This window comes from Roseivirga seohaensis subsp. aquiponti (genome assembly GCF_001267955.1).
Taxonomy (GTDB): Bacteria; Bacteroidota; Bacteroidia; order Cytophagales; family Cyclobacteriaceae; genus Roseivirga; species Roseivirga seohaensis.
The window spans coordinates 57,672-114,793 of sequence record NZ_JSVA01000007.1 but is presented as its reverse complement, the minus strand read 5'-3'; the positions used below and the strand labels follow the sequence as shown (position 1 = coordinate 114,793).

The 57,122-nt window shown below is 38.3% G+C and carries 60 protein-coding genes and 1 tRNA gene (2 of these 61 cut by a window edge); 36 read left to right on the top strand and 25 right to left on the bottom strand.

Annotated features, from left to right (window positions below; translation table 11 throughout):
• From OB69_RS06165 to OB69_RS18570, 3 genes are all read left to right on the top strand, one after another.
• Positions 1-498, top strand: the 3' end of a protein-coding gene (locus tag OB69_RS06165; RefSeq protein WP_071387054.1) for an efflux RND transporter periplasmic adaptor subunit. Its footprint begins 756 nt before the window's first position; only the last 498 of its 1,254 coding nucleotides appear in the window; its start codon lies beyond the left edge, outside the window; its stop codon occupies positions 496-498.
• Between the two features lie 38 nt (positions 499-536).
• Positions 537-1,250 carry an ABC transporter ATP-binding protein gene (locus tag OB69_RS06160; RefSeq protein ID WP_053222831.1) on the top strand — a complete coding sequence of 238 codons (714 nt, stop codon included), beginning with the start codon at positions 537-539 and terminating at the stop codon, positions 1,248-1,250.
• Between the two features lie 113 nt (positions 1,251-1,363).
• Positions 1,364-2,701, top strand: a complete 1,338-nt coding sequence (locus tag OB69_RS18570) for a TolC family protein (RefSeq protein WP_053222830.1) — start codon at positions 1,364-1,366, stop codon at positions 2,699-2,701.
• Here OB69_RS18570 and OB69_RS06150 read toward each other — a convergent pair.
• The 4 genes from OB69_RS06150 to rsfS all read right to left on the bottom strand — a co-directional run bounded on the left by OB69_RS06150 (position 2,698) and on the right by rsfS (position 6,840).
• Positions 2,698-3,501 (bottom strand): hypothetical protein, encoded by an 804-nt coding sequence (locus OB69_RS06150; protein WP_157608498.1) that lies wholly within the window; start codon positions 3,499-3,501, stop codon positions 2,698-2,700. The genes OB69_RS18570 and OB69_RS06150 overlap by 4 nt on opposite strands.
• Positions 3,491-4,252 carry a UDP-2,3-diacylglucosamine diphosphatase gene (locus OB69_RS06145; protein ID WP_053222828.1) on the bottom strand — a complete coding sequence of 254 codons (762 nt, stop codon included), beginning with the start codon at positions 4,250-4,252 and terminating at the stop codon, positions 3,491-3,493. The genes OB69_RS06150 and OB69_RS06145 overlap by 11 nt, the downstream gene beginning before the upstream one ends.
• Before the next feature lie 94 nt (positions 4,253-4,346).
• Positions 4,347-6,422: an ATP-dependent zinc metalloprotease FtsH gene (gene ftsH, locus OB69_RS06140; protein WP_053222827.1), complete on the bottom strand. Its 2,076-nt coding sequence runs from the start codon at positions 6,420-6,422 to the stop codon at positions 4,347-4,349.
• 70 nt (positions 6,423-6,492) lie between these two features.
• On the bottom strand, positions 6,493-6,840 hold the full coding sequence (gene rsfS, locus OB69_RS06135) for a ribosome silencing factor (RefSeq protein ID WP_053222826.1): 348 nt from the start codon (positions 6,838-6,840) through the stop codon (positions 6,493-6,495).
• Here rsfS and OB69_RS06130 point away from each other — a divergent pair.
• Both OB69_RS06130 and ahcY read left to right on the top strand, forming a co-directional pair.
• Positions 6,725-7,654 (top strand): biotin--[acetyl-CoA-carboxylase] ligase, encoded by a 930-nt coding sequence (locus tag OB69_RS06130; protein ID WP_316931876.1) that lies wholly within the window; start codon positions 6,725-6,727, stop codon positions 7,652-7,654. The two genes, rsfS and OB69_RS06130, sit on opposite strands and share 116 nt — an antisense overlap.
• 64 nt (positions 7,655-7,718) lie before the next feature.
• The gene (ahcY, locus tag OB69_RS06125; protein ID WP_053222976.1) at positions 7,719-9,026 is read left to right on the top strand and encodes an adenosylhomocysteinase; all 1,308 of its coding nucleotides are present in this window, start codon (positions 7,719-7,721) and stop codon (positions 9,024-9,026) included.
• A 152-nt stretch (positions 9,027-9,178) separates the two neighbouring features.
• Here ahcY and OB69_RS06120 read toward each other — a convergent pair whose 3' ends face one another.
• Entirely contained in the window at positions 9,179-10,828 is a 1,650-nt protein-coding gene (locus tag OB69_RS06120; RefSeq protein ID WP_053222824.1) for an ArnT family glycosyltransferase, read from the bottom strand.
• Complete coding sequence (locus OB69_RS06115) at positions 10,825-11,595, bottom strand: glycosyltransferase family 2 protein (RefSeq protein ID WP_053222823.1); 771 nt, start codon at positions 11,593-11,595, stop codon at positions 10,825-10,827. The genes OB69_RS06120 and OB69_RS06115 overlap by 4 nt, the downstream gene beginning before the upstream one ends.
• Before the next feature lie 114 nt (positions 11,596-11,709).
• On the opposite strand from OB69_RS06115, the gene OB69_RS06110 reads away from it, so the two are divergent.
• Together OB69_RS06110 and OB69_RS06105 are read left to right on the top strand one after the other, a co-directional pair.
• Positions 11,710-12,549, top strand: coding sequence for an FkbM family methyltransferase (locus OB69_RS06110; protein ID WP_053222822.1), 840 nt, complete (start codon positions 11,710-11,712; stop codon positions 12,547-12,549).
• Between the two features lies 1 nt (position 12,550).
• A complete protein-coding gene (locus OB69_RS06105; RefSeq protein WP_053222821.1) occupies positions 12,551-13,114 on the top strand; it encodes a DUF3109 family protein in 564 nt (187 codons plus the stop codon).
• A gap of 14 nt (positions 13,115-13,128) precedes the next feature.
• Here OB69_RS06105 and OB69_RS06100 read toward each other — a convergent pair whose 3' ends face one another.
• The 10 genes from OB69_RS06100 to pdxA form a co-directional block, all read right to left on the bottom strand.
• Positions 13,129-13,869 carry a class I SAM-dependent methyltransferase gene (locus OB69_RS06100; RefSeq protein ID WP_053222820.1) on the bottom strand — a complete coding sequence of 247 codons (741 nt, stop codon included), beginning with the start codon at positions 13,867-13,869 and terminating at the stop codon, positions 13,129-13,131.
• Positions 13,870-13,886: 17 nt separating this feature from the next.
• Positions 13,887-14,843, bottom strand: coding sequence for a glycosyltransferase family 2 protein (locus tag OB69_RS06095; protein ID WP_053222819.1), 957 nt, complete (start codon positions 14,841-14,843; stop codon positions 13,887-13,889).
• 4 nt (positions 14,844-14,847) lie between these two features.
• Entirely contained in the window at positions 14,848-16,143 is a 1,296-nt protein-coding gene (locus tag OB69_RS06090) for a glycosyltransferase family 87 protein (RefSeq protein WP_082338097.1), read from the bottom strand.
• A gap of 228 nt (positions 16,144-16,371) precedes the next feature.
• Positions 16,372-17,718 (bottom strand): acetyl-CoA carboxylase biotin carboxylase subunit, encoded by a 1,347-nt coding sequence (accC, locus tag OB69_RS06085; protein ID WP_053222817.1) that lies wholly within the window; start codon positions 17,716-17,718, stop codon positions 16,372-16,374.
• A gap of 65 nt (positions 17,719-17,783) precedes the next feature.
• Positions 17,784-18,254 (bottom strand): acetyl-CoA carboxylase biotin carboxyl carrier protein, encoded by a 471-nt coding sequence (gene accB / locus OB69_RS06080; RefSeq protein WP_053222816.1) that lies wholly within the window; start codon positions 18,252-18,254, stop codon positions 17,784-17,786.
• Positions 18,255-18,284: 30 nt separating this feature from the next.
• Positions 18,285-18,848: an elongation factor P gene (gene efp / locus OB69_RS06075; protein ID WP_053222815.1), complete on the bottom strand. Its 564-nt coding sequence runs from the start codon at positions 18,846-18,848 to the stop codon at positions 18,285-18,287.
• 52 nt (positions 18,849-18,900) lie between these two features.
• Positions 18,901-19,899, bottom strand: coding sequence for a beta-ketoacyl-ACP synthase III (locus OB69_RS06070; RefSeq protein WP_053222814.1), 999 nt, complete (start codon positions 19,897-19,899; stop codon positions 18,901-18,903).
• 187 nt (positions 19,900-20,086) lie between these two features.
• On the bottom strand, positions 20,087-20,278 hold the full coding sequence (gene rpmF, locus OB69_RS06065) for a 50S ribosomal protein L32 (RefSeq protein ID WP_053222813.1): 192 nt from the start codon (positions 20,276-20,278) through the stop codon (positions 20,087-20,089).
• Positions 20,279-20,302: 24 nt separating this feature from the next.
• A complete protein-coding gene (locus OB69_RS06060) occupies positions 20,303-20,857 on the bottom strand; it encodes a YceD family protein (RefSeq protein ID WP_053222812.1) in 555 nt (184 codons plus the stop codon).
• A gap of 152 nt (positions 20,858-21,009) precedes the next feature.
• Positions 21,010-22,041: a 4-hydroxythreonine-4-phosphate dehydrogenase PdxA gene (pdxA, locus tag OB69_RS06055; protein ID WP_053222811.1), complete on the bottom strand. Its 1,032-nt coding sequence runs from the start codon at positions 22,039-22,041 to the stop codon at positions 21,010-21,012.
• A 146-nt stretch (positions 22,042-22,187) separates the two neighbouring features.
• On the opposite strand from pdxA, the gene rsmA reads away from it, so the two are divergent.
• The 5 genes from rsmA (at position 22,188) to OB69_RS06030 (ending at position 26,395) form a co-directional block, all read left to right on the top strand.
• Entirely contained in the window at positions 22,188-22,967 is a 780-nt protein-coding gene (gene rsmA / locus OB69_RS06050; protein WP_053222810.1) for a 16S rRNA (adenine(1518)-N(6)/adenine(1519)-N(6))-dimethyltransferase RsmA, read from the top strand.
• Entirely contained in the window at positions 22,955-24,313 is a 1,359-nt protein-coding gene (mgtE, locus tag OB69_RS06045; RefSeq protein WP_053222809.1) for a magnesium transporter, read from the top strand. The genes rsmA and mgtE overlap by 13 nt, the downstream gene beginning before the upstream one ends.
• 4 nt (positions 24,314-24,317) lie before the next feature.
• The gene (locus OB69_RS06040; protein ID WP_053222808.1) at positions 24,318-25,277 is read left to right on the top strand and encodes an NAD(P)-dependent oxidoreductase; all 960 of its coding nucleotides are present in this window, start codon (positions 24,318-24,320) and stop codon (positions 25,275-25,277) included.
• 240 nt (positions 25,278-25,517) lie between these two features.
• A complete protein-coding gene (gene greA / locus OB69_RS06035; RefSeq protein ID WP_053222807.1) occupies positions 25,518-25,994 on the top strand; it encodes a transcription elongation factor GreA in 477 nt (158 codons plus the stop codon).
• A 2-nt stretch (positions 25,995-25,996) separates the two neighbouring features.
• Positions 25,997-26,395, top strand: a complete 399-nt coding sequence (locus tag OB69_RS06030; RefSeq protein WP_053222806.1) for an HIT family protein — start codon at positions 25,997-25,999, stop codon at positions 26,393-26,395.
• Here OB69_RS06030 and OB69_RS06025 read toward each other — a convergent pair.
• On the bottom strand, positions 26,392-27,459 hold the full coding sequence (locus OB69_RS06025; RefSeq protein WP_053222805.1) for a PAS domain-containing sensor histidine kinase: 1,068 nt from the start codon (positions 27,457-27,459) through the stop codon (positions 26,392-26,394). The two genes, OB69_RS06030 and OB69_RS06025, sit on opposite strands and share 4 nt — an antisense overlap.
• A 141-nt stretch (positions 27,460-27,600) precedes the next feature.
• Positions 27,601-28,164, bottom strand: a complete 564-nt coding sequence (gene ruvC / locus OB69_RS06020; RefSeq protein ID WP_053222804.1) for a crossover junction endodeoxyribonuclease RuvC — start codon at positions 28,162-28,164, stop codon at positions 27,601-27,603.
• Between the two features lie 80 nt (positions 28,165-28,244).
• Here ruvC and OB69_RS06015 point away from each other — a divergent pair, with 80 nt between their 5' ends.
• From OB69_RS06015 to OB69_RS05960, 12 genes are all read left to right on the top strand, one after another.
• Entirely contained in the window at positions 28,245-29,351 is a 1,107-nt protein-coding gene (locus OB69_RS06015) for a glycosyltransferase (RefSeq protein ID WP_053222803.1), read from the top strand.
• Between the two features lie 9 nt (positions 29,352-29,360).
• The gene (locus tag OB69_RS06010) at positions 29,361-29,615 is read left to right on the top strand and encodes a hypothetical protein (RefSeq protein WP_053222802.1); all 255 of its coding nucleotides are present in this window, start codon (positions 29,361-29,363) and stop codon (positions 29,613-29,615) included.
• A gap of 5 nt (positions 29,616-29,620) precedes the next feature.
• Positions 29,621-30,841: a GAF domain-containing SpoIIE family protein phosphatase gene (locus OB69_RS06005; protein WP_053222801.1), complete on the top strand. Its 1,221-nt coding sequence runs from the start codon at positions 29,621-29,623 to the stop codon at positions 30,839-30,841.
• Positions 30,828-31,448, top strand: coding sequence for a polysaccharide deacetylase family protein (locus tag OB69_RS06000; RefSeq protein ID WP_053222800.1), 621 nt, complete (start codon positions 30,828-30,830; stop codon positions 31,446-31,448). Before OB69_RS06005 ends, OB69_RS06000 begins: the two co-directional genes overlap by 14 nt.
• A complete protein-coding gene (locus OB69_RS05995; protein ID WP_053222799.1) occupies positions 31,445-32,557 on the top strand; it encodes a glycosyltransferase in 1,113 nt (370 codons plus the stop codon). Before OB69_RS06000 ends, OB69_RS05995 begins: the two co-directional genes overlap by 4 nt.
• Entirely contained in the window at positions 32,554-33,324 is a 771-nt protein-coding gene (locus OB69_RS05990) for a TatD family hydrolase (RefSeq protein WP_053222798.1), read from the top strand. Before OB69_RS05995 ends, OB69_RS05990 begins: the two co-directional genes overlap by 4 nt.
• A complete protein-coding gene (locus OB69_RS05985; RefSeq protein ID WP_053222797.1) occupies positions 33,321-34,370 on the top strand; it encodes an asparaginase in 1,050 nt (349 codons plus the stop codon). The genes OB69_RS05990 and OB69_RS05985 overlap by 4 nt, the downstream gene beginning before the upstream one ends.
• A 99-nt stretch (positions 34,371-34,469) precedes the next feature.
• A tRNA-Ser gene (locus tag OB69_RS05980) sits at positions 34,470-34,556 on the top strand.
• A gap of 93 nt (positions 34,557-34,649) precedes the next feature.
• Complete coding sequence (locus OB69_RS05975) at positions 34,650-35,447, top strand: MotA/TolQ/ExbB proton channel family protein (RefSeq protein WP_053222796.1); 798 nt, start codon at positions 34,650-34,652, stop codon at positions 35,445-35,447.
• Positions 35,448-35,468: 21 nt separating this feature from the next.
• Positions 35,469-35,831, top strand: a complete 363-nt coding sequence (locus OB69_RS05970; protein ID WP_053222795.1) for a hypothetical protein — start codon at positions 35,469-35,471, stop codon at positions 35,829-35,831.
• 7 nt (positions 35,832-35,838) lie between these two features.
• Positions 35,839-36,507 carry an ExbD/TolR family protein gene (locus OB69_RS05965; RefSeq protein WP_053222794.1) on the top strand — a complete coding sequence of 223 codons (669 nt, stop codon included), beginning with the start codon at positions 35,839-35,841 and terminating at the stop codon, positions 36,505-36,507.
• Between the two features lies 1 nt (position 36,508).
• Positions 36,509-36,973: an ExbD/TolR family protein gene (locus OB69_RS05960; protein ID WP_053222793.1), complete on the top strand. Its 465-nt coding sequence runs from the start codon at positions 36,509-36,511 to the stop codon at positions 36,971-36,973.
• A gap of 271 nt (positions 36,974-37,244) precedes the next feature.
• Here OB69_RS05960 and OB69_RS05955 read toward each other — a convergent pair whose 3' ends face one another.
• Together OB69_RS05955 and OB69_RS05950 are read right to left on the bottom strand one after the other, a co-directional pair.
• A complete protein-coding gene (locus OB69_RS05955; protein ID WP_053222792.1) occupies positions 37,245-38,879 on the bottom strand; it encodes an amidohydrolase in 1,635 nt (544 codons plus the stop codon).
• Positions 38,879-39,652, bottom strand: a complete 774-nt coding sequence (locus OB69_RS05950) for an AMP nucleosidase (RefSeq protein WP_053222791.1) — start codon at positions 39,650-39,652, stop codon at positions 38,879-38,881. The genes OB69_RS05955 and OB69_RS05950 overlap by 1 nt, the downstream gene beginning before the upstream one ends.
• A 32-nt stretch (positions 39,653-39,684) precedes the next feature.
• On the opposite strand from OB69_RS05950, the gene OB69_RS05945 reads away from it, so the two are divergent.
• Both OB69_RS05945 and OB69_RS05940 read left to right on the top strand, forming a co-directional pair.
• Complete coding sequence (locus tag OB69_RS05945; protein WP_053222790.1) at positions 39,685-40,146, top strand: type I restriction enzyme HsdR N-terminal domain-containing protein; 462 nt, start codon at positions 39,685-39,687, stop codon at positions 40,144-40,146.
• 16 nt (positions 40,147-40,162) lie between these two features.
• Positions 40,163-41,254 carry an alkane 1-monooxygenase gene (locus OB69_RS05940; protein ID WP_053222789.1) on the top strand — a complete coding sequence of 364 codons (1,092 nt, stop codon included), beginning with the start codon at positions 40,163-40,165 and terminating at the stop codon, positions 41,252-41,254.
• Here the strand turns inward: OB69_RS05940 and aroQ are convergent.
• A complete protein-coding gene (gene aroQ / locus OB69_RS05935) occupies positions 41,251-41,673 on the bottom strand; it encodes a type II 3-dehydroquinate dehydratase (RefSeq protein ID WP_053222788.1) in 423 nt (140 codons plus the stop codon). The genes OB69_RS05940 and aroQ overlap by 4 nt on opposite strands.
• Between aroQ and xerD the strand changes: the two genes are divergently transcribed.
• Positions 41,657-42,601, top strand: coding sequence for a site-specific tyrosine recombinase XerD (gene xerD / locus OB69_RS05930; RefSeq protein WP_245620786.1), 945 nt, complete (start codon positions 41,657-41,659; stop codon positions 42,599-42,601). The genes aroQ and xerD overlap by 17 nt on opposite strands.
• Before the next feature lie 2 nt (positions 42,602-42,603).
• On the opposite strand, the gene corA is transcribed toward xerD, so the two are convergent.
• From corA to OB69_RS05915, 3 genes are read right to left on the bottom strand one after another with little or no spacing between them, the layout of a single operon-like run.
• The gene (corA, locus tag OB69_RS05925; protein ID WP_053222787.1) at positions 42,604-43,719 is read right to left on the bottom strand and encodes a magnesium/cobalt transporter CorA; all 1,116 of its coding nucleotides are present in this window, start codon (positions 43,717-43,719) and stop codon (positions 42,604-42,606) included.
• Positions 43,706-44,581: a mechanosensitive ion channel family protein gene (locus OB69_RS05920; protein WP_053222786.1), complete on the bottom strand. Its 876-nt coding sequence runs from the start codon at positions 44,579-44,581 to the stop codon at positions 43,706-43,708. The genes corA and OB69_RS05920 overlap by 14 nt, the downstream gene beginning before the upstream one ends.
• On the bottom strand, positions 44,581-45,435 hold the full coding sequence (locus OB69_RS05915) for a universal stress protein (RefSeq protein ID WP_053222785.1): 855 nt from the start codon (positions 45,433-45,435) through the stop codon (positions 44,581-44,583). The genes OB69_RS05920 and OB69_RS05915 overlap by 1 nt, the downstream gene beginning before the upstream one ends.
• Positions 45,436-45,599: 164 nt before the next feature.
• Between OB69_RS05915 and OB69_RS05910 the strand changes: the two genes are divergently transcribed.
• The 8 genes from OB69_RS05910 to OB69_RS05875 all read left to right on the top strand — a co-directional run bounded on the left by OB69_RS05910 (position 45,600) and on the right by OB69_RS05875 (position 54,672).
• The gene (locus OB69_RS05910; protein ID WP_053222974.1) at positions 45,600-46,643 is read left to right on the top strand and encodes a quinone-dependent dihydroorotate dehydrogenase; all 1,044 of its coding nucleotides are present in this window, start codon (positions 45,600-45,602) and stop codon (positions 46,641-46,643) included.
• 79 nt (positions 46,644-46,722) lie between these two features.
• Positions 46,723-49,251: an FtsK/SpoIIIE family DNA translocase gene (locus tag OB69_RS05905; protein ID WP_053222784.1), complete on the top strand. Its 2,529-nt coding sequence runs from the start codon at positions 46,723-46,725 to the stop codon at positions 49,249-49,251.
• Between the two features lie 19 nt (positions 49,252-49,270).
• The gene (locus tag OB69_RS05900) at positions 49,271-49,912 is read left to right on the top strand and encodes a LolA family protein (protein ID WP_053222783.1); all 642 of its coding nucleotides are present in this window, start codon (positions 49,271-49,273) and stop codon (positions 49,910-49,912) included.
• The gene (pyrF, locus tag OB69_RS05895) at positions 49,913-50,728 is read left to right on the top strand and encodes an orotidine-5'-phosphate decarboxylase (RefSeq protein ID WP_053222782.1); all 816 of its coding nucleotides are present in this window, start codon (positions 49,913-49,915) and stop codon (positions 50,726-50,728) included.
• A 24-nt stretch (positions 50,729-50,752) separates the two neighbouring features.
• The gene (locus OB69_RS05890) at positions 50,753-52,048 is read left to right on the top strand and encodes a DUF2851 family protein (RefSeq protein ID WP_071426728.1); all 1,296 of its coding nucleotides are present in this window, start codon (positions 50,753-50,755) and stop codon (positions 52,046-52,048) included.
• 48 nt (positions 52,049-52,096) lie between these two features.
• Positions 52,097-52,729 (top strand): NeuD/PglB/VioB family sugar acetyltransferase, encoded by a 633-nt coding sequence (locus OB69_RS05885; protein WP_053222780.1) that lies wholly within the window; start codon positions 52,097-52,099, stop codon positions 52,727-52,729.
• A gap of 109 nt (positions 52,730-52,838) precedes the next feature.
• Positions 52,839-53,804 carry an oxygen-dependent tRNA uridine(34) hydroxylase TrhO gene (trhO, locus tag OB69_RS05880; RefSeq protein ID WP_053222779.1) on the top strand — a complete coding sequence of 322 codons (966 nt, stop codon included), beginning with the start codon at positions 52,839-52,841 and terminating at the stop codon, positions 53,802-53,804.
• A gap of 1 nt (position 53,805) precedes the next feature.
• Positions 53,806-54,672: a nucleoside phosphorylase gene (locus OB69_RS05875; RefSeq protein ID WP_053222778.1), complete on the top strand. Its 867-nt coding sequence runs from the start codon at positions 53,806-53,808 to the stop codon at positions 54,670-54,672.
• A 5-nt stretch (positions 54,673-54,677) separates the two neighbouring features.
• On the opposite strand, the gene OB69_RS05870 is transcribed toward OB69_RS05875, so the two are convergent.
• Positions 54,678-55,271, bottom strand: coding sequence for a hypothetical protein (locus OB69_RS05870; RefSeq protein WP_053222777.1), 594 nt, complete (start codon positions 55,269-55,271; stop codon positions 54,678-54,680).
• A 495-nt stretch (positions 55,272-55,766) separates the two neighbouring features.
• Here OB69_RS05870 and OB69_RS05865 point away from each other — a divergent pair, with 495 nt between their 5' ends.
• Positions 55,767-57,122: the 5' portion of a M28 family peptidase gene (locus OB69_RS05865; RefSeq protein ID WP_082338096.1), read on the top strand. The gene runs 18 nt beyond the window's last position; only the first 1,356 of its 1,374 coding nucleotides appear in the window; its start codon is at positions 55,767-55,769; its stop codon lies beyond the right edge, outside the window.

Below are 57,122 nucleotides of genomic sequence, written 5' to 3'. Positions count from 1 at the left end.
GTCAGCCCTGGTCAGAATATAGCTCAAATCGATGATTTGGATGGCTTTAAGATTGTAGCTCGCGTAGATCAGCATTATTTAGATAGAGTATACTTGGGGCTTAAAGGTAATTTCGATTTTGGTGGCTCAAATTACGGTTTAGTAATTCGTAAAATTTTCCCCGAAATTAACAGTGGCCAGTTTAACGTAGAAATGATGTTCGAAGGCGAAGTACCTGAAAATATTAGAAGAGGGCAGACAGTGCCTATTAAGCTTCAATTGAGTGAGGAACGCAAAGCAGTTATGATACCTCGTGGAGCATTCTTCCAAACTACTGGTGGCAATTGGATTTTTGTAGTAGATCCGTCAGGAGAGTTTGCTGTTAGAAGAAAAATCAAAATTGGTAATCAGAATTTAAGACAGTACGAGGTGCTTGAGGGATTAGATGTTGGAGAGCGCGTAATTACCTCGTCTTACGATGGTTATGAAGATAAAGACAAGCTGATAATCAAAAAATAGTATAAATTAATTCACAACAACCTTTAACTTTTATTAAAATGGAAAACAGTAAAAATCTTATTACCACTAAAGGTCTAAAAAAATTCTATTACACCGATGAAGTAGAAACTACGGCATTGGGTAATGTAAACCTTGAAATCAAAGAAGGCGAATTCGTAGCCGTAATGGGCCCCTCTGGATGTGGTAAGTCTACACTTTTGAACATCATTGGTTTATTAGATAATCCTTCTGAAGGAGAGTTTTACTTCTATGATGAAGAAGTTTCTAAATACTCAGAGAGACAGAGAGCAGAATTGAGAAAAAGAAACATTGGTTTCGTTTTCCAAAGCTTTAACCTTATCGATGAGCTAACTGTATTTGAAAACGTAGAGCTTCCTTTGATCTACTTAAAATACCCTGCCGCAGATCGTAAAAAGCGCGTTGAAGAAGTGCTTGAACAAATGCAAATCATGCACAGAAAAGATCACTTTCCTCAGCAATTATCAGGTGGTCAGCAACAAAGGGTAGCAGTAGCTAGGGCGGTTGTAGCTAAGCCAAACCTAATTCTTGCGGATGAGCCTACTGGTAACTTGGATTCTACTAACGGTCAGGAAGTAATGACGCTTTTAACAAACCTTAATGAAAACGGAACTACCGTGATAATGGTAACTCACTCTGCAACTGACGCAGAATATGCCCATAGAGTAATTAATCTCTTTGATGGTCAGATTGTTTCTGAGAACATCAATTCGAAAGAAAACTCTCTAGTTTAAAATATAACTCAAAGTGTCTGAAAGGGCTCCGGATTTTTCCGGAGCCTAATTAAAAACACGCTTTAAGGCAGCGTGCATGGTCAATAATGCCTTGTGGATAGAAAACTCGAACAATGAAAAAATTACTTTACACCCTATTTCTGACAGTGTTTCTGATCACTTCGATAAAGGCACAACGTGTACTTACTTTAGATGAATGTATTCAGATTGCGCTAGATAATAACTTAGAGATTAAAAGAGCTCGAAATGAAGCAATAAGTGCTAAGGCAGGTTATACTCAGAGTAAATTTAATTTTTTGCCCGACTTAAGTGCAGGAGCAAGTCATAGGTGGAGCGAGGGTTTATCTTTTGACCAAACTTCCGGAACAAGGGTAAACACCACAACGCTAGGTGGAGGTGCATCCATTGGTGGAGGTGTCACCATTTTTGGGGGATTTAGTAATACGTTGGGTTTGAGCAGAAGTAAACTGTTGTTAGAAGCTAGTGAACAGACTATAGAAAGTAATATTCAAACCATAGAAGGTAATGTTGTAAGTGCTTTTCTTCAGGTTGTATCTACTCAAGAAAACCTAAAAATTGCTAAACAGACTTATGATTTACTGAATGAGCAGTTGGATAGAGAAGAGAAAAGGCAGAAGGCAGGAGTAGGAGATATGGAACGAGTTTATAACTTCCGCTCACAAGTAGCACAACAGAATTTGAGGGTGGTAGAGTTGAATAATCAACTTCAATCTGGGGAATTAGTTTTAATTCAATTGCTTCTATTAGAGCCATCTGAGGAATTCACCTTTCAAGGAATTTCTGCGGAAGATGCTGAGCTGGAAGCCGAGATTGCTAATTTTTCTGAAGTGTCTGAAAAGTCGTTAGAAAATTCACCTGCCATTAAGGCTTCGGAACTTAATCTAGAGGCGACTAAGAAATCTTATAAGATTGCCCAATATGCATGGATGCCGAGACTAACTGCGTCTGCAAGTTATGGCTCTGGTTGGTCTTCTAACTTGAGAAATCAAGATGGAAGTGTAGTAGATTTGTCAACTCAAATGGAGAATAACGTGAATAAAGGAGCGAGCTTAAACTTAAATATTCCTCTATTCACAAATTTCCAAAATAGAACCAGAGTTCAGCAAACTAAAATTCAGGTATTGAACTCTGAAATTGGTGTTCAACAAGCAAAAAATAATTTGATTAACCAGGTGCAAAGAGCATATCTAGATTTGATAAATGCTAAAACTTCATATGCCGCAGCTAAAGAGAGCTTAGTGAATTTACAGTTAGCCTTTGAGTTTGCTAAAAGCCGTTACGAGAATGGTACTATAGATTTTGTCACCTATTTAACTAGCTTGAATGGAAAGAATAACGGAGAACTACAGCTTGTTCAAGCCAAATATACTATTCTATTCCGCCAGTTAATTTTAGATATTTATACTGGTGAGATGAATAATCAGAACTAGTTTAACTCAAAAATATCGAGGGTTTCCTTTTTGAAAAGAAATACTCGCTTGTTTTCCATTAAAACAAAAGTGTAAGAGGGGTCAGGCAAACTGACCTCTTTTTTTTGTTTGGTATAAATATCAAAATAAATCACCTTTCCGTTTTGAATACTTATTAAAGAAGAGTCTTTAAAGCTGAAAAAGCTGATATTGAAGAGAGGAAGCGTTTCTAAATAATTTCCAATATTATCGAAAACTAGAATTCCATTTTTGCTGTCGCTGATAAAGACTAGATTTTGATATTCTCTTATATAAGTGAAATCGTGCGTGTTGTTTTTTAGTATGAGGTTTAAGTTAGTTTCAGAGATTGCCTCATTGCTATTAATGTCTATTTTTTTTAAACTCAGTTGTTGACCGTCTAATGCCCAAATATTATTATCAGTAGCAATTGTAGAAAGACTTAGGTTACTGGTTACTTGCTGATTACCAAAAGTGTATCGTTCAGATTCACCGAGGAATCTATTGAAAAAAGAGTATTCTTGAAAATCCTTATAGAAGGCAAAAACCCTTAGCCCTTGCCAAGCTTCTATGATGCGAGGAGTTGACTTCTTTGTAGGAGAATAGTGCGCTTGAAGCTCTCCGTTTGAGTCGTACTTGTCTATTGCTCCGTTGAGAGATGACACATAAATGTTTCCCTGTCGATCGATAGAGATTTGGTGCGCAGGGTTATTTAGCTTTATAGATTCTAATCTCTTCCAGTCTTGAGCAAATGACGTTAGCTGACAAATGATCAATATGAATAGTGTGAGTCTAAGCTTCAAAAGTATTGAGATAGAAGTTTTGGCCATCAAACTCTCCATATGTGTAGTTGTTGATCCATTCCCCCAAGTTAACATATCTACTGTTTTCTCCCACTTTTAAATCGAGTGGTAAATGTCTATGTCCGAATAGATATAAATCTCTGTGCTTTTGGTTTTCTTTCTTTTTGGCGTATGTCCAAAGCCATTCATCTTCTCCTAAGAACTCTTGCTCTTTTTCATGCCCTTGTGCTCTACTTTTTCGAGACCAATAATTGGCCAGCCCAATCCCGAAATTGGGGTGAAGCCTGTGAAAGCACCATTGAAAGAAGGGGTTAGTAAATATCTTCTTCAGTGATTTATAACCTTTGTCATGAGGGCCGAGTCCATCACCATGCCCAATAAGCATTGAATAGTTGTTGATGATGACATCAATTGGAGCCTTAATGACTTTGGCGTTGAGTTCTTGTTCTAAATAACCAAACATCCATAAATCATGGTTGCCAGTAAAGATAATAAGTTCAATTCCTCTATCACTCAGTTCAGCCAATTTGCCCATAAACCGTGTAAAACCCTTTGGCACCACTGTATTGTATTCGAACCAAAAGTCGAAAAGGTCGCCAACTAAAAATATGGTCTGAGCGTCTTTCGAAACCATATCCAGCCATCTGACAATTTTCCGCTCTCTTTCTAAGCTCTTTTCAAATGAAGGAACCCCTAAGTGGAAATCTGATGCGAAGTAAGCTTTTTTACCTGAGGCTAATTTGATGTTCATGGCTACGTTAGTGCAATGTCAAAATTGCAAAGTATTCACAAATAAAAAAATCAGGCACTATTGGCCTGATTTCAATTTTACTTTTTACGAAGGGTTACTTGTTTTCTTCTGTACTAGAAGTGTCATCTATATTGTCTGAATCAGCATCTACTACATCGCTAGCTTTTTCTGTATCTGGAGCTAGCTTTTCTTTATCCTGACCATTAGGCGAGGTATAGGCAGCGTAAGTTGTTTGCTTTTCAAATGGCCTCTTACCAATTAGTCCTTCCAAATCAGATTGGAATATGATTTCCTTTTCGAGCAATTTCTGAGCTATAATTTCAAGTTTGTCTTTCTTCTCTGTCAATAATTTAATTGCACGCTGATAAGCCTCGTCAATGATCTTCTTAACCTCTTCATCGATTGTCTTCGCGGTAGCGTCAGAATAAGGTTTGTTAAAATTGTATTCTGATTGTTTAGAATCGTAGTAAGAAATATGTCCGATTTTCTCGTTCATTCCATAAACAGTAACAATACTGTATGCTACTTTAGTTACTCGCTCTAAATCGCTTAACGCTCCAGTAGATATTTTTCCGAAAATGATTTCTTCTGCTGCTCTACCGCCTAAAGTCATACACATTTCGTCCATAAGCTGTTCTGTCTGATACAAAAACTGTTCTTTCGGTAGGTATTGGGCATAACCTAATGCGGCAACACCTCTTGGTACAATACTTACTTTAACCAACGGATCGGCATGTTCTAAGAACCAACCAGCCACTGCATGACCCGCTTCGTGGTAAGCCACAATTTTCTTTTCTTCAGGAGAGATGAGCTTATTTTTCTTTTCTAAACCTCCAATCACACGGTCAATCGCATGTTGGAAATCGTCCATATCAACCGCTTTTTTGTCTCTTCGCGCGGCAATTAAAGCGGCTTCGTTACAAACATTAGCTATTTCTGCTCCCGCAAAACCTGGCGTTTGCGCTGCTAATTTTTTAGCATCAATGTCTTTATCCATTTTTATTGGAGCCAAGTGCACCTTAAAGATGGCTTCTCTGCCTACCAAATCTGGCTTATCAATACTGATTTGTCTGTCGAAACGTCCTGGTCTTAAAAGTGCTTGATCGAGCACATCAGGTCGGTTTGTAGCGGCTAGAATAATTACTCCTGAATCGGTAGCAAAACCATCCATTTCAACCAATAGCGAGTTTAATGTATTTTCTCTCTCATCATTAGACCCAGGCATTTGCCCTTTGCCTCTTGAGCGACCAATAGCGTCTATCTCATCAATAAACACAATACAAGGTGCTTTTTCTTTCGCTTGTTTGAAAAGGTCTCTTACTCTAGCAGCTCCAACTCCTACGAACATTTCAACAAAATCAGAACCTGAAAGTGAGAAGAAAGGTACACCGGCTTCACCAGCTACGGCCTTCGCTAACAAAGTTTTACCAGTTCCTGGAGGGCCTACAAGTAGTGCTCCTTTAGGGATTTTACCACCCAGTTTGGTGAATTTTGAAGGGTTTCGAAGGAATTCTACAATTTCTTGCACCTCTTCTTTGGCTTCATCTAAACCGGCAACATTGCCAAAAGTGATTTTCACTTTATTTTCAGCATCAAATAATGCAGCCCTTGATTTGCCGATATTAAATATTTGACCTCCAGGGCCAGAGTTACCTGTCATTCTTCTCATCATTAACCAGAAGAATAATATAATGATGATTAAGAAGCCATAGGAGCCAAGAATCTCAATAAAAGTAGTTTTTTCTTCAAACTGGATTCTAACAATTTCCTCTTCTGGAATTTTCTCTTTTTCAACAAAAGACAAATAATCATCTTTAAAATCTTCTGCAGATAAGATGTTTTGAATGATATAATGAGGGCCTTGATTGCCAAAACTGAAGAAATCTTGGTTCTCTAATTCAGTTTTATACTTAGCATTTTGAAGAGCTTCGTTTTTTAAAGTAACCTCAACCTTTTTTTGATTAGTAATCACTACAACGCTTTGAATGTCATTGCTTTTAACCATATCCTCAAAGCGCTTCATCGTAATGATAACGCCTGTGCTCTGGTTGCTGAAAATAGAGATTGAGAATACAAGAATAATCAAGGAAATGAATATCCATACTTGATTATTGGGCTTTTTGCCTCCTGCTTTTGGAAGGATGTTCTTCTTTCTTGGACTATCTGGCATTTTTATTTTTTATAAAATTTAAATCTTTCTTTAAACGCGGAGTAACACATAAAGTTAAAGAACTTTTGAGTTATCCGATGGAGGTTACCTTGGCATCTCCCCAAAGGTCTTCAAGGGCATAAAAGTCTCTTTTATCACGCTTGAATATATGCACTACATTGCTAACATAATCGAGCAGAATCCACTCTCTGTTGGTAAATCCCTCTTTTCTCCATGGGCGTTCGCCTTGAGCCTCTTTAACCTCTTTTTCAACAGATTCGGCTATGGCTTGTAACTGGGTATCAGAGTTGCCTGAGCAAATAATGAAAAAATCGCTAATCGAACCTTTTACATCACGTAAGTCAAGAACCTTAATGTCCTCTGCCTTACGCTCTTCCATTCCCTTTATAATAATCTGGCTCAGTTCTTCTGAAGTCATTCAGTTTTTTGTGTCTAAATTGTTATTTATTTGTAGTCAAAACTACGAAAATCTGTTGTACAAAATCCTTGCTAAAACTTTATTTCTAGGGAAAGAAGTAATTTACATGCCAAGTTGTCATTCAACGAATGATATTGCCTTGCAAATGCTAAAGAAACCTGACACTCGAGAGGGGCTAGTTATTATTGCTGGTCATCAAACTTCGGGGCGGGGGCAGAGAGGTAATAACTGGAAATCTGACCCAGATTCTAATCTTACATTAAGTGTTATTTTAAAGCCTAATTTCCTTCAAGCCTCAGATCAATTCTATTTGAATATGGTTGCCTCATTAGCTGTGCAGAGGACGATACAAGGCGGTGTAGATGGGCAAGATGTAAAAGTGAAGTGGCCCAATGATGTGCTTCTAAGGGAGAAGAAAGTAGCTGGAATCTTAATAGAAAATACATTGCAAAAGAACTCAATTCAATGGGCAGTTTTGGGCATTGGAGTAAATGTTAATCAAAAGAGTTTTGGCTTAGAAAAAGCAACTTCTATGTCTCAAGCTGTAAATAAGCTGTTTGATTTATCTATTCTTTTTGAAAAACTGATTGAGTCAATAGAATACTATTATTTAAGATTAAAATCGGGAAAACGAGAAGAATTAAGAGAAGAGTATCTGCAACACCTTTTTGGTTTTCAGCAATTCAGAAATTATAGAACGGAGTACGTTTTTAGTGGTAAAATAATAGATGTGGCAGAAACAGGTAAGTTGATTATGGAAACTACAAAGGGTGTGCAGTCCTTTGATTTTAAGGAGGTTGAATTTTTGTATTGAGTACTGGCTTATTTTGAACTTTCTAAATACAAGCAGTATCTTTGCAGCGCAAATAAAAAACGATATGTTAGAAACAGGACTAGATTACAAAGTAAAAGATATTTCCCTGAGTGACTGGGGTAGAAAAGAAATTGGATTAGCCGAGGCCGAAATGCCTGGTTTAATGTCTTTAAGAGAAGAGTTTGGTGCATCACAGCCATTGAAAGGAGCTAGAATCGCAGGTTGTCTTCATATGACAATTCAAACTGCGGTTTTGATTGAAACCTTAACGGCTCTTGGTGCCGAAGTAAGCTGGTCTTCTTGTAATATTTTCTCAACTCAAGATCATGCAGCAGCAGCAATTGCTAAAGCTGGAATTCCTGTTTTTGCTTGGAAAGGTATGAACGATGAAGAATTCGATTGGTGTATCGAACAAACTTTGTTTGCGTTTGAAGGTGGCAAGCCTCTAAATATGATTCTTGACGATGGTGGTGATTTGACCAACATGGTTTTAGATAGATACCCAGAATTGGTAAAAGACATCAAAGGTCTTTCTGAAGAAACAACTACGGGTGTTCACAGGCTTTACGAAAGAATGAAAAAAGGCACATTGCCAATGCCTGCCATTAATGTGAATGACTCTGTTACAAAATCTAAATTCGATAACAAATACGGATGTAAGGAATCATTAGTAGACGCAATCAGACGTGCTACTGATGTAATGCTTGCAGGTAAGGTTGCTGTTGTGGCTGGTTACGGTGACGTAGGAAAAGGTTCTGCTGCTTCTTTGAGTGGCGCTGGCGTTAGAGTAATTGTTACCGAAATTGATCCGATATGTGCTCTTCAAGCAGCAATGGACGGTTATGAAGTTCAAAAAATGGAGAATGCTATTCCTAGAGCTAATATTGTGGTAACAGCAACGGGTAATTATAATATTATTCAAGGCAAGCATTTCGAAGCCATGAAGGATAAAACCATTGTTTGTAACATTGGCCACTTCGATAATGAAATTGATATGGCTTGGTTAAATAAGAACCATGGTAATAGCAAAATAGAGATCAAACCTCAGGTTGACTTGTACAATATCAACGGTAACGATGTAATCGTTTTGGCCGAAGGTCGTTTGGTAAATCTAGGTTGTGCTACTGGTCACCCTTCGTTTGTAATGTCTAATTCATTCACGAACCAAACTTTAGCTCAGTTGGAGCTATGGACTAATTCAGACGCATATGAAAATGCAGTGTATACATTGCCTAAGCATTTAGATGAGAAAGTGGCCAAACTTCACCTTGCTAAAATTGGAGTAGAATTAGAAGAGCTTACTCCAGAACAAGCAGAATATATTGGTGTAACTGTTGAAGGCCCTTACAAGCCAGAGCATTATAGGTATTAATTGATATTTGAATTCATTTGAAAGGCTGTGCAGTATTTGGCTGTGCAGCCTTTTTTATTTGTACTGTGAAGACTTATAAGTGGTTAGTTTTGAACTCACTATAAGGTGATAAGCCCTAAAATGACCTACACCTAATGGTTACAGATGTTTGCTCAACGTTTGTAGATAAGAATGTAGGAGGCGAACTTCTCTTCATTACCATTCAACGCATCATTTACCGCTAAAATATATTTGAAGAACTGAGATTCGGATGCAAAGTTATAAATCAGTCCTTCCCAAATAACCTCGTATTTAAAATCTAATTTGTTCAGGTGTTTTTTTGGAAGGAGGGCCAGAGTTTCTTTATTCTTGGCGTATTCATTAATCATTTCAGGACTATAATCGCGAATTGCTTGTCTTTTAGTGTAATAGGGTAGGTTATGGATGAGCCAGGAATTTAAAAGCAATGGTGTGCTTTGATCAATATTGTACTTGTCAATTACAATATGGCCTATTTGATCATATGGTCTTAACTTTTCCATTCTTGGTAAAAAGGAACTGAATATCAAAACGAAGCCAAGCATACCCCAGAAAGGTAGCAGTTTACTTAACTCTAATATTCCTATTCTCTTAGCTGATATAATTGATAAAACTACTATTAAGAAAGGGGCTAAGAGAGAAAAAAGAGATAGATCGAGTATGAAGATGAGATAAACGGTTCCAACAATTAAAAGCGCAGACATAGTTAAATTGATGGCTTTTAGCCCAATATGCTTGCTCTTTGTATCAAGAAACATAGGCACAATCATAAGTGCCAGAGCTGGGTGCGCTTGGATAATATAGGTGGGTATCTTTCCCTTTGAAATGGTGAAAATGATAAGCATGACGAGCACCCAAGCTATTGGGAATAGCACTTGCCTTAGGCTCTCTCGGTTCTTAATCCAATAGAATATCGAATAGAAAAACGTCAAAGAATAGGGCACAATACTCCAGCTGATGACGCCAATGTAAAAGAATGGCTTCATTCCATTTGACTTCTTCTCTAAAGCCCTGCCAAATGTTTCGCGATAATAGATTTCCCAAAAGTTTTGTCCATCCTTTATGTACATGAAAATAACCCAGCTAAGGCCAATTACAACCACAATCAATAAACCTAAAGGTAATTTGAGAAAGACTACATCTCTCCATAGTTGTTTCCATTTGCCCCAATCTTTGAGTAAGAGATACAAACCAATTATTCCGCCTATAACTATTATGTATGGGAATCCTTTTGTAAGAACAGTTAGCCCTAAGGCGATATAGCTACCCATAAGGTATAAGTTAGAGCGTTTTTCAAAGCCCTTGTAAAACCAATACATAGTTAGGGTGAAGAAGAATGTAAGGGGTATTTCAGGAGAAGCGTATTGTTTTACAGCTAATAACTGTAGGCCAAACGCCATGATAATGAGCGCATAAAACCCACCTTTTTGACCATACATTTCTTTACCAAGCAAGAAAGTTAGCCAAATGGCGCCTAGCGCCATAATAACAATGGGCAACCTAATGCTGAATTCATTTAATCCGAAAATTGAACTGCTTATGGCTATTGCCCAGTAGGTGAGAGGGGGTTTGTTATACCTTGGTTCATAATTATATTTAATATCTAGGAAGTTGCCACTTTCGAACATCTCTCTTACAGATTCAGCGTAAAAGCTTTCATTTGGAGTCCAAATGTCATTTACATAGAAATTGAAAAAATAGAGCATGGAAATCACCACCATCAAGAAAATAACTTGTTGCTTATGATTAGCCTGTAAAGTGTTGAGGTTAGTGAATTTTTTCATTCAATTGATTTACCCTTATGTATGAGTTTTAGGTACATATATTTAAGAAAGGTATAATAGCTTGCTGTTTTGCAAATAATTAAACCTTCAAAGCCGTCTTTAAAACCTCCTCTTAAAATGTAACTGTTAAAGAATCTAAAGGCGGGGCTAAAGATGAGTTTGAAGTTACTTGGCTTTTTACCCAGAGTATGCATGGCAATTGCAGCTTGTTTTGCATATTTGGCCGATCTATTAATATGATCTTCGTAGCTGGTGTAAGAGTAGTGCAGTAAGTCACCCTCAATGTGTCGGGTTCTAGATTCTGAATCCATAAACACAGAAGGGTGGGGGTCAAGCCCTAGCCATTTTCCTTTTCGCCTATCATAAAGCCTAAGTTTTGCATCGGGATACCAGCCAGAATGCCTTATCCATTTGCCGCAATAGTTAGTGAATCGGTTGAAAATGTATCCGTCATAAGCCCAGTTATTTTTAACCAACTGGATTGATTTTTTTAATTCTTCAGACAGCTCTTCATCAGCATCTAATTGCAACACGTAGTCAAAACTTGCTGAATCTTGAGCAAAGTTTTTCTGATCTAAAAAACCTTTCCAAGCGTTTTCTATAAACTTAACCTGATGACTAAGAGCAATATCTTTTGTGCGGTCTGTTGAAAATGAATCAACCACAAGAATTTCATCACAGACTTCTTTTAGGGATTCTATACATCTGCCAATGTTTTCTTCCTCGTTGAATGTAATTATAACCCCACTTAATTTTATCTGTTGCATATTCATTAGAAATGCGAAATTAATGATTTGATGTCGAAAGAACAGGTTCATTCTTTTAGATATGAAAGAGATATTCTTTTATTTCTCGTATTTTCGACATTTAAAACTAAGACTATGTTTGGACTGTTCGGAAAAAGTAAACGAAAGAAGGAAATTAAGTCAACTTTCAAGGAGTACGGTTACGAAATTCAGAAATTCAGGATCGATGGATATGGTGAAATTGATTTTGCTAATTGGCTACATCCTTTTAATAGACCCATACATTTAGGGACTTCTGAAGTTAACTTTTATAAGTCCCTGGCTCCTGAAGGCTCCATGATAATTGATATCGGTACTTATACCGGAGATACTACTGTACCTATGGCTCTGGCAGTAGGTAAAAGCGGAATAGTGTTAGGACTTGAGCCTAATCCCTATGTTTATAAAATACTTGAAAAGAACTCAGAACTGAACCCAGATTACACCAATATAGTTCCTCTTCCTTTTGCTGCTACTGAAGAAGATGGAGAATATGTATTTAACTATTCAGATGCATCTTTTTGCAATGGTGGTTTTCTCTCTCAAATCAAAAATCGAAAGCATAAGCACAATTATGAATTAAAGGTGCAAGGAAGAAATTTCCAGAAATTTTTAAATGAAAATTATGCAGACCGGTTATCTCAACTATCTCTATTAAAAGTGGATGCAGAGGGTTACGATAAGGACATCCTTAATGGATTAAGCGATCTGATATCTACCTACAGACCGAATATTATGGCGGAATGTTATAAAAGATTAACCAAAGAGGAAAGGGAAGATCTGTATGATGCTATGGCAAAACATAATTACACGGTTTACATGAATGACACTCATTATTTGTCCGATGGCTTTGTAGATACTGCAAAAAGAGTGAAGCTAACGAAGGACACCATGAGTATAAAAAAGCATTTTGAAATAATAGCCATTCCAAATTAATATGATCTTAGTAGACAACGCAGTAATTAGTGACGATATAAAAGAACAGCTCTTTGTATGCGACCTTGAAGCTTGCAAGGGAGCCTGTTGTGTGGAAGGTGATTTAGGAGCTCCGCTTGAGGATCATGAGCTTAAAGAGTTGGAAGATGCTCTTGAAACGGTTAAGCCATACCTGAGTGAAGAGGGTTTGAAGGCGATAGAGAAAGAAGGGCCTTATATTATAGATTTTGAAGGAGATTATTCAACAACCACCATTGGCAATAGAGAATGTGCTTTTTCTATTTACGATGAAAAGGGCATTCTGAAATGTGGAATAGAACAGGCTTATCGCGATGGTAAAACCACTTTCAAAAAACCTATATCCTGCGAACTCTACCCCATCAGAATAACCAAATATGATCATTACGAAGCTCTAAATTATGATCGTTGGTCTATTTGCTCTGCGGCCTGTACTTTAGGTGAAAAGCTTGGTGTGCCGGTTTACAAGTTTCTGAAAGACGCACTTATCCGTAAATACGGAGAAGCTTGGTATAATGAACTATGTAATGAGATTGAAGGGAGTTGAGTTATAAGTTCGGATTAACTTTCAAGCTTCTTGGCGATACAGAAAGTACTTACTCCAAATGGAAAGTTTGTTCTTTTCAATAGCTTGTTCTCAAAGTTGATCAATTTGTAAATTGATTCATTGAACATCGAAGGTTGTGATAAGTCACCGTTAGCGTCTTCTGATTTTGATTTTCTCAGCCTGTTTAAAGTTCTGAAAACAAACACAGGTGTAAAAAGTAAGAAATTCCAATAACTGGCTTTTTGAATCTTAAAGCCCGTTTTCTTTAATTTACTTGTTAACTCAGGCTTTGTATAGCGCCTAAAGTGCATGTTAAATACATCGTGTGCGCTCCATAAAGACATAAACGCTGGCACAAAAACTAGTAGTGTGCCGTTGGGTTTTAGTAAGCTATGCCAGTTGATCAAAGCCTTTTTGTCGTCTTTAAGATGCTCCAAACAATCGGAGGCAATAATAACATCAAACTTTTTGTCTAAAGTTATTTCCTGAGCATCCATTACGAAAGAGTTTTGGATGTTATTTCGCTTACAATTTGCAATTGCTTTCTCGCTAATGTCGATCCCGTATAGATTTTGCCTCTCGAAGCCTTTGTCTATTAACTCGTTTAATAGAATGCCAGAAGAACAGCCAATATCCAGAATGCTAGCATCTCTCGAAGTTTTTTCTAACAGTTGTAAAATGTAGCTTCTTCTAGCCTTAAACCAAAAGTGCTCACTTTCTACATCATGATATGTGATTTCGTAGTCAGATTTCATTCGCGGAGTGTTCTAGGTTAAAGTCTGTGGTTTTTTCTTTCCTTGTCTTTTATTGTTTCTTTAATTATAAACAATGGCCTTTGTTTTACTTGAAAGAAAATTCGAAGGACATATTCACCAATTAAACCTAGCGATAATAATTGAATTCCTCCGAATAGAACTAATACGAACAAGAGGCCAGTAAAACCTTCTGGAACGTTTCCGTAGATTAACTTTTTAGCCACTACATATAGAAAATACCCAATAGAAGACACTATAGTAAGGAGGCCAAGGTTGGTGATCAACTTGATTGGTAGTTCACTAAAGTTGAATACGCCATTAAAAGCGAGTTGAAATAGTTTTCTGAGTGTATATTTTGATTCGCCAGATTGGCGCTCTTCTCTGTTATACTCAACTCCAATTTGTTTAAAACCTAACCAACTACGCATGCCCCGCAGAAACCTGCTTTGTTCGGGCATTTCGTTCATTAAATGCGCTACCCGCGCACTTATAAGAGAGAAATCTCCCGTGTCTAAAGGGATGTGGATGTAAGAAATTTTATCCATCAATCTATAGAATGATTTGTAAGCAAATTTCTTTAAGAAGTTTTCCTTTCGGTTTTTTCTAACGGCATATACGACATCGTAGCCTTGTTTATAATATTCATAAAACTCTCCCAGTAGCTCAGGTGGATCTTGGAGGTCGGCATCAATAATAAAAACAGCTTCGGTAGCAGTAATTTGTTGTAAACCAGCGCTCAAAGCAATTTGATGTCCAAAATTTCTAGAAAGAATTACTGACTGAAAACGCTGATCTTCCATTGCTAAATCAGTCATTAACTCAGCAGTTCTATCGCTACTACCATCATCTACCAAAATAACCTCAATAGTCTTTTCAAATGAATCCATTAAGGTGGTCAACCGACTAATCAGTTTGTCAAATACGTCTTCTTCATTATACAGTGGAATAACAATATTGATGGCTGGAACAAGCATAAGGTTACTGATTTTTTTCTGATTGATTGTTGTGGAGCATTGAAGGCTTTACCTGTGTGTAAGCAACAATTAGAGCTATGATTCCAAAGGTAATTACTTTGTAAAACTGTGTCTGATCGTACCAATACTTACCAATAATGTTAGACGATGTTAAAGTAGTAAGAATGAAATACATGCTCATTGGAATCAAGATTTTCAAAGGTATTCCTTTTAAGCCTCCTTCTGATTTATAGCGCGTGACCATATAATAGGCCACGAAGAACAGAGCCGGTAGTATATAATAAAAGGAATACTTATTCTGTGCTGGAAATACCAATGGAAACGCTAGGCAGATGTAACCAAATTCCCAAAAGGCATGCACGCTTGATTTGCATGCTTTAAAAGGAAGGCTCCTTACAAAGTATAGCGTAAAAAGTATTAAAGCCCCTCTAGCAATATTGGTAAGTATTCCTGCAACCTCATATGACAGAGAAAGAATATTTCTGTTGCCAGTAATTTTATCATCAGGCATCTCGGTGAAATAGGAAAAAATGAACGCAGAAAGGTTATAAATGCCTGTTTTAGTTTCTAAAGTATACTCTTTGTTGGCAGGGTTAATAATGTTGTACCATTCATGAATCAAGAAGTTGTTATAATCAAAACCAACAATGAGAGCGGGTAGGTAGACTAGGAGCACTGTGAAGATTATAGTAAAAACAGGTGTTTTGAAATCCTTTCTATAAATAAAATAACCTATCAGTAGCAAGGGCATTATTTTAGTAACAATAGCAAGGGCTAACATTAGACCAGCCAAAACGGGCTTATTTTTTCTAGACAAGTGTAATGCATACACCGATAGAAAAACGAGTAAAATAGTAGTTTGACCCAACTGGAGGTTTTGTCCCCAAAAACGTATCCCAAGAATTAATGTGAGTATTGCCGTTATTCCGAAAAGCTTAGTGTCTGCCTTTAACTCAGAGAAAAACTCTCTAAATAATAGAATTGATTTATATAGTAAGAATACATTGAAAAAGAGCCAAAGGAAGATGTAAACTTGCTTTGGTAGTAAAGAAACTGGATACAATGCTATACCAAAAATAGGAGCATATCTATATTGAGCATGAGGCGTTACTATTCCATCAGGCTCTGTTTCAACCATATCCTCATCCAAAAATGGATTGGCTTTTTCATCAATCATCACCCTTCCTGCAGCAACATAAATGCGGTAGTCTGCGGCTTGCTGTGTAGTAAAGATCAATGAAATCAAAACCATGATTCCATATATCCATATTTTGGTTTTTAAACTTGATTGTAGGGTCATTACTTGCTTAGCCTTGTGGTTAATTGAATAGATTTCTGTTGAAATGTTAAAAACTCTAATTGAGTATTGTGAATAATACAGCGAAATAGTTTAAAATATTCTTTATGAGCAACCTTTATTATTTTTCTAGCCGTTCATTAGTCTACGAATATCTGGCTAGTAAAAAAAAACAAAAAAAAGTCACTTCTGAAAACAAAAGTGACCTTTGATACTTATATAGTGAATTTGTTATTGCATTCCCGTGAAATCGAAGCCTTCTAAGAAGCTTGTAGTAAACTGGCCTGATTTAAACTTAGGATCGTCCATTAGCTTGATATGGAATGGAATAGTGGTTTTAATACCTTCAATTACATATTCTTCTAAAGCTCTCTTCATTCTTACCAATACTTCTTCACGTGATTGAGCTGTTACAATTAACTTGGCAATCATTGAGTCGTAGTTTGGCGGAATAGTGTAACCAGCGTAAATATGGCTGTCAATTCTTACTCCATGTCCACCTGGGGTGTGTAGGTTTGTGATTTTACCAGGGCTTGGTCTAAAACCGTGCGCAGGATCTTCAGCGTTGATTCTACATTCCATAGCATAGAGTTTTGGGAAGTAGTTTTTGCCAGAAATTTTTTCGCCTGCTGCAACCTTAATCTGTTCTTTGATTAAGTCAAAATCGGTTACCTCTTCTGTAATAGGGTGTTCTACCTGAATACGCGTATTCATTTCCATAAAGTAGAAATCACCATGTTTATCTAACAAGAATTCTACGGTTCCAGCGCCTTCATAACCAATAGATTCAGCTGCTTTAACTGCGGCTGCCCCCATTCTTTCTCTTAGGTCCTGGCTAACGGCAGGAGAAGGGGTTTCTTCTACTAGCTTCTGGTGTCTTCTCTGAATAGAGCAGTCTCTTTCAGAAAGATGACAAGCGCGTCCAGTACTGTCACCTACAATCTGAATTTCAACGTGACGAGGCTCTTCAACAAATTTTTCAAGGTAAAGACCGTCATTACCAAATGCTGCCGCAGATTCCATTCTGGCATCGTCCCAAGCTTTTTGGAATTGAGAATCGTTTTTTACAATTCTCATTCCTCTTCCACCACCGCCAGCGGTAGCTTTTAGAATCACTGGGTATTTAACTTCGTTGGCAATTTTAAGTCCTTCTTCTACAGACTTTAATAAGCCATCGGACCCTGGGATAGTTGGAACACCCGCTTTTTTCATGGTGTCTTTGGCGGTGGCTTTGTCACCCATTTTGTCAATCATTTCAGGGCTTGCTCCAATGAATTTGATGCCGTATTCCTGACAAACCCTTGAAAATTCAGCGTTTTCTGAAAGAAAACCATATCCAGGGTGGATCGCATCTGCATTGGTAATTTCTGCAGCAGAGATGATATGAGGTATTTTAAGATAAGACTGATTAGAAGGTGCTGGGCCAATATTCACGGCCTCATCTGCAAACCTAACATGTAGACTGTCTTTATCGGCCGCAGAGTAAACCGCTACGGTTTTAATGCCCATTTCCTTACATGTTCTGATAATACGAAGGGCAATTTCGCCTCTGTTGGCAATTAATATCTTTTTAAACACTACAATAGATATTTTAGGTTGAGAAATAATTGAGGACTTAAAAATTAAGCCCCTTAACCAAATTTTTACGCAGGATCTACCAAGAATAATGGTTGATCATACTCTACTGGTGATGCATTTTCAACCAATACTTTTACGATGGTGCCAGAAATTTCAGATTCAATTTCGTTGAATAACTTCATGGCTTCTACGATACAAACTTTATCGCCAGCTGATATTGTATCTCCAACATTTACAAATGAAGGGTCTTCAGGCTTTGGTGAGCGATAAAAAGTACCAATCATTGGTGATTTAATTTGAACATACTTGCTCGACTCATCATTTGCTGGAGCGGGTTTAGCTGCTTCTTGAGGAGCTGGAGCCGCGGCTACTGGGGCAGCTGCAACGGGTTGAGGCATAGAAGGTGCAGTAGCAATTACCTTTCCTTCGTTATCTCTTTTTACTTTGATTTTGAACTCTTCAGTTTCAATGTTGACTTCTGCTAAACCTGATTTAGCAATGAAGTCGATCATATTCTTGATTTCTTTAGCATTCATAACAATTCGATTATTTCGTTGAGATGGTGGCTATTTTACACGCTCACCGTATGAATTAGTTCTAGTATCTACTTTAATTTTGTCGTCTTGATTGATGAACAATGGCACTTGAATTTCAGCGCCAGTTTCGAGCGTGGCAGGTTTTGTGGCATTCGTGGCCGTGTCTCCTTTAATGCCAGGCTCGGTGTAAGTTACAACAAGTTCTACATATGCCGGTAACTCTACACTCAAAACAGATTCAGTTTCGGCATGAAAAAGAACGTCTACTTCTTGTCCGTCTTTCATGAGCTGAGGTGCGTTAATCAACTCTTCTGGCACTGCAACTTGTTCAAAAGTTTCTGAGTTCATCAGGTTATAACCGTAGTCATCTTTAAAAAGAAACTGATGAGGCCTTTTTTCAATTCTGGCCGTAACCACTTTTACACCAGCAGTGAAAGTATTGTCCAATACTTTTCCTGTTCTAATGCTTTTTAGTTTTGTTCTTACGAATGCAGGTCCTTTTCCAGGCTTAACATGCTGAAATTCGGTGATTGCGTAAAGGTCGTGATTGTATTCAATTACAAGACCGTTTTTAAAATCTGCTGTACTTGCCATGCGTTTATTTCAAACTAAGTTACAAATATTCAATTTTGATCATTTGGAATTTTTATGATGGGTCGTATGCCCATTTTAAATATATAGCTCCCCAAGTGAACCCACCACCGAATGCGGCTAAAATTAGATTATCACCTTTTTTTAGTTGGCTTTCATAATCCCAAAGGCAAAGAGGAATGGTTCCGCTGGTTGTGTTGCCATATTTGTGGATATTCAACATTACCTTTTCTTCACCAATTTCCATGCGCCTTGCTGTAGCGTCTATAATTCTTTTGTTTGCCTGATGAGGAACTAACCAAGTAACATCTTCTCCTTGTAAGTTGTTTTTGGCCATAATCTCGGCAGAAACATCTGCCATATTAGTAACGGCAAACTTAAAAACTGCAGAACCTTCTTGGTAAACGTAATGCTCACGATTGTCTACGGTTTCATGAGAAGCTGGCTTTCGGCTTCCTCCGGCTTTCATGTGCAAATGCTGGGCTCCCGATCCGTCAGATCGAAGAATGGAGTCCATGATTCCCACGTTTTCTTCAGTAGGCTCTAATAAAACAGCTCCACCACCGTCTCCGAAAATAATACAGGTGGTTCTTTCGCTGTAGTCTATGATAGAAGACATTTTGTCTGCTCCAACTACCACTACTTTCTTGTATTTGCCCGTTTCAATAAACTGGCTACCCGTAGTTACAGCGTAAATAAACCCTGAACAAGCTGCTTGTAAATCATAACTGAATGCATTTTTTGCTCCTATAGCATCTGCAATAATATTTGCAGTGGCCGGAAACATCATGTCGGGGGTAGTGGTGGCGCAGATCAGAAGATCAATTTCAGAAGGATCGGTATTGGTTTTTTTTAGTAAGCCTTTTACAGCTTCTATACCCAAAACAGAGGTTCCTTGACCTTCTCCTTTTAATATTCTTCTTTCCTTAATGCCAGTGCGGGAAGTTATCCATTCGTCAGTAGTGTCTACTATGGTTTCTAACTCTTTGTTGGTTAAAACATAGTTTGGCACCCAACCGTTGACGCCTGAGATTTTAGCTCTGATTTTAGTCATTCAATATTTTATAGAACGGAAAGCTCCATTCTTATTTCTAAATAATTCGCCAATATAAGGGTTCATGCTTCAGATTCAAATAATAGATTGAACGAAACCTTATTTTGGTCAAATGAAGTGTCTATAAATAAATATTGCTCCTGAATGTTGATTCAGGAGCAAATATTCAAGAAGCCAAAAGTTAAACTTAGGCTAAAACTTCTTTTTCCATTACTACTTTACCTTTGAAGTAAAGTTTTCCTTCATGCCAGAAAGCTCTGTGAGGCAAATGCATTTCTCCGGTAGTCGGGCAAATAGCTAAAGCCTTGCCATGCAATTTTTTGTGAGTTCTACCTTTGTCTCTTCTGGTTTTCGAGGTTTTTCTCTTAGGATGCGCCATTTTTCTACAATTTTATAGCTTTCGCTATTCTTTATTTTTCAATTTCTTCAAAGAAGCCCATCGTGGGTCTATTGATTCTTCATTTTCCTGATCTTCATTTTTCTCATCATTATCTTCTTCCGAAGAGTATATCATGAGTACTTCATCTTCATTTTCATCTTCTTCATCTTGTTGAAAACGTGGGTGAAGTTTTTTCATGGGGATTTCAAGTCCTATAAATTCAAACATTATGGATGCTACGTTCAGTTGTTGGGTGTCGCGTGGTATTACCACTACTTCATCCGACAGTTCTTCATACTCGTTTCCGAGTTTGTATATAAACGGCCTTTCCAAGTCTATCGGAAAATCAAACAAATCTAGACTTCTATCACACTCCAGTTCTACAGAACCTTTAATGTGAAAAACAGTCTGAATCATTGTTTCGGACTTGTTCAATGAAATGTTAGCAGTAAGTTTTCCTTTTCTAACTAGATCATTGTCAAATAATTCAAAGAACTTATCATCTAACAGAAATTCAAAATCATGCAGCCCAGTATTGAGCTTAAAGATCTGTATTTCATATTTTCTGATTGGCTTCAATTATTCCCTCTCAAAATCAGGACTGCAAAGGTATGAAAATTCAATTGAATCCTAAAATAGTGTTTACTTATTTCATTAATAAATATCGAACAATTATTAGTCAACTACTTGCGGGCGGTTAATGGTTTATTGATAGTTGCCTTAAATCGCTCTTAAATAGCATATTCTCTTCGGTTTCGTATAATGTCAATTGCCATGTAAAGTGCAGCCCTCATACTACTGGGGTCGGCTTCGTTTTTGCCAGCAATGCCAAATGCGGTTCCATGATCGGGAGATGTTCTTACAATCGGAAGACCAGCGGTAAAATTAACGCCATCTTCAAAAGCTATGGTCTTGAAAGGAATTAAACCTTGGTCGTGGTACATGGCCAGTATACCATCAAATTTAGAATTGGTGTTATTGCCAAAGAAACCATCGGCAGGGTAGGGGCCAAAAACCAAATGCCCTTTTTCTTTGAATTCGTTGATTACTGGCTGTATTAGTTCTTTTTCTTCTGAACCCAATAGGCCATCTTCTCCAGCGTGAGGGTTCAGTCCTAAAATAGCGACTTTAGGCTTACTGATACCAAAATCCTTTTTCAATGATTTTAACATCAAATCTATTTTGCTGGTCAGTCTTTCGGTGGTTAATTCTTCTTTAATCTTCATTAAAGGAATATGACCAGTGGCCACGCCAATTCTAAGCCGATCGTTGCAGAGGAACATTAGGCTGTCTTTCGCACCAAAAGTAGTGGTGAAAAACTCAGTGTGACCAGGGAAGTTAAAGTCTCCACTTTGAATATTGTTTTTACTAATAGGGGCTGTGACAACTCCATCAATTATTCCGTTTTGTAAATCTTCCACAGCTTTTTGTAAAGAAGCTAAGGCGTATTTACCTCCTTCGTTATTTTCTTCTCCTGGTTTAATTTCAAAATCTTCTTCCCAGCAATTAATCACATTGGCCTTTTTTTCATGCAGCCTATCGCCACTATTAAATTGATAGAAGGAGAAATTAGTAAGCTCTAGCATTTTCTTATAGTGCGAAAAGGCTTTACCGTGGCCATATAGTATTATGGTTGCATAATCGTAAAGCTTCTGTTCCGAAACGGTTTTTATAATTACTTCGGGACCAATGCCATTAATATCGCCAATGGTGATGCCAATTACGGGTTTGTATGTAGTTTCGTCTTCTGAATGTAGATTCATAATCAAAGAATTTCCTGCTTTTGTAATCTTTAAAGAAAAGTTGAAGTAGGTTTGGATTTGAGAAGAACAATGAAGCCCTGCTCTGAGTAATCTTCAACAGAATTCTCATTTTGCGCAAATTAATGTTTTTTCTATAAGTTACTTCCATGTCATCAGTAAGACCTAAGAAACACCTCGGCCAACATTTTTTAAAAGATTTGAACATTGCCAAAAGTATTGCCGATGGACTTACTGGTCATGGAGGCTATGATATAGTGGTAGAGATTGGTCCAGGAACAGGTGTGCTCACTCAGTTTCTTTTACAAAACAAACAAGAAACCTCAGTAATTGAGATTGACAGAGAGTCTGTGGCTTACCTCAAGCAGCATTACCCTCAGCTTGAAGGAAGAATTATTGAAGGTGATTTTCTGAAGTTGAATATGGAAGAGCTATTCCCAGGTAAATTTGGGGTAGTGGGTAACTTTCCATATAATATTTCATCACAAATATTTTTCAAAATTCTGGACTTGAAGCAGCAGGTGCCCGAAGTAGTTTGTATGATTCAAAAAGAAGTGGCCGATCGCCTTATTTCGCCTCCAGGAAATAAAGCCTATGGAATTTTAAGTGTGTTCTTACAGGCTTATTATGAGTTAGAATATTTATTCACAGTTCCTCCCAATGTTTTTAACCCTCCACCTAAGGTAAATAGCGCGGTAATTAGGTTGAAAAGAAACGAAAGAGCAGCTTTAGATTGCGATGAAGTGCTTTTTAGAAGGGTAGTAAAAGCAGGTTTTCAAATGAGAAGGAAAACATTGCGCAACGCACTAAAACCAATAAATTTGCCAGAGGAACTCAGCGGAGAAAAAGTGCTCGATCAAAGGGCCGAAACACTTTCTGTTGACCAGTATGTGGAACTGACGAATCTTATATCATCGTGTCAGAAGTAAAAACCATTTTTGAACTTTCTAAAGAATACCTTAGTGCGCTAGAAATAGCAATCGAGGAAAAAAATAGTGCCTTTATCCGCGACACGATGGAGGGGGTGAATTCTGCAGATATTTCTGCCTTACTGGATGAGTTGAATGCCGATATGGCCAAATATGTCATAGATATATTGGACAATGAGGTTGGGGCGGAAATTATAGAAGACCTTGAAGAAGACACTAGAACTAAATTCTTAGAAAACTTCACACCAAAAGAAGTAGCCGATTACATTACTGAAATGGATTCTGATGATGCGGTAGATATCATCAATGAACTTCCGGCCAAAACACGTGAAGAAGTAATTTCTGAAATTATTGATCCAGATACCGCTGCCCATATTCATGAGCTAATGCGCTATGATGAGGATTGTGCAGGAGGTTTAATGGCGAAGGAGATGATCATCGCCAATTTGAATTGGAACATTGTTCAGACCATTGAAGAAATTAGAAGACAGCGTGAAAATGTAGATCGTATTTACTCGGTTTATGTAGTTGACGATAAATATAAGCTATTGGGTAAAGTTTCTGTGAAGGATATTTTGCTAGCCAATGATAATACGCACATCAGTGAGATTTATGATGATGATGTCATTTCTGTTGAAACCTATATGGATGAAGAAGAAGTGGCCGACATCATGCGAAAATACGACCTCGATGTGGTGCCCGTAGTCAACCTTCAAGGCAAGCTAGTGGGTAGAATTACCATAGATGATATTGTAGATGTAATTACCGATCAGGCCGAAGAAGACAGACAACTGATGTCGGGTATATCTTCAGATGTAGAGGAAGACGATACCATTTGGGTGATTTTGAAAGCCCGATTGCCGTGGTTGATTATTGGTTTGGTAGGCGGAATTGTTGGTGCATATGTAATTCGAGGTTTCGAAGATCAAATTCAAACCATTACAGGCTTGGCGCTTTTTATACCATTGATTATGGCTACGGGCGGAAATGTAGGGGTGCAGTCTTCAACCCTCGTAGTTCAAAGTTTAGCAACTAAATCAGTATTTACCGATAGCTTAGGAAAACGACTCTTGAAAATGGTAGCAATTGCCATGTTTACCGGATTAGTGTTGGGCTCAATCAGCTTCTTAGTTGTCTATTTATATGGAGAAGTTAAACTCGGTTTAGTGGTAGCTATTGCACTTCAGGCCGTAGTTTTGCTGGCCTCATTTACAGGAACAGCAACACCACTGATATTAGATAAACTCGGAATTAATCCAGCTTTGGCTTCTGGGCCGTTTATTACCACGGCCAACGATATGTTGGGAATTACCGTGTATTTATTGATTGCCAACTTATTACTCTAAGCTTATGCAGAAGAAGTTTTTGATTGTAGATGATATGCATCAGAGCATCTGTGGATTGCTTTCAGAAATTGGAATAGATGCCGATTATCAACCCCAGATTTCCAGAAGTGAATTGCTTAGTATTATTGGTAATTACGAAGGCTTGCTCATTCGTTCGAAAACGGATGTAGATCAAGAGCTGATTGACGCTGCTGTTAAATTAGAAGTGATTGGCCGAGCGGGTGCTGGTTTAGATAAAATTGACGTTCAGTACGTGGAGTCGAGAGGAATTGAGATTCTGAATGCCCCAGAAGGGAATCGAGATGCATTGGCCGAGCACGCCATGGGGCTTTTGCTTTCCATGTTGAACAATATTATAAAATCAGATGCCGAAGTAAGAAATTGGGTCTGGGACAGGGAAGGCAACCGAGGTGACGAACTAAGCGATAAAACCATTGGTATTATTGGCTATGGCTACATGGGGCAAGCTTTTGTACAAAGACTTAGGGCTTTTGATTGCCGTGTATTGGTGTACGACAAGTATAAAAAGGGCTTTGGAACCAAAAACGTAGAGGAAGTGAGCTTGGCAAAATTGTTTGACAAATCTGATATCCTTAGTCTTCATATTCCTTTAAATGAAGAAACTCGAGCTTGGGTGAATAAAGACTTTATTCAGAATTTCAGAAAGGATATTTACCTGTTAAATACCGCCCGAGGAGAGATTTTACCAACAAAAGACCTTTTGGAATTATTGGACTCAGGCAAATTAAAAGGTGCTGCCCTTGATGTTTTAGATAAGGAAAAGTTCGACAATCTGACCGAAGATGAGCGAAATCAGTTTACAGATCTATTTTCAAGGAAAAATATAGTTTTCTCTCCGCATGTAGGCGGCTGGACATTCTCTTCTTACAAAAGAATCAATGAAGTGTTGGTAGGGAAAATTGCCTCTCATTATCATATAATGTCAGAATCAAATAAGTCGTGACTTAGGAGGTGGTTAATTACCATTTTGAGTTATTTGAAAGCTGATAAATATACCTCAAATCTAATTTTAAGCCCTTTTCAATTACCCGAGTAAACTTACTGTTAGTAGGAGAGTATATATATTTTGCTTAAATTTGAAGCATACATCGCCTTAGCGGGCGATTTTTGTATTTAAAGCAACGGTTTCTGTTAGGAGCCGTTCTTTGTTTTTTATAGCATAACAAATTAAACAATTAAAACTATGGCTGGAATTTCATATTACACGGAAGAAGGCTTGCAGAAATTGAAGGATGAGCTTCATCACCTTAAAACCAAAGGGAGAGCGGACATGTCGAAGCAAATTGCTGAGGCACGCGACAAAGGTGATTTGAGTGAAAATGCTGAATATGATGCTGCAAAAGATGCTCAAGGCCTCATGGAAATGAGAATTGCTGAGCTAGAAACGGTTGTTGGTGATGCGAGAATCATGAAAGATGAAAACGTAGACCTCTCTAAAGTTTCAATCCTTTCAACAGCTAAAATCAAAAACGTTAAAAACGGCATGGTAGTAAAATACACTTTGGTATCCGAAAAAGAAGCGGACCTGAAGGCCGGAAAAATATCTTATGAATCACCAATTGGCAAGGGACTCTTGAATAAAAAAATTGGTGAGATTGCAGAAGTAAAAGCGCCTGCTGGCACTATGCAATTCGAAATATTAGACATTACATTAGAATAATTATGCCAAGTATCTTCACTCGAATCATTAACAGAGAAATTCCCGGCCATATAGTGGCAGAAGACGATAATAACATTGCATTTCTGGATGTTAATCCATTGAAAAGAGGTCATGTATTATGCGTTCCTAAAGAGGAGGTGAATTATATTTTTGATATGGGTGAAGATACTTACATAAACCTACACAGCTTTACTAAAAAGGTAGCCAAGGCAGTGGAAGCTGCTGTGCCTTGCAAAAGAATTGGCGTAGCAGTGATTGGCCTTGAAGTGCCCCATGTTCACATTCACTTAATTCCGCTTCAGAATATTTCCGATATCGACTTTAGCAAACCCAAGCTAAGTTTAAGTCAAGAAGAATTGGCCGAAACGGCTGAAAAGATAAAGGCGAAATATCAGGCCTAACCTTTAAAGGAAAGCGTAAACTCTGTTCCTTCATTTATTTTACTTTCTACTGAAATATGACCGCCTAGGTTGGTCATGTGGGTATGAACAAGGTAGAGGCCTATGCCTTTGCTTTCTGGACGGGTGTTGAAGGTTTGACTCAAGCCAAAAATTCTATCTTTTACGGCATCTTTATCAAAGCCAATACCATTGTCGGTAAATATCAGGCGTTTAACTTCTCTCACCATTTTAGCTTTTATGGTTATAATGGGAGTGGTACTTGGTTTGGCATATTTGATTGAATTGGTAATGAGGTTCAGGAAAATACTTTCCAAATAATCCCGGTTAAAACTTATGGTCTGAAAGGCGGTGAAATCAATCTGAAAAACCACTTTTGAATTACTTATTAATGCGCCAATAGAGTCTTGCACGGTTTTTAATACCTCTGCCAATGATACATCTTCAATCTTCACTGAAACTTTGGCGTTTTCACTCAGCTCATTTAGGTGCTTGTTCATTTTGAACTCTAACTTTTCGGCCGTTTTTTTCAGAAGTTCAATCAAATTTAAGGTTTCTGGATTTTTAATTTCAGAGGTATCTAAAAGGTGGAGAATACCGAATAGATTGTTCACAGGTTCTCTCAAATCGTGTGAAGTGGTAAATGATAAGTCTTTCAACTTCTTATTCATCATTGAAAGGTTAGCCAATAAAGCATTTCGCTCTTCTTCTAGCCTTTTTTTATGAGTTATATCTTTAGCAATAGCATAAACCAAGTTATCTTCATTTAAGGGCATTGATGTCCATGATAACCACACTATTTCTCCATTCTTTTTCAAATAGCGGTTTTCATAATTCATAAGAGGCTTGCCTTTTTTAATGCTCTCTCGATATTCAGCGGTAAGATTTCTATCAAGTGGGTGGATAAAGCTGTTTATAGGCCGTGACAGTAGCTCTTCTTCGGAGTAACCTAAAAGGTTTGGAACAGCAGGGTTTATCCTTTTGAAGAATCCATCGAACCCGGCAATGCAAAGTAAGTCTGGCGAAAACTTGAAGAAATAGTCCGAGTTCAATCTGAGTTTATTCATATAAGATTTATCCTTTCAGTAAATGCCCAAAAATCACGAGCGAATTATACATAAAGGACTGTTTTAGGATGTATGCTGATTAGGTAATTATATGTATTATAATTGAATGATGATATAAAATAATAAAGAAATTGGTTACTCTTATTTAACTCGTCCGGGATTGTCCGAGATGAATGACTTCCAACTTTTATTTCCACTTTGTTGGCTTCCACCTTGAAAGTGATGACAGAGTGCTACCGCCAAAGCATCAGTAGCATCGAGTAGTTTTGGGAGGGTTTCAATTTTTAATAACGTTTTCAACATGGCCGCCACCTGTTCTTTAGAAGCATTGCCATTTCCTGTTACCGACTGCTTAACCTTTTTAGGGGCGTATTCAGTAATAGGGATTTCTCTGGCTAATGCGGCCGACATTGCCACGCCCTGGGCTCTTCCTAGCTTTAGCATAGATTGAATGTTCTTCCCGAAGAAGGGAGCTTCCAATGCCATTTCATCTGGCTGAAACTCCTCAATTACAGAAGTAACCCTTTCAAAAATCTTCTTCAGTTTTAATTCGTGGCCGGTGTATTTGCTAAGGTGAATAACACCAAACTGAAGCAGCGTGATTTTTTTGCCAGAAACCAAGATGAGTCCATAGCCCATTATACTGGTACCGGGGTCGATACCGAGAATGATTTTCTCTTTAATGGGGGCTTTGGCTAAAGGCATAAGCGCAAGATAAATAAACCTTCCATTTCTGTAATTCAAAACAAGGTTTTAAATGCAAATGCTTTCCACGTAATTCGCATATGGTTCTATTTGTCGCAGGTGTTGTTTTTAGTTACTTGCTACTTTTATTTTTCCCCATTCTTGCTTGGCAACAGATGCCGTTTGCTAGTGCTGAAAAGTATGAAGGGAAAGTATCGGTGATTATTCCTTTCAGAAATGAAGAGGCAAACCTGAAGCGATTAGTGGAGGCACTGAAGGTTCAAACATACCCATGGTTTGAAGTGCTTTTCGTAAACGACCACTCTACCGATGATTCATTAAACGTGTTAAGGCAGCTGGTTGAGAAAGATATCACATTCTCTTTTAGTATTATTTCTTTAGAAGAAACCCAGGGAAAGAAAGCCGCTATTACGGCAGGTATTGCACAGGCTTCGGGTGAAATTATTGTTACTACAGATGCAGATTGCTGGTTTCATGAAAACTGGCTATTAGTTATGACTTCTGGTTTTAACAACTCCCAAACACAAATGATTACAGGGCCGGTGGTGTTGGAAGGAGGAAGTTTCTTTCAAAAATTGCAACGGATTGAATTTGGTGCAGTGCTGGCTTCTTCCGCAGCATTGATTGGTTTAGGTAAACCCACCATGGCCAATGGAGCCAATTTAGCCTATAGAAAAATGGTATTTACTGAGGTAGAAGGGTTTACGGGCATAGAACAAACACCTTCGGGTGACGATGAGTTGCTGATGATGAAAATAGCCAAAAAGTACCCGAATGGTGTTGTCTTTGCTAAAAATCCCGATTCAGTTGTACATACCCTTGCCCACACAAATTGGGTCGATTTTGTTCAGCAACGTAAACGTTGGGCCAGCAAATGGAAAGTAGGAATGCGGTGGTCTACAATATTATCAGCTTTGTTTGTTTATTCAGTGCAAATAGCCCTTGTGGGCTTAGTGCTATTGTTTCTTATTGGAAAAGTATCATTAGTTTCTTTGGCTGGGCTTTGGCTAATAAAGGTGGTTTTAGAGCTTCAGCTCATTAGAAATTACTTCCGAGATTTAAAACAAGCCTATTCGTTTTTCCACTTCCTTTTGTTACAAACCTTTTATCCTTTTTACGTGCTTTATGTTGGTTTGGCATCTAACTTTGGGCGTTTTCAATGGAAGGAAAGAAGTTTCAAAATCTAGTACAATAATATGACCGACAATGAGTTTGATGTTTTGGATGAGCTTTACTTCGTTCAACCTTTTAATGCCATTTTGGAAGAAACGCAGTTGGCAGAGAGCGAACTTAAAGAAGTACTCTCAGGGCTGTTGAATAAGGGTTGGGTAAAATGCTTTGGCGACCGCCAAGCAGAAATGCCAATTGCATTGAGTGAGTTGGGGAATGATCTCACTTCGTATTTTTATTTGGCCACCAAAGAAGGCTTATTAGTTCACAACGGTCGTTAAGCACTATGCAAGATACACTTCAACGTAAGTTTTATAGAAAGGAAATGGAGGTAAACGCACTCTTGGAAATTACCCAAGCGGTGAACGACAACCTTCCTGAAGATGACCTCTATAAAATTTATGAATTTACCCTTAGGGCCAATCTGCAATTATCTAAAATGGTATTGTATGTGAAAGACCTAGACTGGGAATGTAAGGTGCAATTTGGTGCAAAAAAGGATTTCACTAAAATACCACTCGATACAGGGTGTTTTGATCTGAAGAAGATAGTTGCGGTGACTGACGCAAAACTTTCTATTTCATGTTTTAATGAATTTGATATCATAATTCCTGTTACTCATAAAGAAAAACTGCTCGCTTTTGTATTTATTAAAACTTCAGAAGAAGAAAAAGGAGCCGATACCACTTTTATACAAGCCTTGAGCAATGTGATTCTTGTGGCCATTGAAAATAAGCGATTGGCCAGAAAGCAACTTGAGCAGCAAGCCATTCAGCGCGAAATGGAAATCGCTAGAAACGTTCAGAACTATCTTTTTCCCGATGTTTTGCCCAATTCTGAAAAATTAGAGATAAAGGCATTCTACCAGCCGTGTAAAACTGTGGGTGGAGATTATTACGATTACATTCCTATTCCTAACGAAAATCAATTTCTAGTTTGTATTGCCGATGTATCGGGAAAAGGAATGCCTGCCGCTATATTAATGTCTAATTTTCAGGCAGTATTAAGAACTTTGAGTAGGAATGCTGAAAATCCAGAGCAGGTAATACATGAATTGAATCATCAAACATGGCACAACGCAAAGGGTGAAAACTTTATAACCTTCTTTTTAGCCGTCTACGACTTTGATAAAAAGAACCTTCGATATTTTAACTGTGGTCACAATCATCCGGTTTTGATTACAAAGGATGAGGTAATGATTTTGAACGAAGGAAGTACCGTGTTAGGCGCATTTGATCCGCTTCCGTTTTTGGATAAAGGTGAAATTGAAAATATAGAAGAATTCTCGCTTTTCATGTTTACCGATGGCCTTACCGAAACTTTTAATAGTGCTGGAGAAGAGTTTGGCGAAGAAAGGCTAAGGAAGTTCTTGGTGGATCATAAAAATAAAGACCTTCAAACTACCCACAATGATTTAATGATAGAGTTAGAAGGATTCAAAAAGGAGAATGCCTTTGCCGATGACCTTACTTTCTTATCTTGTAGGGTAAATAATGCTACTCCATAAAACACCCATATTTGCCCGATGGCTTTACCCTAGCTTAGTTTGGAAACAAACAAGTAATGAAAAAGTCATTTATTTAACCTTCGATGACGGCCCAATTCCAGAAGTTACACCTTGGGTATTGAAAACGCTGGGTGAGTTTGATGCAAAGGCTACTTTTTTCTGTGTTGGAGAAAACATACACAAGCATCCCTACATTTTTAAAGAACTGCTCAGTAAAGGCCATTCGGTTGGTAACCACACTTACCATCACGTAAAAGGGTGGGAAACAGACGCTACTGAATACCTTAAAGACTTTTTGAAGTGTGAGGAAGAACTTCATAAGTATGGAGAAGAAGGAAGACTCTTTAGGCCTCCTTATGGTAAAATCACCTTTAAGCAAATCAAGCAATTGTCTTCTCGAAAAATCATTATGTGGGATGTGCTCTCAGGTGATTTCTCGCAAAAACTATCAGCTGAAACCGTTTTAAAAAAGAGCATTCAGTATTCTAAATCAGGAAGTATTATTGTATTCCATGACAGCTTGAAGGCTTTTGATAACCTTCAATATGCATTACCTCGCTATTTAGAGCATTTTCAATCGAAAGGTTTTACTTTTAAACCGTTATGATTGGTGAAGTTTTGCTTGTTACGTTTGCGCTCATCCTAATTTCAGAACTGGTCTTAATCTGGAGATTTAAGCGTTTTTTTATTAAAGCCGTTGAAATTGATTCTATTCAAACTTGGCCTAAAGTAACTATTCTAATTGCTGCTAGAAATGAAGAAGAGAATTTAAAGGCTTGCTTTAATGCAGTTACCAATCTTGATTATCCGCTCGAAAAGCTTCAGGTTTTGGTAGGGAACGACCAGTCAACAGACGGTACTCAAGGTATAATTGACAGTTGGATCAATAAATATCCTCATGTCAAATCCATTTCTATCCTACCTCATTTAAATGGACTTATTGCTAAGTCGAACGTTTTGGCACAATTGGCGACCAAGGCCGAAGGTGATTATTTAATCATTTTAGATGCAGACGTTACTGTTACCCAACATTGGCTGAAAACGATGGTTGCTCAAGCAATTCAAGGCGTTGACCTTGTGAGTGGTTATACCGAAGTAAAAACCGAAGGTTATTTTTCATCCATTCAGAAAATGGATTGGCAAAATAGCATTCATAGCCTAAAGGTTTTTTCAGACCAAGGCAATGCGCTTACAGCCTTGGGTAATAATATGCTGATTTCGAAAAAGGCATATCAAACAATAGGTGGTTTTGAAGCCCTTGGTAAAACTAAAGTAGAGGATCTGAAATTGTTATTGGCCGCTAGAAAAGCAGGCTTGAAAACAGCACAACTTATTGATAAAGGAGCAGGCATTACTTTTCCTATAAAAAGGATTTTAGACTATGTTGATCAGAGAAAACGCTGGCTCAAGGGAATTCTAAGCTATAGAACACTTTCTGGTATCGGGTTTATAGTTTATCGTCTGCTGCTGATTGAAATGTTGGCGGTATCGTTATTTCTAACAAACTCAACAGTGCTCATTGTATTGATTTCCCTAATAGTATTAAAACTGGCGATCGAAAACATTAAACAGTATCAAGTTAAGAGTACGCTAGATCAAGTTGGTGTTAAGTTTAGTCTCTTCAAGCCATTTATTATTGCTCTTTTAGATACATTTGCCCTTGTTGTTTTAATGCTGAACCCTAGAGTCAGCTGGAAGAAAAGAAAGTTTAAATGATGATTGAAACTCATGCCCATATTTATGCCGACCAGTTTGAGAAGGACATAGATGAGGTATTAGAAAGAGGAAGAGAAGAAGGCATTTCTAAAATCTACATGCCCAATATTGATCATACATCAATTGATGGAATGCTGGAGTTGGAAGAAAAATATCCAGATTTGTGTGTGGCTACCATGGGGCTTCACCCGTGTTCTGTAAAAGGCGATTTTCAGAAAGAACTTTATATTGTTGAAGAGTGGCTTGGAAAGCGCGAGTTTGCAGCTATTGGTGAAATGGGTACTGATTTGTACTGGGATAAAACCTTTATCAATCAACAAGTAGAGGCCTTCAAGATTCAAGTAGCTTGGGCAAAACAATATCAAAAACCGATTATAATCCATTGTCGAGAATCACTAGATATGACCATCGACTTGGTAGAAGAACTTAAAGAAGATAACCTTACAGGTGTCTTCCATTGCTTTAATGGTTCTGTAGCGCAAGCAGAACGTATTCATAAACTTGGCTTTCATATTGGTTTAGGTGGGGTGGTTACCTTCAAAAACAGTGGTATGGATGAGGTAATTCCTCAATTAAATATGGATCATGTGGTTTTAGAAACCGATAGCCCTTATTTGGCGCCTGTTCCTTATAGAGGGAAAAGAAATGAGCCTTCCTATTTAAAGTTGGTAGCTCAAAAAATTGCTGATTTAAGGCAAGTTGGGGTAGCAGAAATTGAAGCCATTACCACTAAAAATGCCAATTCATTATTTAAAGTGCAGTCATGATTTCAACCCTAGAATTTTCGCCTAACCCAAAAGCATCTATACTTATAGTATATACTGGTGGTACTTTGGGGATGGACTATGACGAAAACGGTTCGCTAGTACCTTGCGACTTTGAACGCGTAGTAGCCAGAATACCTGTTTTGAAGGAATTAAATATTAACCTGTCGGTAATTTCCTTCGACCCTCCAATTGATTCCTCGAATGTAAAACTCGAGCATTGGGTACAAATTGGTCAAACCATTAAAGATAATTACACCGCTTTCGATGGCTTTATTGTGCTGCATGGAACAGATACTATGGCATATTCTGCTAGTGCTTTAAGCTTTATGCTACAAGGTTTGAACAAGCCAGTTATATTTACGGGGGCTCAATTGCCTATTGCTTCCCCCAGATCAGATGGGCGAGAAAACTTTGTTACAGCATTAGAGATTGCCGCTGACAGCAAAGATGGAGTGCCGGTTGTTTCAGAAGTATGCATCTTTTTTAACCACTTATTGTTGAGAGGAAACCGTTCAAAGAAAGTTGAAAGTCGTCATTTCGATGCTTTTGAATCTGAAAACTACCCTGCATTGGCGGAGGCTGGCATTGTGATAGATTATAATTATGCCGCTTTAAAGGCCTATGACCACAATTCTAAACTTAAATTTTACCCAGAATTAAAGGACGATATTGTTATTTTAAAGCTGTTCCCAGGTATTAATGAACACGTGGTAAGGCACTTATTGAATGCACCTTCTATTAAAGGAATAGTTATGGAGAGCTATGGTTCGGGTAATGTTCCTCATCAGCCTTGGTTCTTAAACTTATTGGAAAGTGCTGTAAACAAGGGAGTTGTTGTGCTGAATGTTTCGCAATGTAATGGGGGAAATGTAATTCAAGGTAAATATGAGGCCAGCAGTGCTTTAAATAGAATAGGCGTTATTAGTGGCGGAGATTTGACAACTGAAGCCGCTACTACGAAAATGATGCACTTATTTGGTAGAAACACTGAATTAGATGAACTTAGAGAAAAATTGACGAGTGCTATTTCGGGCGAAATGAACTGATTTTTATTGATTGACAAAAACATAAATCAATTTGCATAAAGGATATTTTATTGATTTATTTGTCACCTTGCGATAAGCGCATTTGTTGATAAAAGTTGAGGAGAGGTGTCCGAGTGGCTGAAGGAGCACGCTTGGAAAGCGTGTATACTCGAAAGGGTATCGAGGGTTCGAATCCCTCTCTCTCCGCATGATCAACTAAAAACTTAAGTATAATTTCTTTTAACAATAATTATTAATAATTTAGAAACCGTTTTAACCTTTATTAATCAAAACTAGACTATGAAAAAGTTATTCTCACTATTGATGATCTTAGGCGTTCTGTCGATTGGATTCAATGCTTATGCTCAAGACGATGCTCAAGAAGGAGCTACAACCGAGCAAGTAGAAAACACCATACCAGAAAACCCTGACTATTCAGACGAATTGGCGGATATGCCAGAAGAGTCTTTAGATCAAGTCATCAAACAAAAATTTATTGAAGGAGATCCTAAGTTTATGTCTCCAGTATTAATCTGTTTAATTCTTGGACTTGCTATCTCAATCGAAAGAATTATCAGTCTTAATATGGCAACGACTAACACAAACAAGCTTTTGAGCAAAGTAGAAGATGCTCTAGAGTCTGGAGGGGTTGAAGCAGCTAAAGAAGTGACCAAAAACACAAGAGGTCCAGTAGCATCTATCTTTACTCAAGGTCTTATGAGAATGTCAGAAGGAATTGAAATGGTTGAAAAATCAGTGATTGCTTACGGTTCTGTAGAAATGGGTCGTTTAGAAAGAGGTCTAGTTTGGATTTCTCTATTCATCTCATTGGCTCCAATGTTGGGTTTCATGGGTACTGTAATTGGTATGATCGGTGCCTTCGATGCGATTGAAGCAGCTGGTGATATTTCTCCAGGATTGGTTGCTGGAGGTATTAAAGTAGCCCTTTTAACAACAGTTGGTGGTTTGATCGTTGCGATTATCCTTCAATTGTTCTATAACTACTGTGTTTCTAAAATCGATTCAATTGTTAACTCAATGGAAGATGCGTCAATCTCTTTGGTTGACTTGCTAGTGAAGCACAATTTGTCTAAGTAATTAACCTGTAAATAGATTATTATGGATCAGGACCAATTAATTGATTTAGGATTATACGCATCCTACATTCTGCTTGCTGTAGCAACGGTTGCCGCTATTGTGATGAACCTAGTTAACTCTTTGGGTAATCCTAAGAGTTTGGTTAAGAGCGGAATCGGCTTGGTAGTTTTAGGTTTAATATTCTTTATTGGATATTCAATGGCCCCTGCTGAAATCGACCTTGTTAGCCAAAGAGCTTTTGAAGCTACTAACATAGACCCTTCTGCAGCGTCAACGGCAACTGCCTATAAATTGATAGGTGGAGCAATGACCACAACTTTAGTACTACTATTAGTAGCTGTTGTAGGTTTAATATATTCGTCAATCGCAAGAGTAGTTAGATAATTTAATTATGGCAAGAAGTAAGAACAGAGGAAGTCAGGAGGTAAATGCCGGCTCAATGGCCGACATCGCTTTCCTATTATTGATATTCTTTCTGGTAACTACTCAAATTGCCACCAACAAAGGTTTGACCTTGTTACTTCCTCCTAAACAGGATGAAGAAGAACCAGACCAAGTAAAGCAACAAGAGAGAAATATCTTTAAAATTCAGGTAAACTCCCTGAATCAGCTGTTGGTGGAAGATGAGAGACTAGACGATCCATCTTTGATAGGAGATATGGTTTATGACTTTATTTTAAATTTCGGTAAGATGTCTGACGTTGAGAAAGGCCCTACTGGAGAGAAAGTGAGTGATAGACAAACCTATGAGTCTTTACCTGCTACAATGAAAGCATACATCAACAATAAGTTGAGGTCAGGCGAATCGTCTGATGGACCAAACGCTGCTATTGTATCGCTTAAAGCAGATAGAGGAAGTAGTTATGAAATTTTCATTGAAATTCTAGATCAGCTAAACGCTGCTTATAACCGAGTGTATGGTGAAAGGGTAGGTTTAACTGCTGAGGAGTTTAGGAAATTGAATAGAAACGATCCAAGAGATTTGGATTTATATGATAGAGCTCGTTCAGGAATACCTAAGTCGATCTCGATTGCAGAACCAAGTAAAGTAGGAGGTTAATATGTCAAAGTTTAAGAAGAAAAGTGAGTCCAGTCAGGACATCCCAACTGCGGCATTGCCTGATATTATCTTTATGCTTTTGTTTTTCTTCATGGTAACAACTGTGATGAGAGAAACAGAGGTTTTGGTAAAGCAAGATATTCCAAGAGCTGAGCAATTAGTAAAGCTTGAAAAGAAAAAGCTTGTAACCTATCTATACGTAGGTGAACCTAAAGAACCTGAGATTTTTGGTACAGAATCATTAATCCAAGCCAACGATGCATTTATTGCTATTGACGGTATTGTTCAGTGGGTGAACACAGAGAAAGATCAACTTAGCGAAGTTGAGCGTGATCAAATCACAATTTCTCTTAAAGTAGATAAGGAAACCAAAATGGGGATTATTGTTGATATTCAAACTGAATTGAGAGAAGCAAATGCTCGTAAGATCATTTATGCTACACCTCAAAAAACAGATGATAACTAGTTTTGATAAAACTACATAATATAGAAGGCTGCCATTTGGCAGCCTTTTTTTATTCCCGGTTGTCTACTTCTGTATTTAATAATCAGATTACAGCTTAGAGGCCTGTAAGCTGTTTTGAGATAAAATAGAATGCTGCCTTATGAGTATATATGTTTCGAGTATTACCGTAGCATCCGTAAGTCGGAGGTTTTCAAGTAGAACGCTCTAAAACAATAAAGGGGTTCTTATGCGAGAGCCCCTTTATTGTTAATAATTAGAAAAAGGTGTTTTCTTAATACACCTTCTTGCCATTCAAATATGTGGCAGTTACTTTTAAGTTACGAAGCTCTGATTCAGGAGCTTTCATCATATCTTTTTGGGTGAAGATGAAATCGGCAAATTTGCCCACTTCAATACTCCCTTTCTCGTTTTCTTCAAAGTTAGAATAAGCTGCCCAGATGGTCATGCCCCTAAGCGCTTCTTCTCTGCTAAGTTTGTTTTCAGCTTGCCATCCGCCTTCTGGCCAGTTGTCTGCATCCTGACGAGCCACTGCAGCATGAAAACCATACATAGGGTTGATGTCTTCCACTGGGAAGTCGCTACCCAGCGCGATATAACCGTTTTGGTCGAGTAAATCTTTAAAGGCATAAGCCGTTTTTACTCTTTCTTCCCCTAATCTTTCTGCTGCCCAATACATATCTGAAGTAGCATGCGTAGGCTGAACTGATGGGATGATATTATACTTTCCGAATTTTGGAACATCTTCTTTCGAAACTACCTGTGCGTGTTCAATCTTCCATCTTAAGTCATTATCCTCAGGAAGGTATTTGCCATAGATATCAAGAATAACACGATCAGTTCTATCACCTATACAGTGAGTATTCATTTGAAAGCCCATGTCATAAATTACTTTCGCCAGTTCATCGTAAGTCGATTCTTTCTCTAAAAGGAAGCCAGCATTTCCTGGGTCATCAGAATAATCACTTAATAAGTTAGCACCGCGAGAACCTAAGGCGCCATCACCATACACTTTAAACGAGCGAACATTGAGGTAATCTGTTTTGATCTTACCCTTCTTTTTAAAGTAATCAATACTTTCTTCTGAAGGGGCTACCATGGCGTAAAGCCTCATTTTAAGCTCACCTGATTTATTCAATGAATCGATTAACTCAATTGTGCTTACCTCTAAGCCAGCGTCTACAACGCCTGTAAGACCAACTTCAAAGCAATTTTGTTGCGCCATAATAAGTGCTTCAATTTGATCGGCTCTAGTTTGCTCAGGAATGTATTTGCCAATCAAATCCATGGCGTTGTCTACCAATAGCCCCGTTGGTTCTCCATTCTGATCGAAGTAGATTTTACCTCCCGTTACTTCCTTTGTTTTACCGAAAGTCTCGCTTTGACTCATGGCAGCAGAATTTGCCAAAGCTGCATGGCCATCAACCCTTGAAAGGAAGACGGGCACATCAGGGAATAATTTATCTAGTTTTTCTTTGCTCGGAAACTCTTTATTTTCCCAATCATTCTGATCCCAACCGCGGCCAACTATCCATTCATCGTCTGGGTATTTTTCGCGGTGTGCCTGAAGAATTTCAAGAATTTCATCAAAGGATTTTGTGCCAACTAAATCTGCATTTTTCAAACCTAAACCATAACGGTAAAAGTGTGCATGTGCATCAATCAACCCTGGATAAACAGGAGCACCTTCTAAATTAATGGTTTCATCAGATTCAAAGTCTTTGAGAATTTCTTCGTCTGACCCAACGCCAACAAATTTCCCGTCTTTCACAGCGAAAGCCGTTGCAACAGTAAAATCATCGTTTACGGTATATACCGTAGCGTTGTGAATAATCAGGTCAGCTTTCTGCTTTCCCCCACATGACCACAGCAAGAACATTACTGCGGCTATTGATAATAGTTTTTTCATTATTCGAACCTTAAATGTTTTACAGAATCACCAGAGTCTCTGAGTTCTCTTAGTGCGTCAATCCCTATTTCTAAATGGTCGTTAACGAAGTTTGAAGTGACTTTTTTATCACTTTCTTCGGTTTTCACCCCTTCTGCAATCATCGGATTGTCAGAAACCAAAAGGAGTGCACCATGAGGGATTTGATTTACAAAACCCACAGTAAAAAGCGTAGCGGTTTCCATATCAACGGCCATCGCTCTAATTTTACGAAGGTATTTCTTGAAGGCCTTGTCATGTTCCCACACCCTACGGTTAGTAGTGTAGCAGGTGCCAGTCCAGTAATCGCGCTCATGCTTCTTGATCATAGAAGAGACAGACCTTTGCAAACGGAAAGAGGGTAATGCTGGAATTTCAGGCGGCATGTAGTCATCGCTGGTTCCCTCGCCACGAATGGCGGCAATAGGTAGGATCAAATCACCAATGGCAGTTTTCTTTTTCAAACCACCGCATTTGCCTAGGAATAGAACTGCTTTAGGCGAAATGGAAGAAAGTAAATCCATTACCGTAGCAGCCATGGCACTTCCCATTCCAAAATTGATAATGGTAATGTTTTCTGCTGTTGCTGATTGCATGGGGCGGCCTACGCCTTTAATTTCAACCCCAAACTTGTTGGCAAACATTTCTACATAGGTAATAAAATTAGTTAGTAGAATGTACTCTCCGAAGTCTTCATTGGGAACCCCAGTATAGCGGGGAAGCCAGTTTTCAACAATTTCTTGCTTAGTTTTCATGTATAAGTTTTGGGTTCAGTTACATTTGTTCGATGGATTCACTCAACCTGCCGGCCTATGAATATCGCCTCGATAAAAGGGACGGCAAATTAGTTATTTTTGACCCTATACGGAAGAAATTTGTTGTACTTACCCCAGAAGAATGGGTACGTCAGCACTTTATTCATTTTCTCGCTAGTAATTTGGGGTACTCTATGAGCCGAATGAGTGTGGAGACGGGGAATAAATACAATCAATTGCAAAAGCGCTCTGATATTCTGCTTTATGATGAATTCATGAAACCGCTTGTAATTATAGAGTGTAAGGCGCCTTCGGTAAAAATCACCCAAAATGCTTTTGATCAAATTGCGGTGTATAATAAAACACTCAAAGCAAAACTGTTGATTGTTACTAATGGCATGGCGCATTATGCTTGTTGGTTTGATGAAGAAGAACAGAAAGTAAGTTTCTTAGAGAAAATACCCAGCCTTCAGGAGTTGAAAGCCATGATTTGATTTCGTATTTTTCAATATGAGTTGGATCAAACGAATCGGCTTTCTTACTGCTTTTATAATTCCATTGCTTGCCATTTTTGGTTTTTACCTTGGCGGTTGGTGGAATTACCTTACCATTTGCTTTGTGTTCGTATTGATTCCTTTGGCTGATTCTGTAATTGGTGAAGATCCGGAAAATATGGAGGACGCTGATGCGCTAATCATTTCAGAACAATTCTATTATCGCTTTATCACTTACATCTGGGCAGTTTTTCAACTGGCTTTTTTGGTTTGGGCATCGGCTCAAGTGGCCTCGACTAGCTTAGAAGTTTATGAATGGATTGGCTTTGTGTTGAGTTTCGCTTTAGTGACTGGCGGAATTGGCATTACTGTGGGGCATGAGCTTGGTCATAAGAAGTCGGCTTTGGAGCGTTTTTATTCTAAGCTTATTTTGATGACGGTTTGCTATATGCATTTTTATATCGAGCATAACCGCGGACATCATGTGCATGTGGCTACTCCTAAAGATCCTGCCACAAGTAGAAAGAATGAAGGTTTTTATCGTTTCTGGTTTCGCTCGGTTTTAGGGAGTTATCGTAGTGCTTGGAATATTGAAAAGGCAAGCTTGAAAAGGAAGGGAAAGAAGGTTTGGTCATTGGGAAATGAAATGATTTGGTTTACCATACTTCCTGTTTTATTGGCAGCTACTTTAACATTGTTGGCAAGTATTTGGCAAAATAGGTTCGTTTGGGAAGTGCCAGTTTTCTTCTTCAGCCAAGCTGTTTTGGCCTTTAGCCTTTTGGAAATCGTAAATTACATTGAACACTACGGTATTGTAAGAAAGGAGATTTCTCCCGGACGTTATGAAAGAGTTAACCCAATGCACTCTTGGAATTCAAATCATAGACTGAGCAACTTCTTTTTGTTTCAGTTACAACGCCATTCCGACCATCATGCGAATGCAATTAAGCGCTATCAAGTATTAAAGCATTATGATGAGTCGCCACAGTTGCCTTCGGGTTATCCGGCTATGATATTAATGGCAGCATTTCCTCCTTTGTGGTTCAAGCGAATGAACCCAAAACTGAAAGACTGGGAAGAAAAAGTATATTTGAAAGAGGTTGATTAAGACTTTGTGCTTAAATAATACAGCGCCATATCGTAACCCATCAAGCCAAATCCAGTAATCATTCCAGCGCATTCTTTGGTGATAAGGCTTAGGTGCCTGAATTCTTCCCTAGCATGTATGTTAGAAATATGGACTTCGGCTACAGGAGTATTGATTGCGGCTATTGCATCTGAAATAGCCACAGATGTATGTGTGTAACCACCTCCATTGAAAACAATACCATCATAGGAGAAACCAACTTCATGCAGCATATTAATCAATTCACCTTCTACATTGCTTTGGTAGTATTCTAGTTCAAGATTGGTGAATTTTACTTTCAACTTTTCAAAATAAGCCTCGAAGCTTTCGTTACCATAAACGGTTTTTTCTCGGGTGCCCAATAAATTTAAATTTGGGCCATTGATGATGATGATCTTCATTTTGTCGAGGGGTTACTTATCTTTAGCCGTGGCTTGGGAAATATATATTCAGGAATACGAAAACTACTTAAAACTGGAACGATCACTGTCCGAAAATTCGGTTGAAGCTTACGTTCATGATGTGGTGAAGCTAAAACAGTTTCTCGAAATATCCAATCTGGATATTACAGCGCAGCAAGTACTGGCCAATCATCTGCAGGATTTTATAGCGTACATTAACGAATTGGGCATGAGTGCTCATTCGCAAGCACGTATTATTTCTGGGCTCAAGTCTTTTTATAAATTCATGATGTATGAAGGGGAAATAGAGATTGATCCTACCGCTTTATTGGAAGCGCCCAAGTTAGGACGCAAGCTACCCGATACGCTCGATATTCATGAAATAGACAAAATTCTGGCTGCTATTGATCATTCTAAAGCAGAAGGAATGCGTAACCGGGCTATGCTCGAAACGCTTTATAGTTCGGGTTTGCGTGTTACAGAACTTATCAGTCTTAAAATTTCTAATATCCATTTTGAGATTGGGTTTTTAAGAATTTTGGGGAAGGGAAATAAGGAGCGGTTGGTGCCTATTGGGCGCGAAGCACTAAAATACATCAATATGTACCGAGAGGAAGTTCGGGTTCATTTAGATATCAAACCAGGGCACGAATCATTTCTGTTCTTAAATCGTAACGGAAAGCAGCTTACTCGCCAAATGGTTTTTATAGTAATTAAAGACTTAGTGGTCAAAGCTGGGCTTCAGAAAATAGTAAGTCCACATACTTTTCGGCATTCATTTGCTACCCATTTGATTGAAGGCGGGGCTGATTTAAGAGCCGTTCAAGAGATGCTCGGTCACGAATCGATTACGACCACCGAAATTTACACACATTTAGATCGAGATTATTTGAAGCAGATTATCAAAGATTACCATCCAAGAAGTTAAGTTTATAACCAGCCTTTTCTTTTAAAGTAATAAATCATTCCGCCCGCAACCGTTAGTAGTGCACCCCAAAAAATTGGATAGGCATATTTATAAGATAGTTCAGGAAAATACTCGAAGTTCATTCCGTAAATGCCTGCCATAAAAGTGAGCGGAATAAAAACAACAGAGAAAATGGTAAGAACTTTTAAAATGTCATTCAGCTTGTTGTTCATTTGGTTGTTATAATGGTCCATCAAGTCTTTCAACTCGTCCATGTACAACTCCACGTTTTCAGTCAGGTGAGTGGTGTGGTCCAATAAATCTTTTAAGAATGGGGTAGTCTTTTTCTCGATTAAAGGAGTTTGAGATTTGTTGAAACTAATCACACTTTCCTTAATCGGGCGTACAGTTCTGCGTAGCCAATTCACCTCTTTTTTTAGGGTGCTTAGTCTATTAATGAAACTCGGGTCTGGATCTGCCCTTAATTCATCTTCCAGATCATCAATTCTGTCGGCATACATTTCAATAATAATCAGGTAATGATCTACCACCACATCCATTAATGCAAAGGATAGGTAATCGGGTTTACGTGTTCGGATTTTGCCTTTAGCATTTCTCAGCCGATCACGAACTCCCTCAAAAACATCTTTCATGTCTTCTTGAAACGTGACAATAAAATCCTTACCAACAACCATGGCAAACTGCTCATGTTTGATCATGTCGCTTTGGGTCATCACCATTTTACAAATCTGAAAAAAGTAATGATCATATTCTTCCCATTTAGGGCGTTGCCCAAGATTAAGAACATCTTCTAAGGTTAGGTTAAGAATATCGAAATGTTCGCCAATCTCGCGAATGAGTTCTACATTATGTAGCCCCGTAACATTGAGCCAAAGGTGCTTATCTTTTAGGTCAAGCTGCTTCAGTTCATCAATAGATTTTATCGTTTTTTCTTCAAAGAAGTCAGCATTATAAATAATGGCTTGAAGAAGAATTTCTTCATCGCGCTTTTTGCCGGTGTACAGCAAGGATCCAGGCATAAGGTTTGTTTTTTCTTTAGATACCCTTGGTCTTCTAATAATATCCAAAGGAATTAGCCTGAAAAGGTCTATCGGGTTTCTTGATTTAATTTTGCGCATTTTTATAGACTATAGTACGATGAGGGAACGGGATTTCTATGCCCTCTTTATCGAAGCGAGCTTTAATCGACTTATAAATATCGCATTTTAAATCGAATGCTTTTGAAGGGTCTGCAGACCAAACCTGTGCCCTGAGGTTAATGCTTGAGTCGCCAAACTCAACCAAACGAACTAAAACTGCTGGCAGCCCTGACTCTAACTCTTCATTAGTTCTATTGTCAAGAAAATAAGGGTGCTTCATGGCTTCTTCCTGAATAATTCTGATGGCCAAGTCTAGGTTTGAATCATAGCTTATTCCGAACATGATAAAATTCTTAATCTTAGAATCTACAATGTTAAAGTTCTGGATGGTTTCATTTCCAATGACTGAGTTTGGAATAATTAGCCTTCGGTTTTCAAAGTCCCGGATTACCGTGTGTCGTAGGTTAATATCTTCCACTGTTCCGTGGTAAATGTTATTTACTTTAATAATATCATCTACCCTAAAAGGTTTGAAAATCACTAAAAAAATACCGCTAATGATATTGGAAAACGCTGCCTGAGAAGCAAAACCAAGAATAGCCGCAAATACACCCGCACTGGCAAACAAACCTAAACCAATGTCTTCTAATTCGGGAATAGAAAGAAATATAATGATGAGGGCTCCCATGTACACCAAGAAATTCATGGCGTTCTTCAAGAATTTGTACTTGGTGGGGTCCACACGTAAATCCTCACTGGATTTATTAATGAACTTATTCATGATTACCCTAATCATGCGCAATAAAGCATGGGCAATTACAAACACCGTAGCCGCCAATATTAAATTGTTTAAAAGCGGGTGTTCAGTAATGTTGGAGAATAAGTCGTGAAAACTTTTCATTAGGGTTTACTTAAATTTAAAGTAAGTACTGGTAACTTCGATTTGGTGATTAAGTACTCTGTAATGTTTCCCACCAACAAGGTTTTTATGTTCTCTGTATGGTATGAAAAAAGAGCAATCATATCGCTGTTGAAAAATTCGGCAGCATATAAAATGCCTCTATTTATCGATTTCGCATTAAATATTTCTACTGTATGGTTGTCTAACCCATGCTTTTCTAAGAACTCTACTTTTAGTTTGTTGGCTTGCAGAGTCGTTTTAAAATGCGCTTGGGTGTTTACATAAACCAAGGTGAGTTTAGCATTATATGAGTCTGCAAATTTCAATAAATCAGGCATTGCGGCTGTGTAGTCGTCAGTAAGGTTAGTTGGAATTAAAATGTTTCTAACCTCAAATTTTTCAAGTTCACTATTGATGGTCAATACTGGGTTTTTAGCCATCGCAGCTATTTTTTCTGGATGCGTCCTTCTAAATACTTCATCGAACCTTTCATGCTCATAGTTACCCACAACGGTTAAGTCAAAAGCTTCTTCGGCTACTAGTTTTGCTATTTCATTAGGTGTGTTATGCACCTTTAATTTAGAATGAATGGTAATTCCTCGGTCTTCATATTTCTGTATGAGCCGCCTCATTTTTTCTTCATTTATAGCTAAAATGTCGTCAAGAAATTGTTGCCCCGTTGGTATTTTGCTTTTGTACTCTCCCAGTTCATCTAAATAAACCGAAAGCGCAGCCTTTACAATGTGCATTATGTACACTTCGCTATTCAGCTTTTTTGCAATCTGACAGGCAACGTCTAATGCACGGTGTGATTTTTCTGTAAAATCTATTGGGACGAGAATTTTGCTATACATGACTTTTAGATTTGGAGCAACGATTTATCAAATCTTATATAATCTTCCAAAAAATGAAATTGGAAAACAAGCGATACCATCGGATAGTAAAGTTAATGCAGCTAAAATCTTAATTCCTTTTTATCGTTCCCTTTGAAGCCGTACTTTTGACAAAATTTTCAGCTTTGTATAAATCAATCATTCGTCCCTTTCTTTTTGCCAAATCGGCAGAAGATGCTCATTATTTTACTTTTGGGTGGATTAAGCGCTTATTTAAAATCCCCGGAGTCTCTGCTGTTGCCAAATCCCTTTATGATTTTGAAGACAGTCGATTAGAGGTAGAGGCCTTTGGCCTTAAGTTTAAAAACCCTGTTGGGCTTGCAGCTGGTTTCGATAAGGATGCAAAACTTTATGATGAGCTTTCTGCTTTTGGCTTCGGCTTTATCGAAATAGGTACGCTAACGCCTAAAGGGCAAGAAGGAAACCCAAAGCCTAGGCTTTTTAGGTTGCCCAAAGATCAGAGCTTGATTAATCGTATGGGCTTTAATAATCAGGGTGTTGACGCTGCGGTTGAACGATTAAAAAGAAAAAAGACTAATGTGCTGATTGGAGGTAATATTGGAAAGAACAAAATAACACCTAATGAAGCTGCCGTAAATGACTATGTGTTGAGCTTCGAAGCGCTATTTCCACACGTAGATTATTTTGTGGTCAATGTAAGTTCTCCAAACACGCCAAACTTAAGAGAGCTGCAAGAAAAGGAACCGCTCAAGCTGTTGCTTATGGCTTTGCAGGCGGCTAATAGGTTAAAACAAATTAGCAAACCTATATTGTTGAAAATTGCTCCAGACCTTACGTTAGATCAACTCAATGACATTGTTGAGATTGTTGAAGAAACGAAAATTGATGGAGTAATTGCTACCAACACAACAATTTCAAGAGAAGGCTTAGCAACAGAAAAGAGCGAAATTGAAAAAATAGGTGCAGGTGGTTTAAGCGGAAAATCAGTGAGAGATCGTTCTACTGAAGTGATCCGTTATCTTCATCAAAAATCTGGAGGCTCGTTTCCGATTATCGGAGTAGGAGGGATTAATACTGGAGAAGATGCCATTGAAAAATTAAAAGCAGGAGCAACTTTGGTACAGGTATACACCGGATTTATTTATGAAGGTCCGGCAATGATTAAAAAAATCAACAAAGCCATCCTGAAATGGAAGTTTGGCAAGTGATCTTAAGATGTTTTAGTCAATCCGTCTAAAGGATTCATAAAATTCATTTATTTTCGTAATTAAAGGGAAGCACTTTTTCATGGCCAAAAACACCTACAAGTCCAATACATTTAAAAACACCAAACAAGATAAGAAGCAGTCCAAAGGATTTAGCCTAAAGGGAAAACTCCGCTTGGGCTTTATAAAGGACCGAAGGGTTCAGCTTACCTTGGGCTTGTTTTTGTTGCTTACCTCCATTTTTATTTTTGTGGCTTGCGTAAGCTACCTTTTTACAGGCAAGGCCGATCAAAGTGTAGTGGAGTCGGTTGGCGAAACAGGATTGATAGCTTCTGGCAGAGAAGCAGCCAACTGGATGAAGCTTTGGGGGGCTTACGCATCGCATTACCTTATTTTTAAATGGTTTGGTATAGCAGCCTTCCTTATTCCTCCATTTTTATTTGTTGGAGGCTATAAAATCGTTTTTGGAAAAGCACTTGTTAATATTCAGCGCGCCTTCATTTTTGTCGTTTTCTTCCTTTTGTGGATCAGCCTTTTGATGGGTTCTATGATCAAAGGTGGTTCTGGGGTGTCTGAGTGGAGTTTCTATAGTGGTGGTTTAGGGTATGAACTTGCGGTTATTTTCGATAACCTAATGGGTTTTGGAACAATTTTATTGCTCGTATTTACTTTTTTGGTGTTTGTAATTTTCTTCTTCGACATCAAACAGATTTTCTCTACCAAAAACACTTTGACTAATTTGGATAATTCTGAAGAAGCTGAAAAAGAAACAATCATTACAGAAACTAGAGAAACCGTGAAAGCGGAAGATTTAGATGATGAGTTAGGCGAAGACGAGTTAGAGCTGTCAAGTGAGGAAGAGCTAGAGAGTTGGGTGCTTGAAATGAAAGAAGATAAAAAAGCCCCTACTACGGATAATTCAATAGAGCTCGAATTGTCAGATGAAGGTGTAATGGAGGAAGAAGAGGAAGCCGAAGAGTTAATCGTTGAAAAACCTTTTGTCGAAAATCGCCCGATTCCTCAAACAGAAAAGAAAGACGAGCCTTCCTTTGAAGTAGAAATAAAAGAGTCGTCAGAAGCATTGGTTGAAAAGGTAGGAAACTATGATCCGACTTTAGATTTGGCCAAATATCAATACCCAAGTATTGAGCTTTTGAAAGAATATGGCCCTGCCAAAATTCAAGTAACAAAAGAAGAGTTACAGGCCAATAAGGATAGGATTGTTGAAACACTAACCAATTTCAAAATTGGAATTTCCAGTATTAAGGCTACGATTGGGCCAACGGTTACGCTATATGAAATCATTCCTGAAGCAGGGGTTAAGATTTCAAAAATTAAAAATCTAGAAGACGATATTGCCTTAAGTTTGGCTGCTTTGGGTATTCGTATTATTGCGCCAATTCCGGGAAAGGGAACTATTGGTATTGAGGTGCCGAATAAGAACAAAGAAATGGTCTCTATGCGTTCTGTAGTGGCCACGGATAAGTTCATGAACAGTGATAAGGCACTTCCGGTGGTATTAGGGAAAACCATTTCAAATGAGGTTTTTGTAACCGATTTAGCCAAAATGCCTCACTTGCTTATGGCAGGAGCAACTGGCCAAGGTAAGTCTGTGGGATTGAACGCTATTCTCACCAGCTTACTTTATAAGAAACATCCTTCGCAACTAAAGTTTGTATTGGTAGATCCTAAAAAGGTGGAACTAACCATTTACAATAAAATTGAAAGACACTTTTTAGCCATGTTGCCAGATGGCGAAGAAGCCATTATTACCGATACCAAGAAGGTTATCAATACACTGAATTCACTATGTATTGAAATGGATCAGCGCTATGATTTATTAAAAGATGCTGCTTGCCGTAATATCAAAGAGTACAATCAGAAGTTTGTAGATCGAAGATTGAATCCGGAAAAAGGGCATCGTTATTTGCCATATATTGTGCTTGTTATTGATGAGTTGGCAGATTTGATGATGACAGCTGGTAAAGAGGTAGAAACCCCAATCGCACGTTTAGCGCAGTTGGCTAGGGCTATTGGAATTCACTTGGTAGTAGCAACGCAACGTCCATCGGTAAACGTAATTACAGGTATAATTAAGGCCAACTTCCCGGCAAGGCTTTCATTTAGAGTGACTTCAAAAATAGATTCACGAACCATTCTCGATACTGGTGGAGCAGACCAACTAATTGGACAAGGGGATATGCTCCTTTCTATGGGCTCTGAAATTACTAGAATTCAGTGTGCATTTGTAGATACGCCAGAAGTAGACGACATTTGTGACTTCATTGGAGGTCAACAAGGTTACTCTTCTGCTTATATGCTTCCAGAATTTACGGGAGATGATGCAGATAGCAGTACAAGTACGGTAGATTTATCAGACCGAGACACGATGTTTAATGAAGCGGCTCGACTAATTGTTTCACATCAGCAGGGAAGTACCTCTCTGATTCAGCGTAAATTGAAGTTGGGTTATAACAGGGCTGGAAGGATTATTGACCAATTGGAAGCAGCTGGAATTGTGGGGCCTTTTGAAGGCAGTAAAGCGAGAGAAGTTTTAATTTCAGATGAATATAGTTTGGAACAGTTATTGAACAGCTTGGACGATAACTAATTCTTTAGAATAAGATACAATGAGAAGAATACTAGGATTTTTGATGGTGATGATGGTCAGCAGTATGCTGAATGTGGCGCAAGCGCAAGATCCAAAAGCCGTGTTAGACAAAATGAGTGCAACCTATAAGGCCATGCCCGGTTTTGAAATAGAGTTTGTTCAAAAAGTAATGAGTGAGGCTGAAGTTTTAGATAGATTTTCTGGAAGCGCGGCAGTTTCAAAAGAGAAGTTTATGATCAAATTCAGAGATCAACACATTTACTGTAACGGACCAGTGCTTTGGACATATTTGGTAGAGGCACAAGAACTGACCATTACCAATTTTGAACCAGAAGAAACGTTCATCAACCCAACCAATATTTATGATATTTATAAAAAGGGTTTTACGTATACCTACAAACGCTCCGAGAATTTAGGAGGTGCTTTGATTGATGTAATTGAGTTGGTTTCTACAGATGAAGACAGTGATTTCACAAATATCATCATGTACATCGACAAAAAGACCAGCTACCTTAAAGCATGGGATTTGATTGATTATGATGGCATCAAGACCTCTTTTGAAGTAGCTAACTTTAAGCCAAATCAAACTTATGCTGCCGGATTTTTCGAATTCGATTCAAAGAAAAACCCGGTGCAACACACCGAAGACTATAGGAACTAAATGACCAGAGCAGAGCTTTTTGGCCAAATTCAGAAAAAGAACTCCTTTTTATGTGTTGGTTTAGATACCGACCTGAATAAAATACCCAAGCATTTACTAAATACCGAAGACCCGATCTTCGAGTTTAACAAAAGAATTATAGATGCTACGGCTCAATATGCAGTGGCCTATAAGCCTAATATTGCTTTTTACGAGGCATATGGCGTTAAGGGCTGGCAAAGTTTAGAGAAAACAATCGCATACATTCCTAAAGATATCTTCATTTTGGCCGATGCCAAACGTGGTGATATTGGCAATACCTCAAAAATGTATGCCAAGGCTTTCTTGGAAAACATGAATTGTGATGCTATTACGGTAGCTCCTTACATGGGAGAAGATTCGGTAAAGCCTTTCCTTGAATTCGACAATAAATGGGTGATTCTATTGGCACTCACTTCGAATGCTGGTGGAAAAGACTTTCAGAATTTAGAACTTACCCAAGGTGGAGAACTTTACGAAGAAGTACTGAGGAAAAGCCAAGAATGGGGAACTACCGATCAGTTGATGTATGTGGTAGGAGCTACTAGAGCTGAAGCTTTAACAAACATTCGCAAAATTGTTCCTGATCACTTTTTGCTCGTTCCAGGAGTAGGTGCACAGGGCGGAAGCTTGAAAGATGTAGCCCAATATGGGATGAATAACCAGTGTGGCCTTTTAGTAAATTCTAGCCGAGGAATAATTTATGCTTCTCAAGAGGAAGATTTTGCCGAGGTGGCTGAAGAGAAGGCCCGCGAGTTACAGCTAGAAATGCAACAGTATTTATCTGAATTTTTGTAATTTAAGAAGCTAAAAGGCTTTTTAATGTTACCAGAATCCTTTCTACATTTCGTTTGGCGATATCAATACTTTAATACTTCCACTCTTGAGTTGGTTTCTGGAGAGAGGCTGAACATTACAAAGACTGGAAATCTCAACCATTTGGCGGGTCCTGATTTCAAAGAGGCTCAGGTTGATATTGAAGGCATGCAATGGTATGGCTCAGTCGAAATACATGTAAAAGCTTCTGATTGGTATACCCATAAACATCAAGATGACCCCAACTATGACAATGTGATTCTCCATGTAGTTTGGGAAAATGACAAACAGGTACTAAACAGTGAAGGTAACCCAATCCCTACTTTAGAATTGAAAGGCTTAGTAAAGCCAATGGTGTTAGAGCGCTATCAAAGTTTAATAGATAATGAGGATCCAATTCCATGTGCTAGACATCTAAATAATACGAAATCCATCACCAGACTTTCAATGCTGGAAAGGGCTTTGGTAGAAAGGGTAGAAGAGAAGTCGAATGGTTTTGATTCTATTTTGGAAGCAAATGCGCATAACTGGGAAGAGTCGGCTTATCAATGGCTGGCCAAGGGCTTTGGCTTTAAAACTAACGCAAACAATATGTTGCGTTTGGCGCAAAGCGTTCCGTTAAAAGTACTTACAAAACATTCTAACCAACTTTTTCAGATTGAGGCCCTGCTTTTTGGTCAAGCAGGTTTTTTAGATGTTGATGTGTCAGACGAATATGCTTACCAACTTCAAAAAGAGTATCGATTTCTAAAAGCCAAATACGAGTTGAAACAAAAAATAGGCTACAATGAATGGCATTTCTCTAAAGTAAGGCCACCGAATTATCCTACAATAAGAATTGCTCAATTAGCAGCCTTGGTAATTACCTATCCACATATTTTTTCATTCTTTTCAGAAATTGAAAATAGAAAGGAAGCCCTAGACAAATTAGATGTTCTTCAGTCAGATTACTGGTGTACGCATTATGCTATAGATAAGAAGTTGAGCAAGCGTTTGGGTGGGCTGACAAAGAAATCGAAGGAGAATATAATTGTAAATACAGCTATTCCTTTTTTAGCAGCTTTGGCTAAATATAAAGATGATAGCGCTTATTTAGATAGGGCTTTAAACTTACTTTCCTCTATGAAAGCAGAAAGTAACCACATTACTGAATTATGGAAGAGTTTAGGCTGGAATGTGTCTTCTGCTTTTGATAGTCAAGGCTTGATTCAATTACATAACGCTTATTGCCTACCAAAGAAGTGTATAGAATGTAATATTGGAATATCATTAGTGCGGAACCCTGTTACGGATCATGCTTAGAATTTCATTCAAAAAAAGCTAAATTGCCGCCCGAAAAAAGGGATAATTATGGATAATCCAGTAATCATATTTGGTGCGAATGAAATGGGTAAAGCTACCCTCGAAATATTTGAGAGTAACGGAGTTGTAGTATATGGTTTCTTGGATGACGATGTGTCGAAACATGGCCAAGAGATGAGCGGAGTTTCTGTTTTAGGAAAAACCGATGATGATGGCTTTCTAAAGCTGATTGGTAAAAAATGCGAAGGCTTTATAGCAGTAGACGACCGTGACCTTAGAAAGGGTTTGGTAAAACTGATGGTAGAGCGCAGAAAGAAAATGCCTGTAAACGCCATTCATCGCAATGCAGAAATTGCTACTTCGGCACACATCGGTCACGGAAATTTTGTAAACAACGGAGTGGTTATTGGTTCGAATGCTAAAATTGGCAATCACTGTCTATTGAACACCAATTCAACCATTGATTTTAGTGCGAAATTGGGCGATTTAGTTCAAGTGGGTGCAGGTAGCGTAATTGGTAACGAGGCCGAAATTGAAGACAATGTGTTCATTGGCTCTGGCGTTACGATTGTTTCGGGAGTTAAGGTAGGTAAAGGAGCACGAATTGGTGCAGGCTCTGTGGTAATAGCCGAAGTAAAAGCTAATACTACTGTATTTGGTAACCCAGCCAAGGAAGTTTAGTGAGCTACGATTTTAGAGGTTTGATTTACTAGTTAACCCAGTGAAGCCTAAAACCCAACATTTATAAATAAAACAATTAATTCACCCTACTTGAAATAGGGCACGAGCTATGGAAAAACAATATTCAATTTTACTGTATTACTGCTATGCCGACATCCAGGATTACGAGGCATACAGAGAAGAGCATCACTTATTTTGTGTTGAAAACAATTTGCGTGGCAGAATAATTATTTCACCCGAAGGCCTTAATGGTACCGTTTCTGGTCTGAAAGAAGATTGTGAAAAGTACATGGCTTATGTGCATTCAGATACCCGCTTTGCAGACACCGAATTTAAAGTGGAAGCCCACGATAAAATGGCTTTTGCCAAGCTCCATGTTAGAGTGAAGCCTGAAATTGTACATTCTAGTCTAAGGCACATCAACCCTCGGCAAAAAACTGGTACTTATGTAGAACCCAACGAGTTCAAAGAAATTCTTAAAAACCAGCCAGAAGACACGGTAATTCTCGATGTGCGTAGCGACTATGAACATAGTGTAGGTAGATTTAAGAATGCACTTACCTTAGATATTGAAAATTTTAGAGACTTCCCTGAAAAGGTAAAGGAGATTGAAGGGTTGAAAAACAAGAAGGTAATCACTTACTGCACAGGAGGTATTAAGTGCGAAAAGGCTAGCGCGTATTTATTAGAACAAGGTTTTGAGAATGTATACCAACTTCATGGTGGTATTATTAAGTATGGAATTGAAGCAGGGGGCGAAGATTTTGAAGGGAAATGTTACGTGTTCGATAATCGAATTACGGCTGATGTAAACTCGGTTAATCCTTCCGTTATTTCAAAATGCTATGTCACAGGTGTCCTTACAGATAGAATGGTAAACTGTGCTAACCCAACTTGCAATGCGCACATTCCTATGTTAGAAGAAGCTGGTTGGTTAATGGATGGATGCTGCTCAGAAGAGTGTCGTCAGAGCCCTGAAAGAAGACCATATGATGGAACAGGCTACTATCAGAAGAACACTAATCATTATAACCCATTGAAAGGGGTGAAAAGAGAGCCTGCTAAAATCGACTGATGTGAAGAAAAGGACTATTCCAGAATCAGAACTTATTTTAACAGGTGAAGGCGCAATTTATCATTTGGGCCTGCATCCAGAAATGGTAGCCGATACCGTCATCGTTGTAGGCGACCCTGCACGAGTAGCTAAAATCAGTAAGTTTTTTGATAGAATAGACTTTCAAATCACCAACAGAGAACTTGTAACGCATACAGGAGAATTAAACGGAAAGCGTATTTCTGTAATCAGTTCAGGAATGGGGACAGATAATGTTGAAATTCTTATGACTGAACTCGATGCGTTAGTCAATGTAGATTTGAAGAAACGTCAGGTTAAGGATAAGTTAAAGCGCCTTAAGATTATCAGAATAGGAACTTCAGGTTGTATGCAGCCAGATATTCCTTTGGACTCATTTTTAGTATCAAAGGCTGCCTTAGGCATGGATTCTTTGATGTCCTTTTATCCTTGGGTGGAATCGGAAGAAGGGCAGGTAATCGGAAACAAAGTGCAAAGGACATTGGATTTATCCATTCGGCCATATCTTTCAGAAGCTTCTACCTTATTGTTAAAAGAGTTCCAAGGGCCTCAAATGTATAGTGGAGTAACGGTAACCGCTCCTGGGTTCTATGCGCCTCAAGGTAGGGAAATAAGGCTTAGGCCATTCCTTCCAGATTATTTGGATAGACTTTCTAAAATCAATACCTCTTTTGGGCAAATCACCAATTTTGAAATGGAAACAGCTGGCTATTATGCCATGGCCAAAATGTTGGGCCATGAAATGATTAGCTTCAATGCTTTAATCGCTAACAGGCCTAATCATCAGTTTTCACCTAATGCGGAAAAAACGGTCAACGGCTTGATTGAGTGGGTGATTGAGAGGCTTTAGAAAAACTACTTTTTTGGCTTTAGTTTACCCTGAAGTAAAAGGTTGAACTCTTCACATGTCAAAACCCCGTTAGTAGAATAGGGACACTTTTTGTAAAGGTTATCACCCAGCCTATCCTTTGTTGTAATGATGTCGTCCCCTTTGCAGACAGGACAAATAATACTTTCATGCCCTGAACAACTGATAGTGTTTAAGTAGAAAAATTTGGTATTCGTCTCTACGGTTTCTCCTGTACTTCTATTGGCTCTAAACTCCTTTTCCGACTTATCTAACAAAGCAATTGCCTCATCTGAATATTGGCCAGAAGAGCCTTTCAGTTCTAGGTATTTACTGAGCCAATCTATACTCTGGCTATAATATTTTAGGTAGAAAGAGTTTTTGCCAAAATAGTAGCAGAAATCAGCAGAAAGCACGGTGATTTGATCTAACGCTACCATAAAGTATTTATCCGCTTCCAAATACTTCTCTTGGTTCATATAAGTAACGGCCGTATCGATATACCTTCTAGGATCTTGAAATAGGTGGCTTTCTTTTTCTTGCCCAACTACGTTTTGTATTAGAATAAAAAGAAAGACTGTAGAAATGAAGAGTTGCCTCATAATGAATGTTTAAACGCCTAAATTAATAAAGTTTAGACACTAAAAAGCCTCGGAATTACCGAGGCCATATGTTTTAACAGTTTTTGTGAACTGTTAGAATTCAAAAATGAATTCTACTTCGTGCTTTTCTTCAACTTTGGTAAAGCAAATTTTTTGCTGGCCAATGTCGCGATGCCAATTCCTGTGGCAACAAGTGCGGCTGTGAATAATAATGTTTTTGTTCTCATTTTCCTTCGTTTGGGGTACTTGTACTCCTAAGACAACCTTTGTGCCAATAATGTTCCTACGCTAAGAATATTATTTTTTTGCCTTTCGTTTACATACTGTTAACAATCTTCAACGCCCAGTCCCTTACTTGAAAGCGACTTATTTTTTATTTGATCACTTTTTTGTGCATAATTCGGAGTACAATAAAAAATAGTTTTCCATTGATCAAGTATCGCTTTTTATCACAGTTAAATGATGTCTATATTTCAATAATCAACCTGTTGACTTATGAAAATTAGAAATTACTTATTTGCGCTGTTGAGTTTTGGCTTCTTTTTGAATCCATTGGCGGCTCAACAAACCGCTCCTCCTCAAACCGATGCTCGATTCTATGATATTATCGAATCTGCTTCGCCAGAAAGAATTGAAGCAGACATCCGTAAGCTGATCAGCTTTGGAACCCGAAATACGTTTTCAGACACTGTTTCTCAAACCCGTGGAATCGGAGCGGCCAGAAGATGGATATTCTCTGAATTTCAGAAAATATCAAAAGAATGTGGAGGCTGTTTGGAAGTTTTCTATCAGAAAGATTTTGTGGAAAAAACGGAAGGAAGTCGTGTTCCTCATTCTGCTTGGGTAGTGAATGTAGTGGCCGTTTTAAGAGGTACTGATTATCCAAATAGTTATGCACTGATGTCGGGTGATATTGATTCTCGTGCATCTAATACCATGAATTTTGAAATTGATGCGCCTGGTGCCAACGATAATGCATCGGGTATGGCTGGAACAATAGAGGCTGCACGTATACTTTCTAAATATAAATTTAAGCACAGTATCGCCTTTGTTGGTCTTTCTGGAGAAGAACAAGGCTTGTTTGGTGGTGCTGGTTTAGCAAAATATGCGCAAGAGAATAACTGGGAAATTGTTGGGGTACTGAACAACGACATGATTGGGAATATTGAAGGAGTTGATGGCGTAATCAGTAATCGTGATTTCAGGATTTTTTCTGAACCAACACCAGCCAATGAAAGCGAAGGTTTGAGACGCGCCAGAAGAACCGTTGGGGGAGAAGTAGATGGTAATTCTAGACAATTAGCCAGATATATTTATAAGCAAGTACAAACCTATATGCCTGAAATGAATCCTATGATGATTTACAGGTTAGATAGATTTGGTCGTGGAGGACATCACCGTCCGTTCAACGATTTGGGATTTGCTGGGGTGCGTATTATGGAAGCTCATGAAAACTATGTGCGTCAACATCAAGATATAAGAACTGAAAATGGAATTAAGTATGGTGATGTGATTGAAGGCGTAAACTTTGAGTACGCAGCAAAACTGACAGCCGTAAATGCGATTTCGTTGGCTGGCTTGGCTTGGGGGCCTAAACTGCCTGAGGATGTAAGAATTGGTGGCGCTGTTCAGCCTTCTACTACTTTGCAATGGAAAGAATCTATCGATCCGAATATAATTGGATATAAGCTTTATTGGAGATTAACCACTTCACCAACTTGGGATAATTCTAGATTCGTTTCTGGGGTGAATGAATTCACTTTGGAAGGTATCGTGATTGACAATTATTACTTTGGAGTGGCTGCCGTAGCGAAGAACGGAAGCGAATCGCCAGTGGTATTTCCTTACCAG

Coding starts and splice junctions, on each gene's coding strand:
- OB69_RS05870 (WP_053222777.1), bottom strand. CDS start 55,271: ATGAGGCAACTCTTCATTTCTACAGTCTTTCTTTTTATTCTAATACAA.
- pdxA (WP_053222811.1), bottom strand. CDS start 22,041: ATGAATCTACATTCAGAAGACGAAACTACATACAAACCCGTAATTGGC.
- rsfS (WP_053222826.1), bottom strand. CDS start 6,840: ATGACTTCAGAAGAACTGAGCCAGATTATTATAAAGGGAATGGAAGAG.
- ruvC (WP_053222804.1), bottom strand. CDS start 28,164: ATGCCTTTAGCCAAAGCCCCCATTAAAGAGAAAATCATTCTCGGTATC.
- OB69_RS06110 (WP_053222822.1), top strand. CDS start 11,710: ATGTTTGGACTGTTCGGAAAAAGTAAACGAAAGAAGGAAATTAAGTCA.
- OB69_RS05905 (WP_053222784.1), top strand. CDS start 46,723: ATGGCCAAAAACACCTACAAGTCCAATACATTTAAAAACACCAAACAA.
- OB69_RS06010 (WP_053222802.1), top strand. CDS start 29,361: ATGACCGACAATGAGTTTGATGTTTTGGATGAGCTTTACTTCGTTCAA.
- OB69_RS06115 (WP_053222823.1), bottom strand. CDS start 11,595: ATGCAACAGATAAAATTAAGTGGGGTTATAATTACATTCAACGAGGAA.
- OB69_RS18570 (WP_053222830.1), top strand. CDS start 1,364: ATGAAAAAATTACTTTACACCCTATTTCTGACAGTGTTTCTGATCACT.
- OB69_RS06025 (WP_053222805.1), bottom strand. CDS start 27,459: ATGAATAAACTCAGATTGAACTCGGACTATTTCTTCAAGTTTTCGCCA.
- OB69_RS05900 (WP_053222783.1), top strand. CDS start 49,271: ATGAGAAGAATACTAGGATTTTTGATGGTGATGATGGTCAGCAGTATG.
- accB (WP_053222816.1), bottom strand. CDS start 18,254: ATGAATGCTAAAGAAATCAAGAATATGATCGACTTCATTGCTAAATCA.
- OB69_RS05885 (WP_053222780.1), top strand. CDS start 52,097: ATGGATAATCCAGTAATCATATTTGGTGCGAATGAAATGGGTAAAGCT.
- OB69_RS05995 (WP_053222799.1), top strand. CDS start 31,445: ATGATTGGTGAAGTTTTGCTTGTTACGTTTGCGCTCATCCTAATTTCA.
- OB69_RS06120 (WP_053222824.1), bottom strand. CDS start 10,828: ATGAAAAAATTCACTAACCTCAACACTTTACAGGCTAATCATAAGCAA.
- xerD (WP_245620786.1), top strand. CDS start 41,657: ATGATGATGATCTTCATTTTGTCGAGGGGTTACTTATCTTTAGCCGTG.
- OB69_RS06015 (WP_053222803.1), top strand. CDS start 28,245: ATGGTTCTATTTGTCGCAGGTGTTGTTTTTAGTTACTTGCTACTTTTA.
- OB69_RS05955 (WP_053222792.1), bottom strand. CDS start 38,879: ATGAAAAAACTATTATCAATAGCCGCAGTAATGTTCTTGCTGTGGTCA.
- OB69_RS06095 (WP_053222819.1), bottom strand. CDS start 14,843: ATGCTTGTTCCAGCCATCAATATTGTTATTCCACTGTATAATGAAGAA.
- trhO (WP_053222779.1), top strand. CDS start 52,839: ATGGAAAAACAATATTCAATTTTACTGTATTACTGCTATGCCGACATC.
- ahcY (WP_053222976.1), top strand. CDS start 7,719: ATGTTAGAAACAGGACTAGATTACAAAGTAAAAGATATTTCCCTGAGT.
- OB69_RS05920 (WP_053222786.1), bottom strand. CDS start 44,581: ATGAAAAGTTTTCACGACTTATTCTCCAACATTACTGAACACCCGCTT.
- OB69_RS06130 (WP_316931876.1), top strand. CDS start 6,725: ATGAAAAAATCGCTAATCGAACCTTTTACATCACGTAAGTCAAGAACC.
- OB69_RS06105 (WP_053222821.1), top strand. CDS start 12,551: ATGATCTTAGTAGACAACGCAGTAATTAGTGACGATATAAAAGAACAG.
- OB69_RS05950 (WP_053222791.1), bottom strand. CDS start 39,652: ATGAAAACTAAGCAAGAAATTGTTGAAAACTGGCTTCCCCGCTATACT.
- OB69_RS06005 (WP_053222801.1), top strand. CDS start 29,621: ATGCAAGATACACTTCAACGTAAGTTTTATAGAAAGGAAATGGAGGTA.
- OB69_RS06090 (WP_082338097.1), bottom strand. CDS start 16,143: ATGACCCTACAATCAAGTTTAAAAACCAAAATATGGATATATGGAATC.
- OB69_RS05975 (WP_053222796.1), top strand. CDS start 34,650: ATGAAAAAGTTATTCTCACTATTGATGATCTTAGGCGTTCTGTCGATT.
- pyrF (WP_053222782.1), top strand. CDS start 49,913: ATGACCAGAGCAGAGCTTTTTGGCCAAATTCAGAAAAAGAACTCCTTT.
- OB69_RS05890 (WP_071426728.1), top strand. CDS start 50,753: ATGTTACCAGAATCCTTTCTACATTTCGTTTGGCGATATCAATACTTT.
- OB69_RS05915 (WP_053222785.1), bottom strand. CDS start 45,435: ATGTATAGCAAAATTCTCGTCCCAATAGATTTTACAGAAAAATCACAC.
- greA (WP_053222807.1), top strand. CDS start 25,518: ATGGCTGGAATTTCATATTACACGGAAGAAGGCTTGCAGAAATTGAAG.
- OB69_RS06040 (WP_053222808.1), top strand. CDS start 24,318: ATGCAGAAGAAGTTTTTGATTGTAGATGATATGCATCAGAGCATCTGT.
- rpmF (WP_053222813.1), bottom strand. CDS start 20,278: ATGGCGCATCCTAAGAGAAAAACCTCGAAAACCAGAAGAGACAAAGGT.
- OB69_RS06000 (WP_053222800.1), top strand. CDS start 30,828: ATGCTACTCCATAAAACACCCATATTTGCCCGATGGCTTTACCCTAGC.
- OB69_RS05945 (WP_053222790.1), top strand. CDS start 39,685: ATGGATTCACTCAACCTGCCGGCCTATGAATATCGCCTCGATAAAAGG.
- OB69_RS05940 (WP_053222789.1), top strand. CDS start 40,163: ATGAGTTGGATCAAACGAATCGGCTTTCTTACTGCTTTTATAATTCCA.
- OB69_RS05990 (WP_053222798.1), top strand. CDS start 32,554: ATGATGATTGAAACTCATGCCCATATTTATGCCGACCAGTTTGAGAAG.
- corA (WP_053222787.1), bottom strand. CDS start 43,719: ATGCGCAAAATTAAATCAAGAAACCCGATAGACCTTTTCAGGCTAATT.
- OB69_RS06030 (WP_053222806.1), top strand. CDS start 25,997: ATGCCAAGTATCTTCACTCGAATCATTAACAGAGAAATTCCCGGCCAT.
- OB69_RS06160 (WP_053222831.1), top strand. CDS start 537: ATGGAAAACAGTAAAAATCTTATTACCACTAAAGGTCTAAAAAAATTC.
- OB69_RS05970 (WP_053222795.1), top strand. CDS start 35,469: ATGGATCAGGACCAATTAATTGATTTAGGATTATACGCATCCTACATT.
- OB69_RS05965 (WP_053222794.1), top strand. CDS start 35,839: ATGGCAAGAAGTAAGAACAGAGGAAGTCAGGAGGTAAATGCCGGCTCA.
- OB69_RS05960 (WP_053222793.1), top strand. CDS start 36,509: ATGTCAAAGTTTAAGAAGAAAAGTGAGTCCAGTCAGGACATCCCAACT.
- ftsH (WP_053222827.1), bottom strand. CDS start 6,422: ATGCCAGATAGTCCAAGAAAGAAGAACATCCTTCCAAAAGCAGGAGGC.
- efp (WP_053222815.1), bottom strand. CDS start 18,848: ATGGCAAGTACAGCAGATTTTAAAAACGGTCTTGTAATTGAATACAAT.
- OB69_RS06070 (WP_053222814.1), bottom strand. CDS start 19,899: ATGACTAAAATCAGAGCTAAAATCTCAGGCGTCAACGGTTGGGTGCCA.
- OB69_RS05985 (WP_053222797.1), top strand. CDS start 33,321: ATGATTTCAACCCTAGAATTTTCGCCTAACCCAAAAGCATCTATACTT.
- OB69_RS06145 (WP_053222828.1), bottom strand. CDS start 4,252: ATGAACATCAAATTAGCCTCAGGTAAAAAAGCTTACTTCGCATCAGAT.
- aroQ (WP_053222788.1), bottom strand. CDS start 41,673: ATGAAGATCATCATCATCAATGGCCCAAATTTAAATTTATTGGGCACC.
- rsmA (WP_053222810.1), top strand. CDS start 22,188: ATGTCATCAGTAAGACCTAAGAAACACCTCGGCCAACATTTTTTAAAA.
- OB69_RS06100 (WP_053222820.1), bottom strand. CDS start 13,869: ATGAAATCTGACTACGAAATCACATATCATGATGTAGAAAGTGAGCAC.